This is a genomic window from Duganella aquatilis, assembly GCF_009674565.1.
GTDB classification, from domain to species: domain Bacteria; phylum Pseudomonadota; class Gammaproteobacteria; order Burkholderiales; family Burkholderiaceae_D; genus Rugamonas; species Rugamonas aquatilis.
On record NZ_WKJL01000023.1, the window covers coordinates 56,812 to 102,534 of the forward strand.

Annotated in this window: 36 protein-coding genes and 1 tRNA gene (1 of these 37 only partly in view); 17 read left to right on the forward strand and 20 right to left on the reverse strand. The window is 63.4% G+C overall.

Going from position 1 to position 45,723, the window contains the following annotated elements:
- The 12 genes from GJ698_RS24065 to GJ698_RS24120 all read left to right on the forward strand — a co-directional run.
- Positions 1-964: the 3' portion of a LacI family DNA-binding transcriptional regulator gene (locus GJ698_RS24065; RefSeq protein ID WP_154360400.1), read on the forward strand. Its footprint begins 65 nt before the window's first position; the window shows 964 of its 1,029 coding nt (coding positions 66-1,029); the start codon falls outside the window, past its left edge; the stop codon is at positions 962-964.
- Between the two features lie 2 nt (positions 965-966).
- Positions 967-2,178, forward strand: a complete 1,212-nt coding sequence (locus GJ698_RS24070; RefSeq protein WP_154360437.1) for an AGE family epimerase/isomerase — start codon at positions 967-969, stop codon at positions 2,176-2,178.
- A gap of 1 nt (position 2,179) precedes the next feature.
- Positions 2,180-3,079 (forward strand): carbohydrate kinase family protein, encoded by a 900-nt coding sequence (locus GJ698_RS24075; protein WP_154360401.1) that lies wholly within the window; start codon positions 2,180-2,182, stop codon positions 3,077-3,079.
- A gap of 157 nt (positions 3,080-3,236) precedes the next feature.
- Positions 3,237-5,351 (forward strand): TonB-dependent siderophore receptor, encoded by a 2,115-nt coding sequence (locus GJ698_RS24080; protein WP_154360402.1) that lies wholly within the window; start codon positions 3,237-3,239, stop codon positions 5,349-5,351.
- A gap of 3 nt (positions 5,352-5,354) precedes the next feature.
- A complete protein-coding gene (locus GJ698_RS24085; protein ID WP_154360403.1) occupies positions 5,355-6,800 on the forward strand; it encodes a histidine-type phosphatase in 1,446 nt (481 codons plus the stop codon).
- Positions 6,801-6,937: 137 nt separating this feature from the next.
- The gene (gene fdnG, locus GJ698_RS24090; RefSeq protein ID WP_154360404.1) at positions 6,938-10,009 is read left to right on the forward strand and encodes a formate dehydrogenase-N subunit alpha; all 3,072 of its coding nucleotides are present in this window, start codon (positions 6,938-6,940) and stop codon (positions 10,007-10,009) included.
- 18 nt (positions 10,010-10,027) lie between these two features.
- Positions 10,028-10,942, forward strand: coding sequence for a formate dehydrogenase subunit beta (gene fdxH, locus GJ698_RS24095; RefSeq protein ID WP_154360405.1), 915 nt, complete (start codon positions 10,028-10,030; stop codon positions 10,940-10,942).
- Complete coding sequence (locus tag GJ698_RS24100; RefSeq protein WP_154360406.1) at positions 10,939-11,592, forward strand: formate dehydrogenase subunit gamma; 654 nt, start codon at positions 10,939-10,941, stop codon at positions 11,590-11,592. The genes fdxH and GJ698_RS24100 overlap by 4 nt, the downstream gene beginning before the upstream one ends.
- Positions 11,593-11,682: 90 nt before the next feature.
- The gene (gene fdhE, locus GJ698_RS24105; protein WP_154360407.1) at positions 11,683-12,684 is read left to right on the forward strand and encodes a formate dehydrogenase accessory protein FdhE; all 1,002 of its coding nucleotides are present in this window, start codon (positions 11,683-11,685) and stop codon (positions 12,682-12,684) included.
- Positions 12,681-14,123 (forward strand): L-seryl-tRNA(Sec) selenium transferase, encoded by a 1,443-nt coding sequence (selA, locus tag GJ698_RS24110; protein ID WP_154360408.1) that lies wholly within the window; start codon positions 12,681-12,683, stop codon positions 14,121-14,123. The genes fdhE and selA overlap by 4 nt, the downstream gene beginning before the upstream one ends.
- The gene (selB, locus tag GJ698_RS24115; RefSeq protein WP_154360409.1) at positions 14,120-16,021 is read left to right on the forward strand and encodes a selenocysteine-specific translation elongation factor; all 1,902 of its coding nucleotides are present in this window, start codon (positions 14,120-14,122) and stop codon (positions 16,019-16,021) included. Before selA ends, selB begins: the two co-directional genes overlap by 4 nt.
- 9 nt (positions 16,022-16,030) lie before the next feature.
- Positions 16,031-16,126, forward strand: a tRNA-Sec gene (locus GJ698_RS24120).
- Here GJ698_RS24120 and GJ698_RS24125 read toward each other — a convergent pair.
- Complete coding sequence (locus tag GJ698_RS24125; RefSeq protein WP_154360410.1) at positions 16,111-16,827, reverse strand: alpha/beta fold hydrolase; 717 nt, start codon at positions 16,825-16,827, stop codon at positions 16,111-16,113. The two genes, GJ698_RS24120 and GJ698_RS24125, sit on opposite strands and share 16 nt — an antisense overlap.
- Positions 16,828-16,997: 170 nt before the next feature.
- On the opposite strand from GJ698_RS24125, the gene GJ698_RS31300 reads away from it, so the two are divergent.
- Together GJ698_RS31300 and GJ698_RS24135 are read left to right on the forward strand one after the other, a co-directional pair.
- On the forward strand, positions 16,998-18,653 hold the full coding sequence (locus tag GJ698_RS31300; protein ID WP_154360411.1) for a methyl-accepting chemotaxis protein: 1,656 nt from the start codon (positions 16,998-17,000) through the stop codon (positions 18,651-18,653).
- A 116-nt stretch (positions 18,654-18,769) separates the two neighbouring features.
- Positions 18,770-20,149, forward strand: a complete 1,380-nt coding sequence (locus tag GJ698_RS24135) for a c-type cytochrome (protein WP_229260147.1) — start codon at positions 18,770-18,772, stop codon at positions 20,147-20,149.
- Here the strand turns inward: GJ698_RS24135 and GJ698_RS24140 are convergent.
- The 6 genes from GJ698_RS24140 to rpsO form a co-directional block, all read right to left on the reverse strand.
- On the reverse strand, positions 20,134-20,565 hold the full coding sequence (locus GJ698_RS24140; protein ID WP_154360412.1) for a DUF29 domain-containing protein: 432 nt from the start codon (positions 20,563-20,565) through the stop codon (positions 20,134-20,136). The two genes, GJ698_RS24135 and GJ698_RS24140, sit on opposite strands and share 16 nt — an antisense overlap.
- A gap of 501 nt (positions 20,566-21,066) precedes the next feature.
- A complete protein-coding gene (locus GJ698_RS24145; RefSeq protein WP_154360413.1) occupies positions 21,067-21,420 on the reverse strand; it encodes a T6SS immunity protein Tdi1 domain-containing protein in 354 nt (117 codons plus the stop codon).
- Positions 21,421-21,904: 484 nt separating this feature from the next.
- Entirely contained in the window at positions 21,905-22,309 is a 405-nt protein-coding gene (vapC, locus tag GJ698_RS24150) for a type II toxin-antitoxin system VapC family toxin (RefSeq protein ID WP_154360414.1), read from the reverse strand.
- Entirely contained in the window at positions 22,306-22,500 is a 195-nt protein-coding gene (locus tag GJ698_RS24155) for a type II toxin-antitoxin system VapB family antitoxin (protein ID WP_154360415.1), read from the reverse strand. Before GJ698_RS24155 ends, vapC begins: the two co-directional genes overlap by 4 nt.
- A 156-nt stretch (positions 22,501-22,656) precedes the next feature.
- Complete coding sequence (pnp, locus tag GJ698_RS24160) at positions 22,657-24,786, reverse strand: polyribonucleotide nucleotidyltransferase (RefSeq protein WP_154360416.1); 2,130 nt, start codon at positions 24,784-24,786, stop codon at positions 22,657-22,659.
- A gap of 186 nt (positions 24,787-24,972) precedes the next feature.
- A complete protein-coding gene (rpsO, locus tag GJ698_RS24165; RefSeq protein ID WP_008450438.1) occupies positions 24,973-25,242 on the reverse strand; it encodes a 30S ribosomal protein S15 in 270 nt (89 codons plus the stop codon).
- A gap of 146 nt (positions 25,243-25,388) precedes the next feature.
- Here rpsO and bamE point away from each other — a divergent pair, with 146 nt between their 5' ends.
- The 3 genes from bamE (at position 25,389) to GJ698_RS24180 (ending at position 27,885) form a co-directional block, all read left to right on the forward strand.
- Entirely contained in the window at positions 25,389-25,874 is a 486-nt protein-coding gene (gene bamE / locus GJ698_RS24170; protein ID WP_154360417.1) for an outer membrane protein assembly factor BamE domain-containing protein, read from the forward strand.
- A 103-nt stretch (positions 25,875-25,977) separates the two neighbouring features.
- On the forward strand, positions 25,978-26,790 hold the full coding sequence (locus GJ698_RS24175; RefSeq protein ID WP_154360418.1) for a hypothetical protein: 813 nt from the start codon (positions 25,978-25,980) through the stop codon (positions 26,788-26,790).
- Positions 26,791-26,838: 48 nt separating this feature from the next.
- Positions 26,839-27,885 carry a TonB family protein gene (locus tag GJ698_RS24180; RefSeq protein ID WP_154360419.1) on the forward strand — a complete coding sequence of 349 codons (1,047 nt, stop codon included), beginning with the start codon at positions 26,839-26,841 and terminating at the stop codon, positions 27,883-27,885.
- Here the strand turns inward: GJ698_RS24180 and GJ698_RS24185 are convergent, their stop codons facing one another.
- From GJ698_RS24185 to GJ698_RS24245, 13 genes are all read right to left on the reverse strand, one after another.
- Positions 27,886-28,569 (reverse strand): ArsR/SmtB family transcription factor, encoded by a 684-nt coding sequence (locus GJ698_RS24185; RefSeq protein WP_154360420.1) that lies wholly within the window; start codon positions 28,567-28,569, stop codon positions 27,886-27,888.
- Positions 28,566-28,892: an antibiotic biosynthesis monooxygenase family protein gene (locus GJ698_RS24190; protein ID WP_154360421.1), complete on the reverse strand. Its 327-nt coding sequence runs from the start codon at positions 28,890-28,892 to the stop codon at positions 28,566-28,568. Before GJ698_RS24190 ends, GJ698_RS24185 begins: the two co-directional genes overlap by 4 nt.
- Complete coding sequence (locus GJ698_RS24195) at positions 28,889-29,194, reverse strand: NIPSNAP family protein (protein ID WP_154360422.1); 306 nt, start codon at positions 29,192-29,194, stop codon at positions 28,889-28,891. Before GJ698_RS24195 ends, GJ698_RS24190 begins: the two co-directional genes overlap by 4 nt.
- A gap of 69 nt (positions 29,195-29,263) precedes the next feature.
- On the reverse strand, positions 29,264-30,187 hold the full coding sequence (locus GJ698_RS24200) for a sugar kinase (RefSeq protein WP_154360423.1): 924 nt from the start codon (positions 30,185-30,187) through the stop codon (positions 29,264-29,266).
- Complete coding sequence (locus GJ698_RS24205) at positions 30,184-31,731, reverse strand: 2-isopropylmalate synthase (RefSeq protein ID WP_154360424.1); 1,548 nt, start codon at positions 31,729-31,731, stop codon at positions 30,184-30,186. Before GJ698_RS24205 ends, GJ698_RS24200 begins: the two co-directional genes overlap by 4 nt.
- Before the next feature lie 67 nt (positions 31,732-31,798).
- A complete protein-coding gene (gene pssA / locus GJ698_RS24210; RefSeq protein WP_154360425.1) occupies positions 31,799-32,671 on the reverse strand; it encodes a CDP-diacylglycerol--serine O-phosphatidyltransferase in 873 nt (290 codons plus the stop codon).
- Positions 32,672-32,775: 104 nt separating this feature from the next.
- A complete protein-coding gene (locus GJ698_RS24215; protein WP_154360426.1) occupies positions 32,776-33,540 on the reverse strand; it encodes an SIMPL domain-containing protein in 765 nt (254 codons plus the stop codon).
- A gap of 56 nt (positions 33,541-33,596) precedes the next feature.
- Positions 33,597-34,355 (reverse strand): SIMPL domain-containing protein, encoded by a 759-nt coding sequence (locus tag GJ698_RS24220; RefSeq protein ID WP_154360427.1) that lies wholly within the window; start codon positions 34,353-34,355, stop codon positions 33,597-33,599.
- 95 nt (positions 34,356-34,450) lie between these two features.
- Positions 34,451-36,880 (reverse strand): GH92 family glycosyl hydrolase, encoded by a 2,430-nt coding sequence (locus GJ698_RS24225; protein ID WP_154360428.1) that lies wholly within the window; start codon positions 36,878-36,880, stop codon positions 34,451-34,453.
- 16 nt (positions 36,881-36,896) lie between these two features.
- Positions 36,897-39,566 carry a beta-mannosidase gene (locus tag GJ698_RS24230; protein WP_229260148.1) on the reverse strand — a complete coding sequence of 890 codons (2,670 nt, stop codon included), beginning with the start codon at positions 39,564-39,566 and terminating at the stop codon, positions 36,897-36,899.
- A complete protein-coding gene (locus tag GJ698_RS24235) occupies positions 39,530-41,050 on the reverse strand; it encodes a tryptophan halogenase family protein (RefSeq protein WP_154360429.1) in 1,521 nt (506 codons plus the stop codon). The genes GJ698_RS24230 and GJ698_RS24235 overlap by 37 nt, the downstream gene beginning before the upstream one ends.
- A gap of 90 nt (positions 41,051-41,140) precedes the next feature.
- Positions 41,141-44,233 (reverse strand): TonB-dependent receptor, encoded by a 3,093-nt coding sequence (locus tag GJ698_RS24240; RefSeq protein ID WP_229260149.1) that lies wholly within the window; start codon positions 44,231-44,233, stop codon positions 41,141-41,143.
- A gap of 256 nt (positions 44,234-44,489) precedes the next feature.
- A complete protein-coding gene (locus GJ698_RS24245) occupies positions 44,490-45,209 on the reverse strand; it encodes a carbohydrate-binding family 9-like protein (protein ID WP_208023875.1) in 720 nt (239 codons plus the stop codon).
- Positions 45,210-45,723: the final 514 nt, after the last annotated feature.

Sequence of the window (45,723 nt, forward strand, 5' to 3'; positions counted from 1 at the left end):
ACGCGCACTGAAAAATGAACCTGGCCTGACCGAAGCAACCCGCCAGATGGTGCTGGAAACGGCACGCGGTCTGGGTTACGATTTTTGCAAGCTGCGTCAGAAGCGCCTGCGCCGCCTGACCTTCCTGCTGCACCGCCAGCACAATACCGCTTCCAGCAGCCCGTTCTACTCGCCGGTGCTGCACGGCGCGGAGGAAGCCTGCCGCAAGCAGGGTATCGTGCTGTCGTTCATGGCGGTGGGGCCGGCTGATGGCCTGATCGACCAGATCCGCATGCACGCGCCGGACGGCATAGTCTGCGCCGGCTTCTTCGAACCGGAAACCCTGAGCGCCCTGCGCTCGACCGGCAAGCAGCTGGTGCTGATCGACATGAAGCTGCGCGGCTACAGTTCCGTCAATCCGGACAATATGATGGGCGGCTACATGGCCACCAAACATCTGATCGACACCGGCCGCACCCGCGTGGGCTTCATTTCCGGTCCGCTGGCCCACTACTCCATTCGTGAACGCGCGCGCGGCTACCGCCAGGCGCTGTTCGAGGAAGGCATCCTGGCCGATCCACGGCTGGAGGCCGGCCTGCCGGACGGCGTCGACCTGGAAACCGGCGCATGGGAAGCGATGGAACAGCTGCTGGACCTGCCGCATCCGCCGGACGCGGTGTTCTGCTACAACGACAGCGCGGCCCTGGTGGCCATGCGCTGCTGCATCGCCAGGGGACTGAAAGTTCCGCACGACATCGCGATCGTCGGCTTCGACGACATCTCGACCGCCGTGCTGGGCCACCGCCCGCTGACGACGCTGCGCATCGATAAAAAAGCATTGGGTGCGCTGGGCGTGGATATGCTGCTCAACGGCCCGCACGACGAGCCGGTGGAGAAGGTCTCACCGGTCGAATTAATCATACGCGCCAGCACCGTGACGGACGGCTGGCGACCGAAAAACCTGGTAACTTTCAAACGGACCTGATGATGGCCCCTGATTTCCGATCCCGCACCACCCTGCTGAACCACATCCGCCATACCAAGCAGTTTTACGACAAGCGCTGCATCGACCCGAGCGGCGGCCTGTATCACTTCTACAAAGACGACGGCACGGTCTACGATGCGCACACCCGCCATCTGGTCAGCAGCACGCGCTTTGTCTTCAACTATGCGATGGCATGGCGGCAGTTCGGCGACGTGGAAGACCGTCAGCGTCTGCGCCATGCGCTGTCCTTCCTGCGCGAGGCGCACCGCGATCCGCACACCAACGGCTACGCGTGGGAGCTGGAATGGAAAGACGGCGTGCGCCGTGTGCTCGACGGCACCAACCACTGCTACGGCCTGGCCTTCGTACTGCTGGCCTACAGCCACGCGCTGATGGCCGGTGAGACCCAGGCCGCCGAATGGATCGGCGAGACCTTCGCGCTGATGGAGAAACGCTTCTGGGAACCGCAGCACGGCCTGTACGCCGACGAAGCAAGCGCCGACTGGTCGCGCGTGGACAGCTATCGCGGCCAGAACGCCAATATGCATGCCTGCGAAGCGCTGATCGCCGCCTTCGAGGCAACCGGCGAGCGCGCCTACCTGCTGCGCGCCGAAACGCTGGCGCACAACATCACCATCCGCCAGGCCGCGCTGGCCGACAACATGGTGTGGGAACACTACCATGACGACTGGTCGGTGGACTCGGAGTACAACCGCAACGACAAGACCAACATCTTCCGTCCGTGGGGCTACCAGCCCGGCCACCTGACCGAATGGGCCAAGCTGTTGCTGCTGCTGGAGCGCCACGGCGCGCAGCTGTCGCTCAATCCGCGCTGGCTGCTGCCGCGCGCGGTGGAACTGTTCGACGCCGCGCTGGCCAAGGCCTGGGACCATGAACACGGCGGCATCTACTACGGCTTCGCACCGGACGGCAGCATCTGCGACGACCTCAAATACTTCTGGGTGCAGGCCGAGAGCCTGGCCACCGCCGCGTTGCTGGCATCGCGCACCGGCGAGGCGCGCTACTGGACCTGGTACGACAAGATCTGGGCGTACAGCTGGGAGCATTTCGTCGATCATCAGTACGGTGCGTGGTATCGCATCCTCGGCGCGGACAACAGCAAGCTGACCGACGAGAAAAGCCCGGCCGGCAAGACGGACTACCACACCATGGGCGCCTGCTACGAAGTGCTTAACGTATTGAAGAAGGATTGAGATGTTTCCTTTATTTGTAGCGGCGGGCGAAGCGCTCACCGATATGGTGGTGCAGGACGGCGCGCAGGAGCATTGGCTGAGCAAGGTGGGCGGCTCGACGTGGAACGTGGCGCGGGCGATGGCGAAGCTGGATGTGCCGACCGCGTTCGCGGGCGCCATCAGCCGCGATGTATTCGGCGATGCGCTGTGGCAGGCGAGCGAAGTCGCGCGCCTGGATCTGCGCTTCCTGCAGCGCTATGACAATTCGCCGCTGCTGGCGATCGTGCACCGCACCGATCCGCCGGCGTATTTCTTCGTTGGCGATAACAGCGCGGATCTGCAGTTCGATGCGGCGCAACTGCCGGATGGCTGGCGCGCGCAGTGCAAATGGGTGCACTTCGGCGGCATCAGTCTGGCGCGCGAGCCGCTGGCGGGCAAGCTGGTGGCGCTGGCCGAGCAGCTCAAGCAGGAAGGTGTGCGGATCAGCTATGACCCGAACTACCGTTTGCTGATGGACGAGCGCTACGACGCCACGCTGCGCCGCATGACGGCGCTGGCGGATGTGGTGAAGGTGTCGGAAGAGGATCTGGAAGGTCTGTTCCGGACCAAGGATATCGAAAGCGCTTTCTCTACGCTGCGCGGCTGGAATCCGGCGGCGACGTATTTGTACACCAAGGGCGGCGCCGGCGCGTCGCTGCACATCGGCGACGAATCGTGGTCGCTGGCGGCGCCGAAGATCAAGGTGATCGACACCGTGGGCGCGGGCGACGCCAGCATCGCCGCGCTGGCGTGGAGCATGATGCATCGCGCCGATGCGGCGCCGTTGCAGCATCTGCAGTTCTCGGTGGCGGCTGGTGCGGCGGCTTGTCTCGGGGTGGGAGCATCCCCTCCATCGTTGGCGGATATCGAAGCGCTTTTGTAGTGTAATTCGCGGTACCCGCGAAACCCGCACTTCGCTGCGGCCAGGGTCCGACCCCGTACGGGGTCGGACCCTTTCGTTTGAGGGTGAAGTCATACGCACGTAATATGGGACCGATAGGATGGCGGGCTTTATACCCCGCTAACTACTTCAGGTTCTCATGTCCTCGAAAAATCCTTTCGCTCCATCCCGTATTCAACTGGCCCTGGCCGCCGCCGGCCTGTGCGCTTTCCACATCTCCGCCATGGCGGAGGACATCGGTGGCGCGCTTTCCACGGTTGAAGTCAAGGCCACGGTCGAAAAGAAAAAACTCGGTGACAGCGTCAGCAGCGGCGCCCTGGGCCGCAAGTCGGAATTGGATACGCCCTTCTCCACCAAGGCCGTCTCCAGCGACGAAATCGAAGACCGCCTGGCCACCAGCATTTCCGAAGTCCTGAAGTACGACGCATCGGTCACCGCCATCTCGCCACCCATCTCCACCCACCCTGCCACCATCCAGATGCGCGGCCTGCGCCTCGATGACCTGAACGGCTACAAGGTCAACGGCCTGGCCAACATCAACCGCGGCACCGAGATGCCGCTGGAGATGTTCGAAAGCGTGGAAGCCATGAAGGGCCTGACCGGCTATATGTACGGCTTTGGTTCGCCGGGCGGCATCGTCAACTACGTCACCAAGCGCCCGACCACCGACAAGAGCTTCAGCGCAGCGATGGGCTATCAGGAAGGCGGCGCGATCAAGGAACACATCGACATGGGCGGCCGCCTCGGCGAGGAAGGCGACTTCGGTTATCGCCTGAACCTGCTGCACGAAGACGGCGACCTGAAACAGGAAAGCGGCTCGATCAAGCGCAACGCCGCCGGCCTGAATCTGGAATGGCGCGTGACCAGGGATCTGGCCCTGACCTACGACGCGATTTACCAGCGCCGCCGCAGCGTCGGCGGCACCGACATCATCATTTCGCCTGGCCCGACGGTCTACAAAGTGCCTGCGCCGCTCGACGGCGACACCAAGCTGAATAGCATCGGCGCCGGCAGCGACGTCGAATACACGCTGGCCACCACCGGCGTCGAGTACCGCCTGGCGAACGACTGGGTGGCCAACGCTTCCTACCGCACCTCGGACTCCACCCGCGTGTACAAGAAGGACCAGTACTACCTGACCAGCAACGCCGGCGATTACCGCGACCGCATCACCTCCGAGCTGCACGGCTACCACTTCGACCAGGTGCAGGCGACCGTCAACGGCAAGTTCGATATCGCCGGCCTGGGCAACGAAGTGATCGTCGGCGTGATGTCGCAGAACCTGGTATCGACGTCGTCGGTGGTCACGCCGAAGACCTACGTCGGCACCGGCAACCTGTCGGCGCCAAGCATCATCAGCGCGGCCAGCGTCAACTACAGCGGCGGCACCTACCGCGACGAAACCACGCGCCAGGAAGCGGTCTTCGCCAGCGACACGCTGAAGCTCAACGACGCCTGGTCGCTGCTGGCCGGCGCGCGCTACACGCAGTTCACCGACAACGCCTACTCGACCAAGGGCGTGGTGACCGCCAGCTATCCGGCCGAGAAAACCACGCCGACCGTGGCGCTGATGTTCAAGCCGGCCGCCGACACCACGCTGTACGCTAGCTACGTCGAGGCGCTGGAGCAGGCCGCATCCGCGCCGAGCACCACCGTCAACGCCAACCAGACTTTCGCACCGATCAAGAGCAAGCAGTCGGAAGTCGGCGTGAAGACGGAGCGCAGCTGGTGGAACGCCACCGCCGCCCTGTTCCACATCGAGCGCGGCGCGCAGTACACCAATGCGTCCAACGTGTACGTGTCGGACGGCCAGAGCAAATACCAGGGCGTTGAGTTCAACACCGTGGTGCAGGCAACCAGGAATGTCTCGATCGAAGGCGGCATCATGCTGCTGGACGCGACGCTGGAAGACGCGGCGCCTGGCTACAGCGGCAAGCGCGCCGTCGGTGCGCCACGCCGCCAGGCTTCGGTGCAGGCCACCTGGCGCGAAGTCCTGCCAGGCCTGGCGCTGCACGTCGGTTCGCAGTACCTGGGCGAGCTGCCGATGGATGCGGCCAATGTGAACACGCTGCCGGCCTACACGCTGTTTGACGCGGGCTTCAACTATCGTCACCGCTACTTCGGCAAGATGATCAGCGTGCGTGCGAATATCTCCAACATCGCCAACCGCAAATACTGGACCTACTATCAGGAGAACTACCTGAACATCGGCGCGCCACGTACCGCCAGCGTGAATGTTCGCGTAGACTTCTAAGGTATGAAACCACTCCGTCTTGCGGCCGGCGCCGCGCTGTCCCTGCTGTTGTCGCATGCTTACGGCGAGCAGTTTTATTCGACCAAAACGCCGTATGCGCCGCAGCAGTCCAGCGCCAGCTACGAGGCGGCGCCCGCCGGCTTCAAGGCGGTCTACACGCAGATGCTGGCCCGCCATGGCTCGCGTGGACTGAGCAGCTTCAAGACGGATCTGGCGCTGTACAAGCTGTGGCAGCTGGCCGCCAAAGAGGATGCCCTGACGCCGCTCGGCCGCGCGCTGGGCCCGGACATCGAACAGATGATGCAGGCGAACGCGCTGCTCGGCTACGGCGTCGACGGCATCAGCAAGGCCGGCTACGGCAACGAGACCATGCAGGGCATCACGGAACACACCGAACTGGCGCAGCGCCTGCGCGCGCGCCTGCCGGAGCTGTTCCGCACGGCGGCGGCGCGGCGCATCGTCGTCGTCACTTCGGGCAAGGACCGCGCCGTCGACAGTGGCTACTTCTTTGCGCGCGCGCTGGTGCAGCAGCAGCCGGACCTGAAGCCGCTGATCGACGCCGGCATCGACCGTTCAACGCTCTACTTCCACAAGCTGAGCGCCAGGCAGGACACGCTGGTCACCGAGTCCAGCCTGGCCTACCAGCGCTGGGTGAAAAGCGACGAGCTGAAAGCGCGCGCAGCGGCCATCCACGCGCAGCCACAGCTCAAGGCCGCCGCCCAGGCCACGCTGGCGCGCCTGTTCGCGCCGGCGTTCATCGCCGCGCTGGATGCAGGCCAGCGCAGCGCCAGCAACGCCGGTGAGCGCAGCTACACCAGCGCCGACGGCAAATTCACCAACACGCTGACCGGCGACGGCGACACCAGCATCGCCAGCGTCACCGACGCCGCGCTCGCGCTGTACGACCTGTACTCCGCCGCCGCCGACATGCAGACCGAACTCAAGGCCGACTTCACGCAGTACATCCTGCCCGAGCAGGCGCACGTCTACGCCGAGGCGGAAGACGCTGTCGCCTTCTACGAAAAAGGCCCCGGCATCGCCGACAACGGCGACGTCACCTGGCGCATGGCCGCCGCGCTGGTCGACGACTTCTTCGCCGAAGCCGACGCCATCGCGGCCGGCAACCGCGCCCATGCAGCCAAGCTGCGCTTCAGCCACGCCGAAATCGTGATCCCGTTCGCCAGCGCCCTGGCCTTGCCCGGCATGTCCGAACAGCTGCCGCGCGCAGCGACCTACAGTTACCAGAACAGCCCCTGGCGCGGCGCCCAGGTGGCGCCGATGGCGGCCAATATTCAGTGGGATATGTACCAGAACGCCGCCGGCCGCACGCTGGTGCGCATGCTCTACAACGAGCGCGAAGCCGACTTCAAGCCGGCCTGCAACGCCGCCCGCATCGCGCCCGACAGCCATTTCTACGACTACAAACAGCTTAAACGTTGTTATAAATAGCACCAAAGTTATAAAGCAGTCCATACCAAAAGGCGATTCTGGTCACAAAGCAACAATTAATACAAAACAGCACTCGCGGTCATCTTGGCGGAGATGGTAAACTGGAAAGGTCATCAGACAATTAGAGAGGTATTTCCATGAACCAGATGTCGAGACGCCAGTTCCTTCGGGTAACTGGTGCGACCATCGCGGGTTCGAGCATTGCGCTACTCGGCTTTGCGCCGGCAACGGCCTTGGCCGAAGTCCGGCAGTACAAGCTGGCGCGCAGTACCGAAACCCGCAACACTTGCCCGTACTGCTCCGTCGGTTGCGGCATTTTGATGTACGGCCTGGGCGATGGCGCCAAAAACGCCGCGGCCAGCATCATCCACATTGAAGGCGACGCCGACCACCCGGTCAACCGCGGCACGCTGTGCCCGAAAGGCGCTTCGCTGATCGACTTCATCCACTCGCCGAGCCGCCTGCTGGCGCCGCAATACCGCGCGCCGGGTGCGAGCGACTGGAGCCCGATCTCGTGGGATGACGCGCTGAACCGCATCGCCAAGCTGATGAAGGACGATCGCGACGCCAATTTCGTCGAAAAAACTGCAGACGGCAAAACCGTCAACCGCTGGACCACTACCGGTTTCCTGGCCGCTTCGGCAGCCAGCAATGAAGTCGGCTACTTAACCCATAAAACGATGCGTGCCACCGGCATGCTCCCATTCGACAACCAAGCACGTGTTTGACACGGTCCAACGGTGGCAGGTCTTGCCTCGACATTTGGACGTGGTGCGATGACGAATCACTGGGTAGACATCAAGAATGCTGATGTCATCCTGGTCATGGGCGGCAACGCAGCAGAAGCACACCCTTGCGGGTTTAAATGGGTCACGGAAGCCAAGGCGCATCGCGGCGCCAAGCTGATCGTGGTCGATCCACGCTTTACCCGAACGGCCTCGGTGGCGGACCATTACGTCCCTACCCGTACCGGCGCGGATATCGTGTTCCTGGGCGGTATCATCAACTACCTGCTCACCAACGACAAGATTCAGCACGAGTACGTCCGCAACTACACGGACATGCCGTTCATCGTGCGCGAAGATTTCGCCTTCAACGACGGCCTGTATTCGGGCTGGGACGACAAGGCCAACAAGTACACGGACAAGAGCAGCTGGAACTACGAGATGGGCGAAGACGGCTATGCCAAGGTCGACCCGACTCTGGAACACCCGCGCTGCGTGTACCAGCTGATGAAGAAGCACTACGCGCGCTACACGCCGGAAATGGTGGAGAAAGCCTGCGGCGTGCCGCCGGAGAAATTCCACCTGGTGGCTGAAGCCCTGGCCTCGACCGCCGTGCCGGGCCGTGCCGCGACCATCCTGTACGCCCTGGGCTGGACCCAGCACTCGACCGGCGCGGAAACCCTGCGCACCGGCGCCATGGTGCAGCTGTTGCTGGGCAATATGGGCATCGCCGGCGGCGGCATGAACGCGCTGCGCGGCCACTCCAACATCCAGGGTCTGACCGACCTGGGCCTGCTGACCAATATGCTGCCGGGTTACCTGACCCTGCCAGGCGAGGCCGAGCAGGATTGGGACGCCTATGTTGCCAAGCGCGCGCTGAAACCGCTGCGTCCGAACCAGCTGAGCTACTACAGCAACTCGAAGAAATTCCTGGTCTCCTTCATGAAGGCCTGGTGGGGCGACGCCGCCACCGAGGAAAACAACTACGCCTTCGACTACCTGCCGAAGCTGGATAAACCTTACGACATGATGCAGGCTTTCGAGCTGATGAATCAGGGTAAGATGACCGGCTACATCTGCCAGGGCTTCAACATCCTGGCCTCCGGCCCGGACAAGCAGAAGATCACCGACTCGCTGTCGAAGCTGAAGTGGCTGGCCATCATGGATCCGCTGCAGACCGAGACCTCCGAGTTCTGGAAACCGCACGGCGACTTCCACAAGGTCGATCCGACGCAGATCCAGACCGAGGTGTTCAGCCTGCCGACCTCCTGTTTCGCGGAAGAGCGCGGCTCGCTGGTGTCGTCGTCGCGCGTGCTGCAGTGGCACTGGCAAGGCGCCGAGCCGCCAGGCCAGGCGAAGAGCGACCTGGACATCATGTCGGCGCTGTTCCTGCGCATGAAGAAGGCGTACCAGAAAGACGGCGGCAAGTTCCCGGATCCGATCCTGAACCTGACCTGGAACTATGCCAATCCGAACTCGCCGACGCCGGAAGAGCTGGCGATGGAATTCAACGGCAAGGCGCTGAAGGAAATCACCGATCCGAAAGATCCGACCAAGGTCATCCTGAAGAAGAACGAGCAGCTGGCAGGCTTCGCCCAACTCAAGGACGACGGCAGCACCGCGTGCGGCTGCTGGATCTTCGCCGGTTCCTGGACCGCCGCCGGCAACCAGATGGGCCGCCGCGACAACAGCGACCCGACCGGCATCGGCAACACGCTGAACTGGGCCTGGGCCTGGCCGGCCAACCGCCGCGTGCTGTACAACCGCGCCTCGACCGACATGAAGGGCAAGCCGTGGGACCCAACCCGCAAGCTGATCGCCTGGAATGGCACCTCGTGGGGCGGCGCCGACGTGCCGGACTACAAGGCCGACGAACCGCCGGAAAACGGCATGGGTCCGTTCATCATGCTGGCCGAAGGCGTGGCACGCTTCTTCTCGCGTGACGCCATGGCCGAAGGTCCGTTCCCCGAGCACTACGAGCCGTTCGAGTCGCCGATCGGGCACAACCCGCTGCACCCGAACAACCCGAAAGCGTTCAACAACCCGGCCGGCCGCATGTTCCCGAACGACCGCAAAAAGCTGGGCAAGAAGGAGCAGTTCCCGCATGCAGCAACCAGCTACCGTCTGACGGAGCACTTCCACTACTGGACCAAGCATGCGCGCCTGAACGCCATCATCCAGCCCGAGCAGTTCGTCGAAATCGGCGAAGCGCTGGGCAAGGAAATCGGCGTGGTGCACGGCGACCGCGTCAAGGTGTCGTCGGGCCGCGGCTACATCATCGCCAAGGCGGTGGTGACCAAGCGTATCAAGCAATTGACCATTGACGGCAAACCGATGCACCACGTCGGCCTGCCGATCAACTTCGGCTTCAAAGGGCTTACCAAACCAGGCTACCTGGTCAACACGCTGACGCCGACGGTTGGCGACGGCAATTCCCAGACACCGGAATCGAAGTCGTTCCTGGTGAAAGTGGAAAAAGTCTAAGGCCGAGGGAGAAAACATATGTCATTACAATCACTTGATATCAAGCGCCTGTCGGCCACGACGGTGCAGCCACCGGTGGCGCGTACGCCGGTGACCGGCACCGTCGCCAAGCTGATCGACGTTTCCAAGTGCATCGGCTGCAAGGCTTGCCAGACGGCGTGCATGGAATGGAACGATCTGCGCGACGAGGTGGGCGAAACCACCGGCGTCTACGACAACCCGATCGACCTGACCGCGCAATCCTGGACCGTGATGCGGTTCTCGGAATACGAGAACACCAAGGGCGACCTGGAGTGGCTGATCCGCAAGGACGGCTGCATGCACTGCGAAGATCCGGGCTGCCTGAAGGCCTGCCCTTCGCCGGGCGCCATCGTGCAGTACACCAACGGCATTGTGGATTTCCACCAGGAGAACTGCATAGGCTGCGGTTACTGCGTCGCCGGCTGCCCGTTCGACGTGCCGCGCATTTCCAAGCAGGACAGCCGCGCCTACAAGTGCACGCTGTGCTCGGACCGCGTGGCCGTCGGCCAGGAACCTGCGTGCGTCAAGACCTGCCCTACCGGCGCCATCAACTTTGGCACCAAGGAGGACATGAAGCACCACGCCGAGGAGCGCATCGAGGACCTGAAATCGCGTGGCTTCGAACACGCCGGCCTGTACGACCCGGCCGGCGTGGGCGGCACCCACGTGATGTACGTGCTGCACCACGCGGACCAGCCCACGCTGTACAACGGTCTGAAAAAAGACCCGAGCATCAGCGCCACGGTCGGCCTGTGGAAAGGCCTGACCAAGCCGCTGGCACTGGCGGGCATCGCCCTCACCGCGCTGGCAGGCTTCTTCCACTACTCGCGCATCGGTCCGAACGAAGTGAGCAAGGAAGAGGAAGCCGAAGCGGTCGAGGAAGCTAAACGTATCAGGGAGGAAGCACCATGAGCCACCCCAACCGCGACAAGGACGGCAACCCGCTGATCCAGCGTTACACGCCCAACGAGCGCAGCAACCACTGGATCACCGCCATCTGCTTCATTCTGCTGGCGGTGTCCGGCCTCGCCATGTTCCATCCGGCGATGGCGTGGATGGCCATGTTCCTCGGCGGCGGCCAATGGACGCGCATCCTCCATCCCTTCATCGGGCTGGTGATGTTCGTCTCGTTTGCGGTGCTGGTGCTGCGTTTCTGGCACCACAACCACATCGACGCGGCCGACAAGCAGTGGATGAAGCAGATGGGCGATGTGCTCAACAACCGCGAAGACAAGCTTCCGAAGATCGGCATGTACAACGCCGGCCAGAAGATGCTGTTCTTCGTGCTGATCGCCTCCATGTGCGGCCTGCTGTTGTCGGGCATCGTGATCTGGCGCGCCTACTTCGCGTTCTACTTCCCGATCGAGATCGTGCGGCTGGCGGCCTTGCTGCACGCCTTCAGCGCGTTTGTGCTGATCTGCTCGATCGTCGTGCACATCTACGCGGCGTTCTGGGTCAAGGGTTCGATCGGCGCCATGATACGCGGCACCGTCACCTACGGCTGGGCGCGCAAGCACCATCCGCGCTGGTTCGAGGAAGTGGTCCGTAAAAACCGCGATTAATCGCATCCAGCCTGCGACCATCCCGATTTGGGATTAAAATACTCCCTGAGCCGGCAGCCCTTCTGCTGCCGGCAACACGGGAGATTTTTTTTGGTACAACGCTTGCTACAACCTGGCGAAATCGAGTCGCTCGATCACACCGCCATACCGCGCCTGCTGCTCCCGGAAGCACGCAGTCTGTTTTCCGCGCGCGCCACGCGCCTCCGCCAGTTGGCAGATAATCAAATCAAGGGCATTCCGGTCGGCGAAACGCTGAGCGGCTACCTGAAGATGATGGCCGCCCTGGTCGATGCGCAGGCAGCCGTGGCCACCTCGCTGCCCGCCGACACTTACGCCCTGCCCGACGCCGCCGGCATCGAGCTGGCCATCGATCACCACATGCCGCCGCTGCCGGTCAGCGGCCAGCGCCCGGCTGCGTGGCGCCGCGTATTCGACGCCATCCTCGACCAACTGGACCCGCTTGCAGCAAGCCAGCCGCAGCTCGCCACCGTGCTGGCCGAGCTGCGCGCGCTCGACAGCGCGCAACTCGAAGGCTGCGCCGACGCCGTGCTGGCCGAACTGACGGAAGGCGTGCATCCGCTGCACGCGCCGTTCGTGGCTGCCGCCTTGCAAGTGATGTGGACCAAGCGCGCCAGCCAGCTCGATGCGCAGCGCGTGCAGCCGTTGGTGACCAACACCCTGTGCCCCGTCTGCGGTTCGCATCCGGTGGCCAGCGTGATCCGCATCGGCGGACAGTCGCAGGGCTATCGCTACCTGCAATGCGCCTGCTGCGCCAGCGAATGGCACATGGTGCGCGTCAAGTGCACCACCTGCGAGAGCACCTCGAAGATCGCCTACCAGAGCATCGAGCCGGAAGGCGGCATGCCGGAACCGACCGAGCCGGTGAACAAGGCCAACGATCCAAGCAAGGTGGCGCGCGCCGAAACCTGCGACGAATGCCATACCTACCGCAAGATCTTCAACCAGGAGCACGACTACCACGTCGAGCCGCTGGCCGACGATCTGGCCAGCCTGGCGCTGGACCTGCTGGTCGGCGAAGCCGGCTACGCCCGCGCCAGCGGCAATCCCCTGCTGTGGTTTAACGCCGAATGAACGAACCTGTTGTCACCGGCGGCATCCGCCTGCCAGCCGTGCATCTGATCCTGTCGGACGCCGGCTGCGAGGCGCTGATCGCCGAGTATGGCCGCGTGCAGACGCTGGATGCGGCGCGCGCGCTGCTGGCCGAGCTGCGCGCCATGCTGCTGGCCGCGCGCGAAGGCGGCGAGGTGGCGGCTGCCGCGCCGGCGCCGGACACCGGCATTCCGTCGCTGCTGGCAATGCTGGCCACGCGGCTGCGCGAGCAGAACACCTCGCCGCTGCGTCCCGTGTTCAACCTGACCGGCACCGTGCTGCACACCAACCTTGGCCGCGCGTTGCTGCCCGACGACGCCGTGCAGGCGGTGGTGGATGCGATGCGCTGGCCGATGAACCTGGAATGGGACATCGACACCGGCAAGCGCGGCGACCGCGACAACCTGATCGAAGAACTGCTGCTGGAACTGACCGGCGCCGAAGCGGCCACCATCGTCAACAACAACGCCGCCGCCGTGCTGCTGATGCTGAACACCGTGGCGCTGGGCAAAGAGGTGATCGTCTCGCGCGGCGAGCTGGTGGAAATCGGCGGCGCCTTCCGCATTCCGGACGTGATGACGCGCGCCGGCGCCGTGCTGCGCGAAGTGGGCGCCACCAATCGCACGCACCTGAAGGACTACGACGAAGCGGCCGGTGCGCAGACCGCGCTGATGATGAAGGTCCACACCAGCAATTACGCCATCACCGGCTTCACCAAGAGCATCGAGCTCGATGAACTGGCGCCGCTGGCGAAGAAGCACAACATCCCGCTGGCGGTGGACCTGGGCAGTGGCACGCTGGTCGACCTTGAGCAGTATGGCCTGCCGCATGAAACCACGGTGCGCGAAACCATCGAAGGTGGAGCCGACCTGGTGACCTTCAGCGGCGACAAGCTGCTGGGCGGTCCGCAGTGCGGCATCATCGTCGGCCGCAAGGATCTGATCGCGCAGATCAAGAAGAATCCGCTGAAGCGCGCACTGCGCGTCGGCAAACTGACCCTGGCCGCGCTGGAGCCGGTGCTCGCGCTGTACCGCGCGCCGGACCTGCTGCCGGAGCGCCTGACCACCCTCAAGCTGCTGACCCGCCCTGCCGCCGACATGCGCGTGCAGGCGCAGGCCATCCTGCCGCAGCTGCAGGCCGCGCTGGGCGCCGGCTACGTCGTCACCGACGAAGCGATGATGAGCCAGATCGGCAGCGGCGCGCTGCCGGTCGACCAGTTGCACAGCCACGGCCTGGTGGTGCGCCCCGCTGCGGCGGGCCGCATCAGCAACGCGCTGGGCGTGCTGGAACAGCGCCTGCGCGCCCTGCCGTTGCCGGTCATCGGCCGCGTGGCGCAGGATGCGCTGTGGCTCGACCTGCGCTGCCTGCAGGACCACCAGCAGCAGCACTTCATCGAACAACTGTCCCTGCTTGCAGCATGATCGTCGGCACCGCAGGACACATTGACCACGGCAAGACCACGCTGACGCGCGCCCTCACCGGCGTCGACACCGATCGTCTGAAGGAAGAGAAGGCGCGCGGCATTTCGATCGAACTCGGTTACGCCTATGCGCCGCTGGAAGGCGGCGACATCCTGGGCGTGATCGATGTACCGGGCCACGAAAAATTCATCCGCACCATGGCGGCCGGCGTCACCGGCATCGACGCCGCGCTGCTGGTGATCGCCGCCGACGACGGCATCATGCCGCAGACGCTGGAGCACCTGGCGATCCTGCGGCTGCTGGGCGTACAACGCGGCGCGGTGGCGCTGACCAAGATCGACCGCGCCGACAGCAGCCGCCTGGAACAGCTGGAGGGCGAGATCAACGCCCTGTTGTCGAGCACCGATTTCGCCGGCGCGCAGATCTTCCGCACCAACGCCACCATCGAAGGCGATATCGGCGTCAAGGCGCTGCTGCGCCATCTGGCGCAGATCGCCGCCACGCTGCCGGCCAACGACGAACGGCGCCTGTTCCGGCTCGGCGTGGACCGCGTGTTCACGCTATCCGGCCAGGGCACCATCGTCACCGGCACCGCGCTGGCGGGCAGCGTGCGCGTGGGCGACATCCTGCAGATGGCGCCCGGCGGCCAGGAGGCGCGCGTGCGCAGCATCCACGCGCAGAACCGCTCGGCCGACGTCGGCCGCGCCGGACAGCGCCTGGCCCTGAACCTGGGCGGCGTCAGCAAGGACGAAATCGCGCGCGGCACGTGGGTGGTGGCGCCGGCGCTGTCCGCCTGTTCCGAACGGGTGGACGTGCAGCTGACGCTGACGCCGGACTGCGGCCTGACGCTCAAGCCCTGGTCGCCGGTGCACGTGCACCTGGGCGCGGCGCACCACACCGCCAATGTGGTGATGCTCGATGACGAAGTGCTGACGCCGGGACGCACGGGACGCGTGCAGCTGGTGCTCGATGCGCCGGTGCATGCGGTGCCGGGCGACCGCTTCGTGATCCGCAATGCGCAGGCCACCGCCACCATCGGCGGCGGCGTGGTGCTCGATCCGTTCGGGCCGGCGCGCAAGCGGCGCAGCGCGGTGCGCGTCGCCTGGCTGGATGCGCTGGCCGACTACATCGGCAGCGGCGATATCGGCGCGCTGCTGGCGCGCGGGCCGCTGGGCCTGCGCGTGTCGACGCTGGTACGGCTGTCGCAACTGCCGGCCGAGCAGATCGCCGCGCCGCCAGGCACGGTGGAAGTCGGCCTGCAAGGCGGCGACCAGTTGCTGATTGCAGCGGCCGAGGTGGAGGCGCTGCAGGCGCGCATCCTGGCCGCACTGGAAGCATTCCACGCGCGCGCGCCGGACGATGCGGGGCCGGAGCTGTGGCGCCTGAAGCGCATCGTCTCGCCGGAGATGGAAGACCGCCTGTGGAGCCGCCTGATCGACACGCTGCTTGCCAGCGGCGCGATCAAGCAGCGCGGCCGCAGCCTGCACTTGCCGGCGCATAGCGTGGAACTGAGCGCCGCAGAACAGGCGCAGGTGGCGCCGTTGCTGGCGTCCTTGCTGGCGGGCGCCTTCGATCCGCCGTGGGTGCGCGAGCTGGCGCGCGAGCATGGCATGCAGGAGACCGAAGTGCGGCGCCTGCTGCTCAAGCTGTCCAAGACCGGTGAGCTGAGCCAGGTGGTGAAGGATTTGTTTTACCATCCGCAGCGGCTGGACGAACTGGCGCGGCTGGTGGCCACGCTGCCCGAGGTGCAGGCGGCGTCGTTCCGCGACGCCACCGGACTGGGACGCAAGCGGGCGATTCAGGTATTGGAGTTCTTCGACCGCGTCGGCTATACTCGCCGCATTGGCAATATCCACCTGATACGACCGAACGCCGCCTGGGCCTACAGCGGCGCATAATCAGACCACGGAAGGCACACTCATCCGGTGATGGGGCCGGGCTTCAAACCCGGTGGGGGGCGTCAGCCGCTCCCTCGTAAGTTCGACTCCTACTGCCTTCCGCCACCTACCACTGTTTGCATCACCATTTCCACCGCCGCATCGAAGTGGGCCGGCGTTTCGGCCAGCAGCGACCATAGTCGGTTGTGCTCGGCGCCGCGCACGATGTGCAGCTGGCGCGATTCGGCGCGGGCGGCGGCCGCCACCAGACGTTCGGAGATTTCCAGCGGGATGGTGGCGTCGTGCTCGGCGTGGATCACCAGCAGCCGGCCCTCGAAGCGCGACAGGATCTCCCAGGCATCGCTGTCGGCCCAGCTGCGCTCACGGCGGATGATGGCCGAAAAATCCGGTCCGAACGGCACCTCGTAGGCCGACGGCGTGTAGACGCCCGGCACGATCAGCACCAGCGCATCGACCCGGTGCCGCGCGCTCAACTGGATGGCGTTGTAGGCGCCCATGCTGGCGCCGAACACCACCAGCGGCGCCGCCATGCCATGCGCGGCCAGCACCGCCTGCGCCTGCCGCGTGCGGCTGGCTACCGACGATTGCGCCAGCGCGCCGCCGGTCTCGCCGTGGCCGATGGCGTCGAAACAGACGCTGCCCTGCCCCCGCTGCTGCAATGCACCACGCAGCAGTCGATGGCCGTGGCGGCTGCTGGCACCGGCCCCGTGCAGGTACAGGATGCGGTTGCTGTCGCGGCCGACGTAATGGTCGGCTTTAAGAACGTGACCGTTGAACGGCACGTCGAAATCGAGGATGGTGGTCATGCCCGCAGCCTACCCAAGCACCGCGACTTTGTAAATAAAAGTAATAAGCGCTCTGTTGCCATGCAGCATTTTTTATTCGGTGATAGAATGACCCCAGGAAATTTAAGTTTCTTTTTTGAAACAATACTTCACAAATACTACTATTACTACGCACCTAATTCGGACGCACTATGAAATTATCTGAAATGAAGGTCGGCAACAGGCTGGCCATCGGCTTTGGCGCCACCTTGATCCTGCTGCTGGCTGTCGCCATCGCCAGCTGGATGAGTATCCGACAGACCGCCAGGGACACCGACGCCCTGCTCGACAGCCACCTGAAAACGGAGCGCCTGGTCAGCGCCTGGAGAGCCATCGTCGCAGCCAACGTGCAGCGCGCCCTGGCGGCCTCCAAGACCAGCGATCCCGCTACCCAGAAAATGTTCGAGGATGGCATCGCCACCACGTCCAAGGTAGCCGTCAGCTACCAGAGCCAGGTGGCCGACCTGCTGGACGACCCGCAAGCCAAGACCCTGTTCGACACGGCCCAGGAAAAGCGCAAGATCTACCAGGCCGTGCGCAAGCAGGCCTTCGACGAGAAAGCCGCCGGCAACCTGGAGCACGCCAACCAGATCGTCGAAAAGGAATTCATTCCTGCCGGCGATGTCTACGTCGCCAGCATGGGCGCACTGGTGGAACGCCAGAAGGCCGTCATCGATGAAATCGGCGCCACCATCCACAACCGCAGCGCCGGCTCGGCATGGATGATCGTGGTACTGAGCACCATTTCGATCGCGGTGGCGCTGGTGCTGGGCTGGCTGATCAGCCGTTCGCTGCTGAAACAGCTGGGCGGCGAGCCGGGCTACGCGGCCGGCATCACCGACCGCATCGCCGGCGGCGACCTGACCGTGCACGTGGCGCTGGCCGACGGCGACCGTTCCAGCCTGCTGTACAGCATCGCCACCATGCGCGAGCGCCTGGCGGCCATCGTCAGCGAAGTGCGCGGCAGCACCGATTCGGTCGCCACCGCGGCCGATGAAATCGCCAGCGGCAACCAGGACCTGTCCTCGCGCACCGAGCAGCAGGCAGGTTCGCTGGAAGAGACCGCGTCGTCGATGGAAGAACTGACCGCGACCGTCAAGCAGAACACCGAGTTTGCGCGCCAGGCCAACCAGCTGGCGGCCAGCGCCTCCGGCGTGGCCGTGCGCGGCGGCGAAGTGGTCGGCGGCGTGGTGACCACCATGGAAGAGATCAGCGCCTCGTCGCGCCAGATCGTCGACATCATCGCCGTCATCGACGGCATCGCGTTCCAGACCAATATCCTGGCCTTGAATGCGGCGGTGGAAGCGGCGCGTGCCGGTGAACAGGGCCGCGGCTTCGCGGTCGTGGCGCAGGAAGTGCGCACGCTGGCGCAACGCTCGGCCAGCGCCGCCAAGGACATCAAGCACCTGATCAACGAATCGGTGGAAAAGATCGCCAACGGCGGCATGCTGGTCGATGAAGCCGGCAAGACCATGGAAGAGATCGTCCGCAGCATCCGCAATGTCAGCGAGATCATGGAGCAGATTACGGCCGCCAGCAGCGAGCAGGAAGCCGGCATCGAACAGATCAACCAGGCCATCATGGAAATGGACGGCGTGACGCAGCAGAACGCCGCGCTGGTGGAAGAAGCTGCGGCAGCCGCCGAGGCGCTGCAAGGCCAGTCGACCCATCTGGCTGAGCTGGTCAGTGTGTTTCAGGTGGACGGCGGCGTGAAGGCCACCGGCCGCTCGTCGTTCGACGCGCCACGCGCGCGCCCGGCGCCAGGCCGCGCGCCGGCACTGCAATTGCGCACCCGCGCAGCCGGCTGACGCCACGCACGGCGGCGCCCGCCGCCGTTGCCGAGGCCGCGCGACAGAAGCGGCCTCGGCTTTCCCTGTTTTCTGGCGGTACAATGGCGCGATCAAACCACCAGGGGACAATCGCGATGTACCAGACCGCTCTGCAAGCCGCCGCCATCGGCATGGCGCTCATTTCCTTCTCCGCGTACGCCGCCGCGCCGGTCGCTGCCGCCGAAAAACTCTATCAAGCCAATTGCGCCGTCTGCCATGGCGCCAAGCTGGAAGGCGCCGTCGGCCCGACGCTAGGCGAGCACGCCTGGATTCACGGCGCGCCGACCAAGGCTAATCTCATCAACGTGATCAGCAAGGGCGTGCCGGACAAGAATATGCCGGCCTGGTCGCCGACGCTGAGCGCGGCGCAGATCGCCATGCTGGCCGATTACATCGCGGCCAATGCCAACAAGAAGCTGGCGGCGCCGGCCGCCGCCAATGATCTGCTCGGCGGCTTCAAGCTGCCGAAGGGCTTCCGCATCAGCGTGTATGCGGAAGGCGCCGCCACCGCGCGCAGCATGGTGGTGTCGGACAGCGGCGTCGTCTACGTCGGCTCGCGCAAGGCCGGCAAGATTTATGCGCTAGTGCCGCGCGCCGACAAGCAGTCGGCCGACGTGGTCACCGTTGCCGAAGGGCTGGAAAATCCGATCGGCGTGACGCTGCTGAACGGCGCCCTGTACGTGGGCGAAATCAGCCGCGTGATCCGCTTCGACAATATCGACAAGCGCTATGCGCAGAAGCCGTCGTATGACGTGGTCAAGGTCGGCCTGCCGACCGACAAATGGCATGGTGAGAAAGTGATGCGGGCCGGGCCGGACGGCAAGCTGTACATCCCGGTCGGCGCGCCCTGCAATATCTGCGACACCGACGACACCCGCAGCGCCAAAATTTACCGCATGAATCCGGACGGCAGCCAGCTGGAGGAAGTGGCGCGCGGCGTGCGCAACACGGTCGGCTTCGACTTCCATCCGTCGACCAAGCAGTTGTGGTTCACCGACAATGGCCGCGACGAGCTGGGCGACAACACGCCATCCTGCGAACTGAATGTGGTGACCAAGCCGAACCAGCACTTCGGCTTCCCCTACTGCCATGGCGGCGTGGTGCCCGATCCGCAATTCGGCAAGAACCGCAGCTGCGACGAGTTCGAAGCGCCGGTCGCCAAGCTGGGGCCGCACGTGGCGCCGCTGGGCATGACCTTCTACACCGGCAAGCAGTTTCCCGACATCTATCGCAACAACATCTTTGTGGCGGAACATGGCTCGTGGAACCGCAGCACCAAGAGCGGCTACACCGTGCATCTGATTACGCTGTACGGCAACAAGATGGTCAGCGACACCTCGTTCATCGACGGCTTCCTGCGCGGCGATGAAGTGGTCGGCCGCCCGGTCGATGTGGTGATGCAGGCCGATGGCTCGCTGCTGGTGTCCGACGACTACGCCGGCCGCATCTTCCGCGTGACTTACGACGGAAAATAATCCTCCGCCAGCACCTGCTCAAGGCTCCATTCGCAAGCCTTGGGCAGGTCGGTCAAGCCGGCCTGCAGAATCGCGGCGCTGAGCGCGTCGGACCAAACCTCCGCATTCCATTCCGGATCGTCCAGCAAAGGGCGCAAGCTGGGCATTTTTTCCAGCAGCCTGGCGATACGCTCCCGCTGATCGCGCATGGTTTTCTTCCAGCTCGTGCCACGTCGTTCAGGCTGATATTTCCATTTGAGCATATGGGCCATCAAGATCGCCATCCGGTGCGCCAGTTGATGGCGATGGCTGATGTTCATATCTTCGATTTCTTCGGCGATATGCTCGATGTCCAGCAAGGCCCACTGGCCTGAGCGCAGCAGCGCGACCTGCTCTTGCGCCCAGGCGGCCACATCTTCTTCGTATGCCGTACTCATCGCCAAACTCCTCATCAGGACGTGTGCTTGTCAGACCTGAGATATCCCAAAAAGTTCAACGGCAGCTTTCGTCGTCAACGAATAAGATCGAATTCCCGAGGAGACTGGGCCGGCATGGTAAGGCGCACTCCACTATCAAGCAAACGCGCCGCTTCTTCGCCAGCATAAAACGCTTTGATGCGGCAAAAATGGCGCCTGATTTGAGTTTCAAAAGCCCGTTGCAGGCTTCGTGACGGAGCAGAATCGGAAGCACTGGCCACAGGACAGTGTTATCCGGGTTAGAGAGCTAATCAATGCCCCATCAGCTTTTCTTCGCCACGTACTTGAATCGCTTTTTCATGCCCGCCTCCCAGTTGGCAGACTCACGCTTAGTACCGTACTAAACTGAGGTAGCAGGTCAGCCGGGTTCCATAGAACGAAATGGCTTGAATAAACATGCCCGGTGCGGGTGTAGGCAAGCTGCTGCGCGACTCAATCGCGGCAAGAACAGGCAGCAGATCGTTAGCAGTCGCAAAGAAGTGGGGCAGACGGCGGTTCGTATGTTTGCCTGGCGAGATCACCTGCCATGCCAATGATTTCGTGAATTGGAGCGGTCGCAAGATTTGGCATGTCATACGCTCCGCCAAGATAACCCGGAACTTTCAGGCAGTACTTTCTCGGAGGCGCGAGCTCGCCCAGATGTTTACGCGCCACCTCTACCAGTTCGCACATATACCAGTCGTGGAGAAACTCCTGGGCCCGTAGCAGCACCTCAAACGAAGCTCTGTCATCCGCAACCACTTCGCACATACCCTCTTCAGGCGTGATCCGCCAGTAACGACCCCAGGCACGCGAGATTTCAGTGATCAAAGGCATATGACTTAACCTTATTTGTCAGCGGCATTGGCCAATTTCATTCTTCTTCAAAGACAGCCACTGTGATTCGAAGGAATGTTCATCAAGTTCCGGCATCCACCCAAGTGGATCAGCTTTTAGATCTTCGGACTTACCTCGAAGCTCATACGTGAATCGCAGCACTTCGCTAGCTTTTTCCTCAACACGAACACCTTTAAGAATGCGGTATTGGAGTAGATGTTAAACGCACGGCCAGCAAGAGAAATCAGAAGCGCTAAATTTGCAGTAATTGTCGCCATGAGCTAACTCCAACGTGTGCGATAACCGGCGACTGCAGCGCGCAACACGTCCACCATCCGGTTGATTAATGGGTTAAATCGCATTTTTCTGTTGGCTATGCAGAATACTTCTTCGGGCCTACTATATTGAGCTCACCGAAGATCCGTATAATCACAGGATATTGGATATGGGCAGCATTATCGATAGATGATGTAAATTTTGCACATTAGGAAAGCAATGTTATTGCCGAACAAAGTCCCAAATAATTGACGAAGGGATCGAAATCCTTGTCGCTGTATAACAGCGCGTAGCCATCTTTGATACAGCGGGTAGCGATGATTGTATCAATCGTTTTGCGTATTGTGACGCCGAATAAACGCAGCGCACGGAAATTCTGTGCTGCCTGTATCGCGATTGCCTGACCGCCGAGGTCCACTACAGTCAGTGAGGTTAGCAGCCTGTGCGCTTGGTGAAAGTCGCGGTCTAAACGGAAGCCCTGCAGCACCTCCGTTAAAATCAAGTCGCCGGTAGCCAAGGGTTCGTGCCCCAGTATGGCGCCAAGCGCATCGGTTTGCGGTGTCGAATTGCCTCGGAAAAAATCTATCCAGACGCTGGAGTCGACCAGAATCATCTGTCAGACCGCATGGCGTCAAGGTCGCCCTCCCAGGCCAGCTTGCCTCGGAATTGACGTATTTTCTCCTGTTGCTTGAGGCGCACCACAGTACGCAACCCTAGCTCCACGGCTTCGCTTTCAGATGTTAGTCCAGTGAGCAGCAGCGTTTCTTGCATGAGCTTTTCGTCGATGAAAATATTCGTTTGCATAGCGCGTCCTCCGATGACGGAACGTAGGCACATGCTAGGCCTGTCAAGCCACCGACACAAGGAAATTTCACGCCACGCTGGACGCAGATCAAACGACGCAATAAAAAAGCCGCCGGGGCTTGCGCGCCCGGCGGCTTTTCAGATCAGACTAGCTGATTACTGCGCGTTGGCGGCAGCGGCGGCAGCTTCTTCCGCGGCGGCTTTCATCGACAGTTTCAGGCGGCCGCGGTCGTCGGTTTCCAGAACCTTGACGCGCACTGCCTGGCCTTCTTTCAGGTAGTCGGCCACGGCGTTCACACGCTCGTTGGCGATCTGCGAGATGTGCAGCAGACCGTCTTTACCTGGCATCACTTGCACGATCGCGCCGAAGTCCAGCAGCTTCAGCACCACGCCGTCGTAGGACTTGCCTACTTCGACCGAGGCGGTCAGCTCTTCGATGCGGCGCTTGGCTTCCTGTCCGGCGGCAGCGTCGACGGAAGCGATGGTGACCACGCCTTCGTCGCTGATGTCGATTTGGGTGCCGGTCTCTTCGGTCAGCGCGCGGATGACGGCGCCGCCTTTGCCGATCACGTCACGGATTTTTTCCGGATTGATCTTGATGGTGATCAGGCGTGGCGCGAAGTCCGACAGTTCGGTCTTCACGGTCGGCACGGCCTTTTGCATTTCGCCCAGGATGTGCTCGCGGCCTTCTTTGGCTTGCGCCAGCGCCACTTGCATGATTTCCTTGGTGATGCCCTGGATCTTGATGTCCATCTGCAGCGCGGTGATACCGTTGCGGGTACCGGCAACCTTGAAGTCCATGTCGCCCAGGTGATCTTCATCGCCCAGAATGTCGGACAGCACGGCGAACTTGCCGCCTTCCTTGATCAGGCCCATGGCGATACCGGCCACGTGCTCTTTCATCGGCACGCCGGCATCCATCAGCGCCAGGCAGCCGCCGCAGACCGACGCCATCGACGACGAACCGTTCGATTCGGTGATTTCCGACACCAGGCGCACGGCGTAGCTGAACTCTTCCTGCGATGGCAGGGCGGCGATCAGCGCGCGCTTGGCCAGACGGCCGTGGCCGATTTCGCGGCGCTTCGGCGTACCGACGCGGCCGGTTTCGCCGGTGGCGAACGGTGGCATGTTGTAATGCAGCATGAACGGGTCGGTGAACTCGCCCATCAGCGCATCGATCTTCTGCGCATCGCGCGCGGTGCCCAGGGTCGCAACGACCAGCGCCTGGGTTTCGCCGCGGGTGAACAGGGCCGAACCGTGGGTGCGTGGCAGCACCGAGGTGCGGATCGAGATCGGACGCACAGTGCGGGTGTCGCGGCCGTCGATGCGTGGCTCGCCGTCGAGGATCTGCGAACGCACGACTTTCGATTCCATCTCGAACAGGATGTTACCGACGTCAACGCTGTCCGGTGCGGCAGCGCCGGCAGCGGCAGCTTCAGCGCCCAGGTCGGCGATCACTTCGGCCGACATCGCGCGCAGCTTGTCGGTACGGGCTTGCTTGTCGCGGGTCTGGTAGGCGTCGCGGATCTTCGCTTCGGCGAAGTGGGCCACGCGGCCGATCAGCGCTTCGTTCTTGGCCGGGGCGGTCCAGACCTGCTCCGGCTTGCCGCCGTCGCGCACCAGGTCGTGGATCGCGTCGATCACGGCCTTCATCTGGGTGTGGCCGAACACCACGGCGCCCAGCATGATTTCTTCCGACAGCTGCTGGGCTTCCGATTCCACCATCAGCACGGCGGTTTCGGTACCGGCAACCACCAGGTCCATCTGCGAGGTTTTCAGTTGTTCAACGGTAGGATTCAGGATGTACTGGCCGTTGGCGTAACCCACGCGGGCGGCGCCGATCGGACCATTGAACGGCACGCCCGACACGCACAGCGCGGCCGAAGCACCGATCATCGAGGCGATGTCTGGGTCGATTTCTGGGTTGACCGACAGCACGTGGATCACCACTTGCACTTCGTTCAGGTAGCCCTCTGGGAACAGCGGACGGATTGGACGGTCGATCAGGCGGGATGTCAGCGTTTCTTTTTCCGAAGGACGACCTTCACGTTTGAAGAAACCGCCCGGGATTTTACCGGCTGCGTAGGTTTTCTCCAGGTAGTCGACGGTCAGCGGGAAGAAGTCCTGGCCTGGTTTCGCGTCTTTACGCGCCACCACGGTAGCCAGGATGACGGTGTCTTCAATCGACACCATCACCGCGCCGGAGGCCTGGCGAGCGATTTCGCCAGTTTCCAGCGTGACGGTGTGTTGACCGTACTGGAAGGTTTTCGTAACTTTGTTAAACATGGGTAATCCCTTTCTATTTGCCGACAGATTTTCAGGGGCTGTCGTTCACCTCACCACAGATGGCCCGAAAGCCACCTTTCCTACAACTCTACGTACTACTTGGCAATTTTTTAACGTCCAGAAAAACAAAATGCCCGCGACAGCAAACTGGCGCAGGCATTTTGATTAGGCCGGACGGCGCAAGAATTACTTACGCAGACCCAGTTTAGCGATCAGATCGCGATAACGGGTAGCGTCTTTGCCCTTCAGGTACGACAGCAGGGATTTACGACGGTTAACCATCATGATCAGACCACGACGCGAGTGGTGATCTTTGCTGTGGGCTTTGAAGTGGCCGTTCAGTTCGTTGATGCGAGCGGTCAGCAGTGCAACTTGCACTTCTGGCGAGCCGGTGTCTTTTTGACCACGGGCGTTGTCCGCGATGATCGCGGCTTTGTTGATGTTTTCTACGGTCATGATATTTACCTTTAACATGCGGTGCGCGGAGTCGTAACCCTGCCCACCGTGATTACAATAAAGCCTGGTCGGAAAGACCAGACCCGGAAGTATAACGGAAAAAGTCGCGCGTGTATCTGCTTTTGACGCTTTTTCAGGAGGTAAACATGAAAAACGCTATGGTTTTGACAATTCTGGCGCTGGCTGTTGCGGCCTGTGCCCACTTCGGCGAACCGCCGCCGCAGCCCGGTGCGCCGCTGGACGCGGTCAAGGCCCGCCTCGGCCAGCCCACCAATGTCTACGCCGACGGCGGCGACACGCTGCTGGAATACGCCACCGGCCCCATGGGCCAGTACACCTGGATGGCGCGCATCGGCGCCGACGGCAAGCTGGTGTCCTATGAACAGGTGCTGTCCGGCGCCAGGTTCGCCACCGTGAAGCCGGGCCAGGACAACAAGGACAGCGTGTTGCGCATCCTTGGCCGGCCAACCCAGGTCACGCATTATGCCAGCGTTGACGGCGACGTCTGGCTGTACCGCTATAAAGAACAGGATGTGTGGAACTCGATGATGTCGGTGGAGTTCAACCGCCAGGGCGTGGTGCAGGCCATGGTCAACGGCCCCGACGAGGAGCGTGAAGTGCGGCGGCGCTAGGTAGGATCATTCCCACGAGAATGCCGGGCGTGCGCCGACGCGTTTAACGCCGAGCGGTTGCTATGATTTTTCTTACTGACATCGCAACCAACTTGGAGAAACCATGTCCTTACGCACGCCCCCTGCCCGTCACGCCATGTATGCAGCAACCTTACTCGCGCTGAGCACCGTCAGCGCCATCGCCTGGGCGGATCCGTCGCCGGCGCTGGACCGCGCCAGCCTGTCGGTCGGCGCCTTCTACACCGAACCGAAAATCAATTACGAGGGCGAGACCAATTACGGCCGCATCGACACCGGCACCTACAAGACCGACCATGTGACGCTGCCGCGCGTAAAAGCCTCCGTGCTGCTGGGCGACTCGCAGGGCCTGGACTTCGATTACTACCGTTACGACAAAACCTACAGCCCGGACCTGAGCGGCAGCACCAATTACAACGGCGTGCCGCTGACCGGCAACGGCCGCCTGGACGCCAAGCTGAAACTGGACCTGGCCAACCTCGCCTATAAATGGTGGATCGGCAGCGGCAACGACGTGTTCGGCATCGGCGCCGGAGCGGCCTACTACCAGGCCAGTCTGAAAGGCACCGCCAGCGGCGTGCTGAACGGCGTGGCCGGCAGCGGTTCGTACGAAGAAAAAGAAAGCGCCTGGGCGCCATTGCTGGAACTGGGCTGGCGTCATGCGGTGTCGGAGAACGTGCGCATCTACGCGGATGCTTCCGGCATCAAGAAAAACGGCGGCAGCATCCAGGGCCACATCTACGGCGGCGCGATCGGCGTCGAATGGTTCCCGACCAAGGCCGTGGGCGTGGTGGCGGAATACACCGCCAGCAAGATCAGCCTGAACCGCCAGCGCGACAACACCGACCTGAATGTTCGCTTAAACGGTCCGGCGGCTTACGTCAAAGTTCGCTTCTAAATCGGCAAGCATGCTAAATTGGCACATTCCTTTACGGAGTGTGCCGATATGAAACTCTACCTCGCCGCGCTTGCCGTCGCGGCCACCCAGCTTGCTGCGCCAGCACTGGCGCAAACTCCCGCCAGCACCAAGCCCGCCGCTCAATTCAGCACTTGCGTTAAACCGGAATGGCCGAAGGAGTCGTTGCGCCACGAGGAGCAAGGCACGGTGCAGCTGGCGTTCCTGATCGGCACGGATGGATCGGTGCGCGAGTCGCGCGTCGAGCGTTCCACCGGCCATCCACTGCTGGATCAGGCGGCGCAGGATTCCCTGGCCCGCTGCAAATTCAAGCCGGGCACCGAGAACGGCCAGCCTGTCGAAACCTGGACCAGGATGCAGTATGTGTGGAAGATCGATGGTCCATCGCAAAAACAGATGGAGGTGGACCTGGCACAGGCGCGCGCCGGCGCCGAGCGTAACGAGCCGGAAGCTGCGTACAAACTGGGGCTGATCTACCTGAACGGCAACGGCGTGCCGCGCGACCAGGATCTGGCTCGTAGCTGGCTGGAAAAGGCGGCGAATCAGGGATCGGCCGGCGCGCAGGAGACGCTGGGATTGATGGCCTCCCCGCGCACCGGCACCGCCGGCGATCCGGCGCTGGCCGCTGTGTGGTTCCGCAAGGCCGCCGAACAGGGCAAGGCGAACAGCCAGTACTTCCTCGCCATGCTGCTGCACAAGCAGGGCAATAATGACGAAGCCAAGATGTGGCTGCGCAAGGCGGCGGCGCAAAACCATCCGACCGCGCAATCGGCGCTGGGCAGCATGCTGCTGGCCAGCGGCCAGGACGACGATCTCAAGGAAGGCATAGGTTTTCTGCAGAAGGCTGCGGCGCAGCAGGATCGCGTTGCGCAGGTGGTGCTGGGCCAGTGCTATGAAACCGGCCTTGGCGTCTCGCAGGACTACGCGCAGGCTGCGACGCTGTACCAGCGAGCCGCGCTGGCACACAACCGCATGGCCGAACTGGCGCTGGCGCGTTTGTATGAACAGGGACTCGGCGTACCGCAGGATAAGGACAAAGCGCAGCTGCTGCTGCAACAGACCAAGGCGCCGCAGTAGTCAGCTTTTCAGCCAGGCGGACAGCGATGTCGCGCCGCCGACGGTCACGCTCAGCGCGCGCGTGTCGTCGCTGCGGCGCAGCCAGCCGCGTTCAATGAAGTTCTCCAGCAGCGCCACCGCCAGCGGCCCGGCGAAATGGTCGCGGCGTTCGGACCAGTCGACGCAGCCATAGAGCTGGCGTGGACTTTCGTGCAGCACGATGCCCAGGTCGCGTACGCGCGCAGCGCCATCGGCGGTCAGCGCGAATTCGTGGCCATCGCCCTCGCCGGCTTGCACCCAGCCCTTATCGAGGAAGCAGCGGCACAGATCCACACCGAGCACGCCGGCCAGATGGCCGTAGCAGCTGCGCGCGTGGCGCAGGTCGCGCATGGCCGGCGCTTTCCAGCGCGTGGTTTCGGGCAGCGCGCCGTCGGCCACGCGCAGCAGGGCTTCCAGTGCGTGTGCCACATTGCCGTCGGCGAGCATGTAGTAGCGATGGCGGCCCTGCGCGCGGACGCGGGCCAGGCCTTCGTCCACCAGCAGCTTCAGATGCTGCGACGCGGTCGGCGCCGCCACGCCGGCATGCTGCGCCAGTTCGGTGGCGGTGTAGAAGCGGCCATCCAGAAGCCGCGACAGCATCAGCGCCCGCGTCGGATCGCCGATGGCCGCGGCCACCCGCGCAAAGCGTGGCTGCATCTGCGTCATGGCGCAGGCACCTGCGCGCGGTCGGTCATGCCGTAGTCGCGGAGGACGGAGGCGACGCGCAGGCGGTAGTCGTCGAACACGCCGCCACGTCCGGCCTGCTGGGCGGCGCGGTGTTCTTCCTGACCGCGCCACGCCCGCACAGCCGCCTCGTCGCGCCAGAACGACAGCGACAGCAGCTTGTCCGGCTGCATGATGCTGGTGAACCGCTCCACCGAAATAAAGCCGTCCACCTGCGCCAGCAACGGCGCCAGCTGCGCCGCGCGTTCCAGATACTCGGCGCGCCCGTCGCTGCTGGGCACCACCTCAAAAATCACCGCGATCATGACACCGCCTCCGCAAAAGTGCGCTCCTCGCGCAGGATGAACCGCTGCTGCCTGGCGAATGCAAAATTATCCTTCGCCTCCGCATCCGCGCGCAGGCGGCCGCGATACGATTCATAATCCGCCAGCGAATCGAAGCCCACCAGTCCCCACGCCTCGTAACTGGTGCCTTCGTACGGCAGGAAGTAGCCGATCAGCCGGCCGCCCAGGCGCGGAATGATGCGGCCCCAGTTCTCGGCATACTGAAGGAAAGCGTCGCGCTGGAATGGATCGATCTCGTAACGGATGAAGCAAGTGATGGTCATATAAGCCCCCGGTTGAAAACACCAGAATAGCTTTCCAAAATCGCGAATGCTTCGGCGTGGAGCGAAGTATCAGGCCAGCGCCGCGCGTACCTGCGCCGCCGTCGGAATCGGCGCCACCGCACCATGGCCCAGCGTCGACAGCCCGGCGGCCGCATTCGCATAGCGCACCGCGTCGCCCAGTGCATCGCCGGCCGCCAGCCGCGCCAGCAGGCTGCCATCGAAGCAATCGCCAGCGCCGGTGGCGTCCACCGCCTGCACCGCGCGTGCGGCGGCCAGTTGCGGCTGCGCGCCCTGCTCCGCATACCATGCGCCGGTAGAACCGGCCTTCAACACCACCGTATGTGCGCCATGCGCACGCGCCCATGCGAAGATCGCCGGTACATCATCGGTGCCCGCCAGCGCCACCGCCTCATCAAGGCTGGGCAGGAACAGATCGGTCATCGCGATCGTGGCGCAGATGGTCGCGCGGGCGCGCGCCAGCGGCCACAGGGACAAACGCAGATTCGGATCGAAACTCACCTTGCCGCCGGCCGCGCGCGCGGTCTCGATGGCGGCGAACACGGTATCGCAAGCACCGGCCGAAATGGCCTGCGAGATGCCCGAGACATGCAGCCAGCGCGTGCGCCCCGCCGCGCTCAAGTCCATGGTCTGCGGCTGCATGCGGCTGGCCGCCGAACCGGCGCGCAGATAGCTGAACGCATGCCCTTCCGGCCCGTGATTGACGAAATACAGCCCGGTCGGCGCCTGCGGATCGCGCGCCACCGCGCTGACGTCCACGCCCTCCGCCTGCCACAGATCCAGCAGCATGCGGCCAAAATGGTCTTCGCCGACGCGGCTCAGGTAAGCCGTGCGCGCTCCCTGGCGGCTGGCCGCGATCACCGCGTTGGACGTATCGCCGCCAAAACCCTGGCGGTACAACGGTTCGCTGGACTTGGCCTGGTTGAACTCGACCATCGCCTCGCCCAGCGCCACCACATCAAATTGCTCACTCATGGCTGCGGATTCACTCGCTCTATCTTCGAATGCAGCTTGTTCAGCGCCGACAGGTAGGCCTTGGCCGACGCCACGATAATGTCCGGGTCGGCGCCAACGCCGTTGACGATACGCCCCTCTTTCGACAGGCGCATCGTCACCTCGCCCTGCGACTGCGTACCGGTGCTGATGGCGTTCACCGAGAACAGCACCAGCTCCGCGCCGCTTCCTACTTCGCCCTCGATCGCATTGACGGTCGCGTCGACCGGGCCATCGCCCCGTCCTTCGCTGACGTGCTCCTCGCCATCGATGTGGAATACCACTTTCGCCGACGGCGTCTCGCCGCTGGCCGAGCGCTGCTCCAGCGCGATGAAGCGGTAAAACTCGCTCTCCTGCGACTGCTGCTCGTCCGACACCAGCGCCAGGATGTCCTCGTCAAAAATCTCCGACTTGCGGTCCGCCAGCTCCTTGAAGCGCGCGAACGCGGCGTTGACTTCGGTCTCCGATTCCAGGTCGATGCCCAGTTCCTGCAAGCGCTGCTTGAACGCATTGCGGCCGGACAGCTTGCCCAGCACGATCTTGGTGGCGGTCCAGCCGACATCCTCGGCGCGCATGATCTCGTAGGTCTCGCGCGACTTCAGCATGCCGTCCTGGTGGATGCCCGAGGCGTGCGCAAACGCGTTCGCGCCCACCACCGCCTTGTTGGGCTGCACCGCGAAACCGGTAATCTGCGACACCATCTTGGACGCCGCCACGATCTGCGTGGTGTCGATGCCGCATTCCAGGTTGTAGTAGCCGCCGCGTGTGCGCAGCGCCATCACCACTTCTTCCAGCGCGGTGTTGCCGGCGCGCTCGCCGAGGCCATTGATGGTGCACTCGACCTGCCGCGCGCCGCCGATCATCACACCGGCCAGCGAATTGGCCACCGCCAGCCCCAGGTCGTTATGGCAGTGCACTGACCACACGGCCTTGTCGGAATTGGGAATGCGTTCGCGCAGGCGGCGGATGGTTTCGCCGAAAATCTCCGGCACCGCATAGCCCACCGTGTCGGGGAAATTGATGGTGGTCGCGCCTTCGGCGATCACGCCTTCCAGCACGCGACACAGGAAATCCTCGTCCGAGCGGCTGCCGTCCTCCGGGCTGAATTCGATATCGTCCGTGTACTGGCGGGCGAAGCGCACCGCATTGCAGGCCTGCGTCAGCACCTGCTCCGGCAGCATGCGCAGCTTGGCCTCCATGTGCAGCCTGGAGGTGGCGATGAAGGTATGGATGCGTTTGCGCTCGGCCGGCGCCAGCGCCTCGGCGGCGCGGGCGATGTCGCGGTCATTGGCGCGCGACAGCGAACAGATGGTCGATTCGCGCACCACCGATGCGATCGCCTTGATGGACTCGAAATCGCCGGGAGACGCGGCGGCGAAGCCGGCCTCGATGACGTCGACGCGCAAGCGCTCCAGCTGCTTGGCGATGCGGACTTTTTCGTCCCGGGTCATCGAGGCGCCCGGCGATTGCTCGCCGTCGCGCAGGGTGGTGTCGAAGATGATCAGGCGGTTGGATGAGTTGCTCATGATAGCTCCGTGGCTTATGCTCAGTTGCTTCGTTGCTGGAATCTCAGTGCCCACCGCACTGCGGTGTTTAGTGCCGTTCGCTCGGGTCGTCGCTTTCCATCTCGGTCTGGATCAGGCTGACCTTCTTGCCCTTGGCCGCCCGCCATGCCGCGACCACATAGCCGGACAAGCCGTAGACCGCAAACAGCGGCCACAGGGTCGCCGCCGGCTTGATGGCGATCAGCGCCAGGCCCAGCGCGATCAGGAACACGCCGATGAACGGCACCGGCTTGCGGAAGTTCACGTCCTTGAAACTATAGAACGGCACGTTGCTGACCATGGTCAGGCCCGCGAACACGGCGATGCCCCACGATATCCAGCCCATGTCCAGCCCCGACACTTCCAGGTCCAGCATCATCAGGATGAAACCGGCCACCAGCGCCGCGGCCGACGGCGACGGCATGCCCTGGAAGTAGCGCTTGTCCACCACTTCGATATTGGTGTTGAAGCGGGCCAGGCGCAAGGCGGCGCCGGCGCAGTAAACAAACGCCGCGATCCAGCCCAGCTTGCCCAGGCCGCGCAGCGACCATTCGTACATCACCAGCGCCGGTGCCGCGCCGAAGGACACCATGTCCGACAGCGAATCGTATTGCGCGCCGAATTCGCTCTGCGTGTTGGTCAGGCGGGCGACGCGGCCATCCAGGCCGTCCAGCACCATGGCGATGAAGATCGCCCAGGCGGCATGCTCGAATTTCTGGTTCATCGCCATGACGATGGCGTAGAAACCGCAGAACAGCGCGGCGGTGGTGAAGGCGTTCGGCAGCAGATAAATGCCGCGGTGGCGCGGCCGGTCGAGATCCTCTCCGCGGGCGCGACGCGCAAAACGGCTGAAGCGCGACGTTTTGGGCACCTTGACTTGGGCTGCGCTACCTTTGGCGCGGCGGCGGGGGAAATTGGGCATAGCGGTCCGTTTCTCTCATTATCTGGTTATTGCGCCATCATTATAGAGGAGCCGCCCGTAAAAAAGGGGATGGCGCGCCATCGCCCTATTCTGCCCAATTTTGCCTATTTGAAGCGCACTTTGCCCACCAGGCGCATTTGCAGCGTGGTGTCGCCCGGTTCGAAGCTCGGTTCGACCACCTGCCCCGGCGCTGGCGGGGCCGCCGGCGGGGCGGCGTAGGCCAGCGCGCGCGCGCCGGTCACCTCCACCCGGTTGCTGTAGTTGCCGGAGCCTTCGAAATCGACCGTATCGAGCACGGCGTCGCCGACATTGCGGCCCATGGCGACAGCGATGGCGTTGATGCGCTCATTCAGGTTCAGATAGGTGGCGGCGATGCGTTCGTCGTCCATCTTCCTGGTGGTGGCCGGCGACAGGCTGAAATGCAGGTTATTCAGGCTTAACACACTTTGCGCCGAGGCCACGGTTTTCGGCAGGCTGTCCAGATTGGTGGTGACCAGCTGCACGCTCTGGCCGACGCGCCAGGCGGTGGGCACGCGCGGCTTGCGCGGCTGGCCGGGCACCGGCGCCGGTTCTTCAGGATAGACCGGATAGGTGTAATAGTTCTGGGTTTTCAGCGTGGCTTTGGGATCGGCCTTCTTCAACACCTCAAGGCCCTGCTTCATCTTGGTGTTGACGCGCGAGGCGGCAACCGTCTTGTCCTTGTCGACCTCTTCCACCGACAGGGTGGCGGTGGCCTGGTCGTTCACGTGCGTGACTTCGCCAAAGGCCGGCACCACCACCAGCGTGCCGGCGGTCGGCAGGGTTTGCAACGGAGCGGCGTGCGCGGCGACCGCACACGCCGTCAGGGCGGCGACAACGAGGTATTTCATTGCAAGCTCCAGTTAAGAAAAAAACAAACTTTACCTCAACTGGCGCCGCGCACAACTTATTTGAAGCGAACCTTGCCGACCAGTTGCATCTGCAGGGTGGTTTCGCCCGGTTCGAAGCTTGGCTCGGCCACTTCGGCCGTGTCGGCCGACTTCATGCGCATCATCATCGGCGCCGCCGCAGGGCGGGCTTCGGTGTAGTTGCCCGAACCTTCGAAATCGACGGTGTCCAGCACGGCGTCGCCGACCTTGCGGCCCATGGCGTTGGCGATCGAGGCGATGCGCTCGTTCAGGTTCTTGTAGGTGGCGGCGATGCGCTGGTCATCCAGCTGTTTGGTGGTTTCCGGCTTCAGGCCGAAGTTGATGCTGTTCAGCGTCAGGATCTTCTGCGCGGCGGCGACGGTTTTCGGCAGCTTGTCCAGGCTGGTGGTGGTCACTTCCAGATACTGGCCCACGCGCCAGGCGGTCGGCACGCGCTGCTTGGCCGGGCGGCCATTCGGCAGCACCACTTCTTCCGGATAGACCGGATAAGTGTAATAGCCCTGGGTTTTGAGGCTGGCTTGCGGATCCTCTTTCTTGACGATCTCCAGGCCCTGCTTCATCTTGGTATTGACGCGCGACGCGGCGGCAGCCTTGTCCTTGTCCTGCTCTTCAACGGCCAGCAGCACGACGGCCTGGTCGTTGACGTGTTTGACTTCGCCATATGCGGGCACCACCACCAGCGTGCCGGTGGTGGGCAGTTCATTAGGAGCGGCGTGCGCAGCCAGCGCGATGGACGTGATTGCAGCGACGGCAGCGAAATTTCTCATGATGCTCATGCGGGCTCCTTAGTTAACGTTACAAGGTTACAACTGCCCGCACTTTACATGAATTTACAAACCGCACCTGTAAGACATGGTGAGAGTTTGTAACATTAGTTTTTCAGCCCGGCCGGCGCTTGCGGCAGGTCGCGGCCACGGGTGCCCCAGCCTGCGGTATCGGCTTGCGGCGTCAGGCGGTAGCCCAGGATGCCGCCGGCTTGCAACTGATCCCAGTCCAACCAGACGCGCGACACCGGCTGGTTGCCCCAGCTGACCGATTTGACGAAGCGGCGCTCGCCCGGCTTGGCGTCCGGCGCTTCGATGCGCAACAGGCGGCCTTGCGGCAGATCGATCTCGGCACGCGAGAAGCGCGGCGCGTGCAGCAGGAAGCGGCCGCTGCCCGGTGCGTCCGGGTACAGGCCCAGCGCGCTGAACAGATACCAGGCCGACATGGTGCCCAGGTCGTCGTTGCCGGTTACGCCGCTCGGGCCGTTGCCGAACAGGGTTTCGGCGGCACGCAGCACGGTGGTGGTTTTCCACGGCTGGCCCATCAGGGTGTAGACCCACGGTGCGTGCAGGTCAGGCTCGTTGTTCGGGTTGTAGCGGAACTGGCTGTAATAGCTGTACGGACCCACTACCCACGATTTGCGCACCGCTTGCGGATCGGCCAGCAAGGCGTCGTAGTCGAAGAACAGGTCCAGGCGTTGCAGCGCCTTGGCTGGTCCGCCCATTGCTTCGGCCAGGCCAGGGATGTCCTGACGCACCAGCCACTGGTATTGCCAGCCGGTGCCTTCATGGAAGCCGCGCTCGCTGCGTGGATCGTAGCTGCCATCGACGTCGGAGAACCATTCACCGCCGATCAGTCGTGGACGCGGGAAGCCGCTCAAGCCGGTCTCCTTGTCCTGGGCTTTCGGATCCCATATCTTGCGCCAGTTCAGCGCGCGCTGCGACAGCAGTTGCGCATCCTCGGTGTGGCCCAGCGCCTTGGCCATGGTGGCCAGCGCGCCGTCACCGACAGCGTATTCCAGCGTCGACGAGGCGCCGTGGTGCGGATCGACGTCCATGCCTTTCGACGGGAAGCTGCGGTCGTACTGCACGAAGCCCTGGCTCAGGTAGTTCAGATTGCCGGCGCGGCCTTGCGCGCGGATGTTATGCGGCGGCACGCCGAAGGCGTTTTCGCGCAGCGCGGTGTAGGCCTCAGCTTCGCGGCCCTTCAGGGCACCGTAGCGCCACAGGTCGACCAGGAACGGCGTCACCGGATCGCCGGTCATGATGTTGGTCTCGAAGTTGGCATAGCCCCAGCGTGGCAGCCAGCCGCCCTGCTCGCGGATCTTCAGCACCGAGTTGCCGATGTCGCGCGCGCGCTCAGGACGCAGCAGCGCCAGCAACTGGTTCTGCGCGCGGTAGGTGTCCCACAGCGAGAAGAACTCGTAGTAAGTCCAGTCCTTGGCGGTGTGGACGGCGTTGTCGTAGCCGCGATAGCGGCCATCGGCGTCGTTGCCGGTCAGGGGCTGCAGCAGCGCGTGGTACAGCGCGGTGTAGAACACGGTGCGGTCGTCGTTGCTGCCGCCCTGGATGCGCACGCTGCTCAGTTCACGCTGCCAGACTGATTGCGCCTGCGTGCGCATGGCCTCAAAGCTCATCGGACGGCCGTTGGCCATGCCTTCGGCTTTCAGGTTGGCGCGCGCGCCTTCGATGTCGACGTGCGAGATCGCGCTGACGGCGGTTACTGCCTTGCCGGATTTGAGGTCGAAGGTCAGCCACACGCCGTGCGGGCGGGCTTCGCCCTGCTGGCTCGGACCTTTGGCGCCGGCCCAGCCGCCGCGATCGTCCCAGATGCCGTGCGTGGTAAACGGCTGGTCGAAGGTGATGCGGAACCAGGTGGTGTACTGCGCGCCGCCGCAGAAGCTCTTGGTGGTGATCTGGCCTTCGACGCTGCGGTCGTCCACCACGGTCACTTCGCTGCCGATCACGGAATGGCGCTCGTTGGCCTGGCCCAGGTTGAGCAGCACATTGCCGCTGGTGGCGTTGGCGGCAAAGGTGTAGCGCTCGGCGGCGGCGCGGGTCAGCGCGGTGGCCTCGGCGGTGATGCCGCCGTAGCTGGTCAGCTGCACCTTGTAGTAGCCGGCCTGGCCGACTTCACCGTCGTGGCTGTATTCGGCGGCGTATTTTTTGTAATCGAAGCTGCCTGGCTTGGCGGTATCGAAATCGCCGCCGGGTCCGATCTTGCCGGTGACCGGCAGCACTTGCAACTGGCCACCCTGCTCCCAGCAGCCGGCGCCGGACAGGTAGGAGTGGCCGAAACCGCGAATATGGCTGTCGCTGTAGCGCCAGCCGGCGTAGTGCTCGCCGGTCGGGCCGACCTGGATCATGCCGAATGGGGCCGAGGCGCCGGGGAAGGTGTTGCCTTCATCCTGGGTGCCGATGAAGGTGTTGACCGGTGTCGTGTTGGCTGGCACTGGGGTGGCCGCGATGGCGGGCAGTGTCAGCGCGGCCAGCAGCGTGCAGGCTGCCACACGAGACGGGATGGGGAATACGGACATGAAGCTATCTCCTTTTTTAGTGGTCGTCGGCCAGTGAACGCACGCGCAATACCTTGCGCAGCGTCGCCAGGCTGGCCTTGGATGAAACATGCAGCAACACGCTTTCACCCGGCAGCAGTGTCAATGCATTGTCAGAAACATCGGCGTCGGCATCGCCGAAATCGATCCAGACGGCGCGCGCGAATTTGGCGGCGCTCAGGTCGAGCATGTAGCCTTTGCCATCTGCGCGCAATTGCGCGTGCAGGCCTGCGTCCGGCCAGTGCATCTCCTTGGCCGGCTTGAAATATACCGTGCCGCGCGAAGCTGGCTCGCCATCGGCCTGCAGGTCGAAGACGGCGACGGTGGAGGCCGGATCGGCGGCGCCCAGCAAGGCGGCGTCGGTGTAATCGGCCAGCCTGGTTGACGACAGGGGCGCCAGCTCGACCTGTTTGCGTTCGTCGCGCAGCTGCTTGCCGTCGAGGCTCAGCAACCGCAGGCGCAGCTCGCCGCGCACGGCATGCGTGCGGTCGTTGAGCAGGTTGAGCGAGGTATTGCCTTGCGGCGTGCGCAGCGCGGCCACCGCCACCGGCGCATAGAAGCGGCGCGCATGGAACTGCAGGGCTTTCCAGCGGCCGAACCAGTCCACGCTGGACCACGAGGCGCCCGGCCACACGTCGTTCAGTTGCCAGTACAGCGAACCCATGGTGAACGGCCGGCTGGCGCGATGGTGCAGCGCCGCCAGTTCGATGCCCTCGGCCTGCGCGGCCTGGCTCAGGTAGACGAAGGACGCAAAATCCCTGGTTTCTCCGAACTCGTAGTCCACGTATTTCATCACCCGCTCGTTGCCTTTACCGGCCAGGAACTTCTGGTGCGCCTCGATCACCGGCGTGGCGATGCCCTGCTCACCACGCTTGGCGAAGGCGTCGATGGTACGTTGCACCGGCCAGGCCTGCAAGCCGTATTCGGACATGAAGCGCGGCGTAATCTCCAGGTACTTGGACGGCGGATGCGCCGGGTTGCCCCACACTTCCCAGTAATGCATGTCGCCGCTGGCCGGGGTGTTGGCCACTTCGGCCAGATCATCGCTCGGCGAGCTGGCCCAGTAGGCGATACCGCCGCCCTCTTCCGCCACCACCTTGCGCAGGTCGGCGCCGAACAGCTGAACGTAGCCTTTCCATACCTTGTCGCCGAAGGCCGGATCGGCCCTGGTCAGCTCCTGGCCCGGTCCCCAGTATTTCCAGGCGATTTCTTCCTCGTTATTGCCGCACCAGAGCGCCAGGCTTGGATGGTTGCGCAGGCGGCGCACATTGTCGCGCGCTTCGGCGACCACGTTGGCGCGGAAGGCGTCGTCATACGCAGGCGGCATGCCGCCGCCGAACATGAAGTCCTGCCAGACCAGCAGGCCCAGTTCGTCGGCCAGGTCGAAGAAGTCGTCGCTCTCGTAGTAGCCGCCGCCCCAGCTGCGCAGGAAGTTCATATTGGCGTCACGCGCCGATTGCAGCACGCGGCGCAGCTGCGCCTTGGTCACGCGCGGCTGGAACATATCGAAGGGAATGCTGTTGGCGCCCTTGGCGAACACCGGAATGCCATTCACGGCAAAGTAGAAGCTGCGGCCCTTGTCGTCCGGTTCGCGGCGCAGTTCGATGCTGCGCAGGCCGGTGCGCGCGCTGGCCTTGCCTTCGCCGAGTTCCAGCTCGTAGCGGTACAGCGGCTGCGCGCCATAGCCATTCGGGAACCAGCGTTGCGGATGATCGATATGCAGCGGCAGTTCGATGCGGTTGTCGCCGGCATGCAAGGCGGTGCGTTGTTGTGCGGCCAGCGTGCGCTTGCCGTCCGGCGCCGTCTGCCACAGCCGCAGGTCGAACTCGCCGTCGCGCACGGCGTCGGCCGAGACGATGGCGGCGATGTCGGCGCGCGCTTCGTCCACGTGGTCCTGGCGCAGCTGCAGGTTATCGACGCGCAGCGCGTCCCAACTTTGCAGCACGACCGGCTTCCAGATGCCGGCGGTGACGTAGCGCGGTCCCCAGTCCCAGCCGTAGTGGTAACCGGGCTTGCGCGCGAAGTTGCCGGTCATCGCATCCTTCGGCTCATCGCCGTAGGGCGACGGATAATTGCCGGCCAGCTTGAGCGGCATGGCCTGTACCTGCGGCAGCAGCTTGGCGATCGGCGAGCGCAGCACGATGCGCAGCTCATTGCCCTTGGCGCGCAACTTACCCTGCACCGGCACGCGCCAGGTACGGAAGGCGTTGTCGGCGGCCAGCAGCTGGCTGCCATTGAGCCAGACTTCCGCGAAGGTATCCAAGCCGTCGAACACCAGGTCGCTGCGGGCGTTTTTCAGCGCCGTGGCTGGCGCATCGAAGCGGGTGCGGTATTCCCAATCGGCCAGGCCTATCCATTGCAGGCCGGCTTCGGCCGCACCGACGTAGGGATCAGGTATCAGCTTGTTGGCGAACAGATCGGTATGCACGGTGCCCGGCACTTTCGCCGAGCGCCACGATGCGGCTTGCGGATGCGCGGCCAGTTGCGTATTGCCGGGCAGCAGCCGGAAAGTCCAGCCCTGGTCAATGACCAGCCGATCCGGCGCCGCAGCGGCCGCGCCAACGGCGACCGCCAGGCACACGCCGAGCATCAGCCGCAGCCACTGCGGCGCACCTGTCAGCAAAGGCGTGCTCATGGCGCCGGCGCCTTCCAGTAGCGGTTGATCCATTCCTGATGCGTCGGCATGGCGGCGACAGCGTGGGCCAGCATGCGCTCCATGCCCTCGACCTGCTCGATGATCTTGGCTTCCGGCATTTCATCAACGATGGGATGGTAGCTTTGCGGCACAATGCGCTGCCCCAGCATCACCTGCACCCAGCTTGGCAGCGCGAAGAAATCGTCGCCGTTGCGGAAGTAGCGGCCATCGGCGCGGAACAGGTCAACCGCTTCGCGCAGGCTATCCGGAATCGGCATGGTGCGGCAGTAGTCCCAGAACGGCGTGTCGTTGCGCTCGGTCGCGTTGTAATGCAGGATCAGGAAATCGCGCACGCGCTCGTATTCGAAGGCGGATTCCTGGTTGTAGCGTTCCATCAGCAGCGGATTGAAATCGCGGTGCGGGAACATGCTCAGCAGGCGGGTGATGCCCGATTGCGCCAGATAGATGCTGGTCGATTCCAGCGGTTCCAGGAAGCCGCTGGCCAGCCCCAGCGCCACCACGTTCTTGTTCCAGAACTTGCGGCGCATGCCGGTTGTAAAGCGTAACTGACGTGGCTCGCCCAGCGCTTCGCTGTCGAGATTGGCCAGCAGCGTCGCGGCGGCTTCGTCGTCGCTGATGTATTTGCTGGAATACACATAGCCATTGCCGATGCGGTGCTGCAGCGGGATGCGCCACTGCCAGCCGGCCTTCTGCGCGCTGGCGCGGGTATACGGCGTGATCGGGTCGACGCTGGCGCTCGGCACCGCCAGCGCGCTATCGCACGGCAGCCAGTGCGACCAGTCGACATAGCCGGTCTTCAGCGTCTGTTCGATCAGCAGGCCGCGAAAGCCGGAACAGTCGATGAACAGTTCGCCGTCCACCACCTGGCCGCTTTCCAGCGTCACCGATTCGATATAGCCGTCATCGGCGCGCTGCTGGACGCTGACGATCTTGCCTTCGATGCGCTGCACGCCACGCTGCTCGGCCAGCTCGCGCAGATAGCGCGCGTACAAGGTGGCGTCGAAATGGTAGGCGTAGGCGATGTCCGCCAATGGCGAACCCGGCGCGGCGTTATGGTCGCGCGGTGCGAACTTGCCCTGCGGCGCCATCACCGTTTGCGGCGTGTAGGCGCCGATCGGCGCGGCGCGGCCGGAGTGGAACAGCTTGAGCCAGAACTGGTGGAACGGCAGCGGCCCCATCGCGCGGCCGATGGCGCCGAAACCGTGAATATAACTGTCGCCGATGCGGCCCCAGTCGTTGAATTGAATGCCGAGCTTGATCGTGCCCTGCGTACGTTTGACGAATTCAGCCTCGTCGATGCCCAGCCATTGGCCGTTGAACAGGCGGATGTGCGGCACGCTGGCCTCGCCGACGCCGACGATGCCGATCTCTTCCGATTCGATCAGGCGGATACTGGCGCCCTTGCCCAGGTAGGTGGCAAGCGCCGTGGCGGCCATCCAGCCGGCGCTGCCGCCGCCGACGATGGTAATGCTGTTGATGCGGTTGTTCGTAGTCATACGGGCGCCCAAAGAAGACGGCTTTGCCGGGAGGGAGGCAAAGCCGTTAAAGACACTTCCCCGTCCGGCGGGACGGGGAAGGATCGGAGCTTAGAACTTGTAGTTCGCGCCAAAGTACGCGATGCGGCCGGCGTAGCTGTTGGAGTAGAAGCGGTTCTTGGTGTCGCTGCCCAGATGCGAGCTCGACTCTTCCTTGGTCACGTTCAGCACCGAAGCGGTGAAGCTCAGCTGCTTGGTGTAGTTGTAGGCCACGTTCAGGTCGATCTGGCTGTACGGATCGCGATAGATGTTCAGGCCGTTGATCAGGCCATCCACCACTTCGCCGCGACGGTTGTACGAGGCACGCGCCAGGAAGGTGTCGGTTTCGTAGAACACCGTCACGTTGCCCTGGTTCTTGGCGCTGCCGACCAGCGGCGACTTGCCGAGTTCGGTGCCATCGCCCAGCGTGATCGCCGCCTGGTTGGTTTTGTTGTAGGTGTAGTTGACCTGGAAGCCAATACCCATGTCCAGCGTGTGCTGTGCATACAGTTCGATACCCTGCGACACGCCGTTACGGCCGCCGGCGGTGGTCGAATAGTTCTGCACCGTCACGGTCTGACCGCCCACCGTCTGCGGCACATTCAGCACCACAGGTACCGAGAAGTTGCTGACGTTTTTGCGGAACAGGCCGGCGCCCAGCACCGAGCCGCGGTGGAAGTACCACTCCAGGCCCAGGTCGAACTGGTTGGCCTTGTACGGCTCCAGTTCCTTGTTGCTGCCCGAACCGTACCAGCCCTGCTGGTCGCCGCCACCGATCAGACGGCGGTCGTTGACGTATTCCTGGCTGTAGTACTGCAGGCCGCCTGGGTAGGCGATGTCGTTGTAGCTAGGACGCGCCACCACTTTGGAAGCAGCGGCACGCAACAGCAGCGTGTCGGTCAGGTCGAACGCCAGGTTGATACTTGGCAGCACGTCGGTGTAGGTACGGTCCAGCGAGCTGACCGCGAACGACTTGGTGTGCGCGATGCTGTCCGGCAGCGTGGTGAAGCCGCTGATGCAACCGGAACCGGAAGGCGCGCCGATCGCTGGCGCGCCGCCCGCCTGGCAAGGCGCCGGATTGCCGTCGGCGCCATCGAAGAAGTAATCGCTGTAGTTGTCGACCTGGTCCGTCGAATCCGCATGCTGCTTGGTGCGCACCACGCGCAGACCGACGTTGCCGCGCAGGCGGTCCGCCTTGATGTTGGCTTGCACGTAGGCCGAGGCGATCTTCTCCTTGACGTTGTAGACGAAGTTGTCTTCGTTACGGGTCTGCATGGCGCCGTAGGTCTGGTTCAGGTACGACACATAGGCCGGGAAGTTAATCGCCGGGAAGGCGCTGGCGTTGATGCCGCCCGCCAGGTTGCCCAGCGACTGGCTGTACAGGAACTGCGGCTGGAACTTGTTGGCGGTCGGATCGCAACCTGCCTGGTAGCGGTTGTCGTAGTTGGTGGCGTCGGTGCCCTTGCACGCCCAGTAGTTGTTACCGGTGCTGCGGTGGGTGCCGCCGTCACGGTATTTACCGCCGAACATGATGGAATCGAGCCAGCCCTTGTCGGTGTGCCAGGTGGCGTCGGCCTGGGCGTACTTCTGCTCGGTGCTGTTGCGGGTCCACGACGACTGGGTCGAACCGAGGTCGATCTCGCCGATGCCTTTTTGCAGGTTGGCCATCAGCTCCGGCGAGAAGTTCATGGTTGGCGTGCCGTTCAGGCTCCACGAACTGGCGTAGTTACCCAGGGTCCAGCTGCCGTCGGCATTCTGCACGCGCGGCTTGATCGGCATGGTGAATTGCAGTTCAGGACCACCGCCGGCCCAGGTGCGGCCAGCCTTGAAGCTGGCGTCCACCGACTGGCCGCGCCATTCGGCTTCGATGTCGGCGGTCTGCGACAGCGCTTTCTCGCGGTTGTAGCTGCCGGTGATCTGCGGCGTCGGGATGGTGCAATCGTCCGGGCCCCAGCCTCCTGGTTTCTGGCCGCCTGCGGCTGCCGCCGCTTCGCTGCAATAGTAGGTCTTGCCGGTGTGGGCGCTGTATTGCGCGCCGGTGACGATGGTGCCGCTCTTGTCGAACGTCAGGCCATCGAGCATGCGGCCGCCCGGCCAGTTGCCGTCGCCGTTGTAGCGCGCCAGGTTCCACTCGGGGATCTTCAGCGTGTTGGTCTGCGAGTCCTGCGACAGGTCGAAGCGGAAGTAGTTACCGGTCAGCGTCAGGTTACGCACCGGCTTGAATTGCAGCGTCAGCTGGCCGCCCTTGCGCTCACGCTCCTCGGTCTTGACGTCGAAGTTGACCGAGGTCGGCATCATGAAGTTGGTGTAGTACTTGCCGCTCTGGTCGTAGAAGCCCGATTCGCCCCACCAGTAGCTGTTCATCTTCGATGGCTTGCCGTTGACGTCGGTGGCCGGATGCGCGGTATTGTCGTCGCTGTACCACTTCCAGTCTTCGGTGCTGGCGCCCATGGTGCGCGTGGTGCGCTTCTGCTGCGTGTAGCCGACCAGCACGCCGAAGCGGTTCTGCTCGTCGTGCCAGGCGTATTGGCCGGAGAACTGGCCGTCGGTTTTCTTGGTGGTGTCGGCCCAGGTGCCTTCGGCCGAGACGAAGCCGCTGCCGGACTTGACGTCCAGCGGGCGACGGGTGTGCAGGATCACGGTGCCGCCGATGCCGCCTTCGTCGATGCGCGCTTCCGGCGTCTTGAACAGCTCGGCGCTACCCAGCATATTGGATGGCATCAGCGTGTAGTTGAACGAGCGTGTCGGATCGCCGTTGGACTCGGCGGTGGCGATGTAGTTGCCGTTCAACTGGGTCAGCGTCAGTTCCGACGACAGGCCGCGCACGCTGACGTTCTTGCCCTCGCCGCCGCTGCGGTCGATGATCACGCCCGGCACGCGCTGCAGCGCGTCGGCCACGTTCTTGTCGGGGAATTTGCCGATGTCTTCGGCGGTGACCACTTCGACGATCGAATTGGCGTCGCGCTTCTGGTCGAGGCTTTTCTCGATCGCGTAGCGGTAGCCGGTGACGACGACGACCTTGTCAGCGTCGGCCTTCGGGTCCGGCGTGGCTGGCGCGGTGGTCTGGGCCTGCGCGCTCAGCGTCAGCAGCGCGGCGCCCACCGCCATGGCGATCGGTGTGGCGCGGCAGCGTAAATGCCGGGAAGTGTGGTGGAAAGCGGTCATGTGGTCATCTCCTTGGTTATGCCCGATTTTGGGCTTGTTATAAGTGGGTGGCTGCCGGGTGTTTTACTAAACGCCGGAGATCGCCTGCATGTCGTTGGACATCGCATTCACCCGTTGAAATTTATACAAAGGAACTTCATACGGCTCAACCAGTTTCCAAACATGGCGCGAAGTTTAGTTTGATTTACTAAACTGGCATGAGGCCGTTTTACGACACTTGCCTTGCATGCGGCGCGAAGCGCTAAACACGCATCGGCTAGTTTTTCTGCGTTGTGGTCTGCTCCAGAAAGTGCAGGAAGCCCCAGCGCTCCGGCACGTGCATATCGATCACGCCTTGCGGCGACCAGACCCAGTTGTCTTCATTGGGTTTGCCGGCGGTCCACTCCACGCGGCTGAAATTGATACGCCAGGTGGTGCCGTCGCGCGGCTTCGGCAACGCTTGCCGCGAGGCGAACGCGCTCAGCGGATAGGCGATTTCCACGGTCCAGCCGCGGTCGCTGTCGGTCGATTTGTTCAGTGTGCCCTGCACGGCGATGGCGGACTTCAGGCCCTGGATGTCCCAGTTGTTGTCGGGTTGGCCGTTCTGGTTGTAGGGCTTGGGCAGAAACAGATCCCAGCCGGTGTTCAGCGCGTTGATCTCGAATTCGTAATAGCTGTCGGTGGCCGGCAAGGGCTTGATGAAGACCTCGAAGTCGTTGTCCTTGAAGATCACAGAGTCATGCTGCGTCAGCGTGGCTTTGACGTCCGGCTCTTCCAGTTCGGCGGCGATGTAGAGGTAGTGGTCGTCCCACAGCATCTTGACACGCGTGCGGAACTTGGGACGCGGCTTGCTGTCGCCTTCGATATCCACGAAGTCAGCGGTCCACGGCGCGTTGCGCCATGCCGCATCATCGAGCTTGCCGTCGATGTGGATCGGAGCGGAGGCGCGCAGGCACGGATAGGACAGCGGCGCCGACATACCTGCCGTGGCAGACATGACAGCACCCAGCCCGGCGCCCAACAACACAGCACACCCCGTCTTCGTCATCCAGGAACTCCTTGCATATAACTAATGACGTTATAACAAGAAGCTTCATGCGCACTCAACAAACTTTCAATTTCCGGCTGAATTTAGTGATTTTTACTAAACATTGGTGTCATGAACTAAAAAATCTGCATAAGAGTCACCCTGATTTGCATCAATATCTCTCACCTCGATACAGGGCTAACATTGCAGTTGGCCGTTAACCAACCTAAAATTCGATCATGTGGATCACATACGATCCCGTCAAACGTGACCAGACGCTAGCCTCACGCGGCTTGGATTTCGCAGATGCCTCAATCGTTCTTGGCGGCCGGCACTTCATCACTTCGGACACAAGAATGTTGATTTGCACCGAAAACTGACCCACTTAGCCGCATAATTTGCATCGAAAATTGACCCACGTTTAGCACACAATCCTACTTATCTGAATGAGTAGGGGATCGGAGTGATTGACGTGGCATTACTA

What these genes read in the sequence shown, in the direction of transcription:
- GJ698_RS24070 (WP_154360437.1), top strand. Translation starts at nt 967, where the DNA reads ATGGCCCCTGATTTCCGATCCCGCACCACCCTGCTGAACCACATCCGC.
- GJ698_RS24075 (WP_154360401.1), top strand. Translation starts at nt 2,180, where the DNA reads ATGTTTCCTTTATTTGTAGCGGCGGGCGAAGCGCTCACCGATATGGTG.
- GJ698_RS24080 (WP_154360402.1), top strand. Translation starts at nt 3,237, where the DNA reads ATGTCCTCGAAAAATCCTTTCGCTCCATCCCGTATTCAACTGGCCCTG.
- GJ698_RS24085 (WP_154360403.1), top strand. Translation starts at nt 5,355, where the DNA reads ATGAAACCACTCCGTCTTGCGGCCGGCGCCGCGCTGTCCCTGCTGTTG.
- fdxH (WP_154360405.1), top strand. Translation starts at nt 10,028, where the DNA reads ATGTCATTACAATCACTTGATATCAAGCGCCTGTCGGCCACGACGGTG.
- GJ698_RS24100 (WP_154360406.1), top strand. Translation starts at nt 10,939, where the DNA reads ATGAGCCACCCCAACCGCGACAAGGACGGCAACCCGCTGATCCAGCGT.
- selA (WP_154360408.1), top strand. Translation starts at nt 12,681, where the DNA reads ATGAACGAACCTGTTGTCACCGGCGGCATCCGCCTGCCAGCCGTGCAT.
- selB (WP_154360409.1), top strand. Translation starts at nt 14,120, where the DNA reads ATGATCGTCGGCACCGCAGGACACATTGACCACGGCAAGACCACGCTG.
- GJ698_RS24125 (WP_154360410.1), bottom strand. Translation starts at nt 16,827, where the DNA reads ATGACCACCATCCTCGATTTCGACGTGCCGTTCAACGGTCACGTTCTT.
- GJ698_RS31300 (WP_154360411.1), top strand. Translation starts at nt 16,998, where the DNA reads ATGAAATTATCTGAAATGAAGGTCGGCAACAGGCTGGCCATCGGCTTT.
- GJ698_RS24135 (WP_229260147.1), top strand. Translation starts at nt 18,770, where the DNA reads ATGTACCAGACCGCTCTGCAAGCCGCCGCCATCGGCATGGCGCTCATT.
- GJ698_RS24140 (WP_154360412.1), bottom strand. Translation starts at nt 20,565, where the DNA reads ATGAGTACGGCATACGAAGAAGATGTGGCCGCCTGGGCGCAAGAGCAG.
- GJ698_RS24145 (WP_154360413.1), bottom strand. Translation starts at nt 21,420, where the DNA reads ATGCCTTTGATCACTGAAATCTCGCGTGCCTGGGGTCGTTACTGGCGG.
- vapC (WP_154360414.1), bottom strand. Translation starts at nt 22,309, where the DNA reads ATGATTCTGGTCGACTCCAGCGTCTGGATAGATTTTTTCCGAGGCAAT.
- GJ698_RS24155 (WP_154360415.1), bottom strand. Translation starts at nt 22,500, where the DNA reads ATGCAAACGAATATTTTCATCGACGAAAAGCTCATGCAAGAAACGCTG.
- pnp (WP_154360416.1), bottom strand. Translation starts at nt 24,786, where the DNA reads ATGTTTAACAAAGTTACGAAAACCTTCCAGTACGGTCAACACACCGTC.
- rpsO (WP_008450438.1), bottom strand. Translation starts at nt 25,242, where the DNA reads ATGACCGTAGAAAACATCAACAAAGCCGCGATCATCGCGGACAACGCC.
- bamE (WP_154360417.1), top strand. Translation starts at nt 25,389, where the DNA reads ATGAAAAACGCTATGGTTTTGACAATTCTGGCGCTGGCTGTTGCGGCC.
- GJ698_RS24175 (WP_154360418.1), top strand. Translation starts at nt 25,978, where the DNA reads ATGTCCTTACGCACGCCCCCTGCCCGTCACGCCATGTATGCAGCAACC.
- GJ698_RS24180 (WP_154360419.1), top strand. Translation starts at nt 26,839, where the DNA reads ATGAAACTCTACCTCGCCGCGCTTGCCGTCGCGGCCACCCAGCTTGCT.
- GJ698_RS24185 (WP_154360420.1), bottom strand. Translation starts at nt 28,569, where the DNA reads ATGACGCAGATGCAGCCACGCTTTGCGCGGGTGGCCGCGGCCATCGGC.
- GJ698_RS24190 (WP_154360421.1), bottom strand. Translation starts at nt 28,892, where the DNA reads ATGATCGCGGTGATTTTTGAGGTGGTGCCCAGCAGCGACGGGCGCGCC.
- GJ698_RS24195 (WP_154360422.1), bottom strand. Translation starts at nt 29,194, where the DNA reads ATGACCATCACTTGCTTCATCCGTTACGAGATCGATCCATTCCAGCGC.
- GJ698_RS24200 (WP_154360423.1), bottom strand. Translation starts at nt 30,187, where the DNA reads ATGAGTGAGCAATTTGATGTGGTGGCGCTGGGCGAGGCGATGGTCGAG.
- GJ698_RS24205 (WP_154360424.1), bottom strand. Translation starts at nt 31,731, where the DNA reads ATGAGCAACTCATCCAACCGCCTGATCATCTTCGACACCACCCTGCGC.
- pssA (WP_154360425.1), bottom strand. Translation starts at nt 32,671, where the DNA reads ATGCCCAATTTCCCCCGCCGCCGCGCCAAAGGTAGCGCAGCCCAAGTC.
- GJ698_RS24215 (WP_154360426.1), bottom strand. Translation starts at nt 33,540, where the DNA reads ATGAAATACCTCGTTGTCGCCGCCCTGACGGCGTGTGCGGTCGCCGCG.
- GJ698_RS24220 (WP_154360427.1), bottom strand. Translation starts at nt 34,355, where the DNA reads ATGAGCATCATGAGAAATTTCGCTGCCGTCGCTGCAATCACGTCCATC.
- GJ698_RS24225 (WP_154360428.1), bottom strand. Translation starts at nt 36,880, where the DNA reads ATGTCCGTATTCCCCATCCCGTCTCGTGTGGCAGCCTGCACGCTGCTG.
- GJ698_RS24230 (WP_229260148.1), bottom strand. Translation starts at nt 39,566, where the DNA reads ATGGATCAACCGCTACTGGAAGGCGCCGGCGCCATGAGCACGCCTTTG.
- GJ698_RS24235 (WP_154360429.1), bottom strand. Translation starts at nt 41,050, where the DNA reads ATGACTACGAACAACCGCATCAACAGCATTACCATCGTCGGCGGCGGC.
- GJ698_RS24240 (WP_229260149.1), bottom strand. Translation starts at nt 44,233, where the DNA reads ATGACCGCTTTCCACCACACTTCCCGGCATTTACGCTGCCGCGCCACA.
- GJ698_RS24245 (WP_208023875.1), bottom strand. Translation starts at nt 45,209, where the DNA reads ATGTCTGCCACGGCAGGTATGTCGGCGCCGCTGTCCTATCCGTGCCTG.